The following is a 41821-nucleotide window of genomic DNA, read 5'->3' as shown; positions in this document are numbered from 1 at the left end:
TGCCGTTGGCCCGCGAGGATCCACCTCCTGCTTCTGCTCTCACGTTCACGGGTGGGACGCGTTCATTTCAATTCTCCGTGTAATCAGGCGGACCGGCCTCGAACGGGCCGGCCTTCATTGGCATCCGGGGTTATCGCGCATCCGGCGCCGCAAGAAAATCGAGGCATTCCCGATTGAAGTAATCGGCGTGCTCCACCATCACCCAGTGGCCGCACCGGTTCAGCAGCACGAAGCGCGCGTCGCGGCAGCGCTCGAGGAACGTCAACGCGCCGCCGACCGGATTGAAGCGATCGTCCGTGCCCCAGAAGCCGAGCACCGGGCAGCGCAGGTCGCCGAGCGCGCCCGTCAGGTTCGGCACGCTCATCGTCGACAGCACTTCGGTCGGCTGCTCGACGCACACCTTCATCCGCTCCGCGACGAGCGCGTCGGTGACGATCGCCGGGTCATGCACCAGCAGCGTCAGCAGCTCGCGCATGGTGTCGTCATTCATCTGGCGATGGGTGAACAGCTTCACCATCCGCTGGATTCCTTCCATCCGGAAATAGGTGTCGCGATCCTCGACGCCGCCCGGCGCCATCATGATCAGGCCATCGACCGCGTCGGGGTAATCGAGTGCGTATTTCAGCGCGATCGCGCCGCCGAGCGAGTTGCCGAGCAGCACGGCCGGCCCGGCGCCGAGCGCGGACAGCTGCGCATGCAGCGCGCCGACGAAGAAATCGAGCGTGTAGGCGACGTCGGACGGCTTCGACGACTGCCCGTAGCCCGGCAGGTCGACGACGATCGCGCGGTGGCCGGCGGCCGCGAACGCGGGGTAGTTGTGCTTGAAATTGCTGAAACCGCTGGCGCCCGGGCCGCTGCCGTGGATGAACACCACCGGCCGGCCCTCGCCCGCCTCGAAATGATGCAGGCGCAGGCCGCCCGGTACGTCGGTGAAGATGCCGGCCGGCGGCGTCTTGGGGGTCGTCATCGCGGGTTGTCTCCTTCGTCGGTCGATGGATGCCTGCCACGATGATTGCGCCGCCGGCGCCGGCCGGCATCATCCTTTCAGACTACGAAGCCGCGCGCGCTTGTTCCTATCATCGGGCCACCGAAACGGAGGCAGACGATGAACGGATTCGACTACAGCGGCAAGACGGTGCTCGTGACGGGCGGCACCAAGGGCATCGGGCGGCGCATCGCCGAGCGGTTTCTCGCGGCGGGCGCGCGCGTGTTCGTGTGCGGGCGCAGCGCGCCCGACGCGCCGCCTGCGTCCGGCGGCCGCACGGCCGGCTTCGTCGCGGCCGACCTGCGCGACATCGAGCAGGTCGATGCGATGCTCGCGACGATCCGCGATACGGCCGGCGGCCTCGACGTGCTCGTCAACAACGCGGGCGGCTCGCCGTTCGCGCTCGCGGCCGACGCGTCGCCGCGCTTCACCGAATCGATCGTGCGGCTGAACCTGATCGCACCGCTGCAGCTCGCGCAGCGCGTGAACGCGATCATGCAGCCGCAGCCGGCGGGCGGCGTGATGCTGTTCATCGCAAGTGTCAGCGCGTCGCGGCCGTCGCCCGGCACCGCGGCCTACGGCGCCGCGAAGGCGGGCCTAGTCAACGCGGTCACGTCGCTCGCGGTCGAGTGGGCGCCGCGCGTGCGCGTGTGCGCGGTGAGCCCGAGCCTCGTGCAGACGGAATCGGCGGCCGAAGGCCACTACGGCGACGATGCCGCGCTCGACGCGATCCGCGCGACGATACCGGCCGGACGGCTCGCGACGCCCGACGACGTCGCGTCGGCGTGCCTGTTCCTCGCGTCGCCCGACGCGTCGTACACGTCGGGCACGAACCTGCGGCTCGACGGCGGCGGCGAACGGCCGGCGTTCCTGTCGGCGGCACAAGTGGACGCGCGATGACGCACGCGGCGCAGCCCGATCGTTTCCAGTCCTAGGGAAGTCATCTAGTTCATTTTGACGATTCCCTGCTACCGCGATCTCCCTACTCTGCCTCTCACGACAACCACAGTCGACCGTCGTCGATACCCCAGAGGAGACACCATGCATCAACGGATTTCGCGCCGTACCGACAAGCGGGCCACCACCGCCACGCTGTCGACGCTGGCCGCCGCGCTGCTGTCGTGCGCCGTTCCCGACGCGCACGCCGGCAGCACGATCAACCTCGGCGCCGACACGACGCTCGACTACACGTTCACGCTCAGCTACGGGCTCGGCATGCGCACGCGTGCGCCGAGCGGCAATCTGCTGACGCCCGCGAACATCAACGGCGACGACGGCGACCGCAACTTCGCGAAGAACAAGCTGATCGAGAACCAGGTCAGCCTGCTCGGCGAAGTAAACCTGAAGCACGACGACTGGGGTGTGTTCGTCCGCGCGAACACGTTCTACGACCAGGCCTATCACCGCCCGAACTACAACGACGCGCCGGGCACCGTGAACCAGTCGGGCCAGTACAACAACTTCACGAGCGATGCGCGCTACTGGTCGGGTGGCCACACGACGCTGCTCGCCGCGTATGCGTACAACACGTTCCACATCGGCTCGACGAGCCTGAACGTGAAGGTGGGCGACCAGGTGGTCGCGTGGGGCGAGAGCCTGTTCTTCCCGAACATCGCGGGCGCGCAGGGGCCTGCCGACGCGACCAAGTCGTACATGGCCGGCGCCGAGGTGAAGGACATCCTGCTGCCGGTGCCGCAGATCTCGACGCAATGGCAGATCACGCCGAACTTCAGCCTGCTCGGCTACTACCAGTTCTCGTACCAGCAGAACAAGCTGACCGCACCCGGCACGTACTGGAGCTATTCCGACGTGACGGGCCCGGGCGCTCAATTCATCATCGGCCCGGGCGGGATGATCATTCCGCGCGGCCCCGACGACAAGCCGAGCGCACGCAACCAGTGGGGTATCGGCGCGCGCTTCCGCGTACTCGGCGACACCGAGCTCGGCCTGTACCACCTGCACTACAACGACATGAACCCGAGCGTCGTCACGACGTTCTTCCCGACGCTCCAGTACCAGCAAAAGTATTTCAGCAACATCAAGCTGACCGGCGCGAGCTTCTCGACGCAGGTCGGCCCCGTGAACGTCGCGGGCGAAGTGTCGTACCGCCAGGGCGCGGCCGTGCTCGTCAACACGCCGACCGGCCCGCAGTCGACGCGCGCGAACGTGCTGCAGACCAACCTGTCGGGCATCTATTCGATCGGGCCGAGCTTCCTCGCGAACTCGCAGTCGCTGATCGGCGAACTGACGTACGTGCATGCGGGCAGCATCTCCGCGCTCGACGGCTCGACGACGCTCACCAACTCGCGCAATGCGCTCGCGATGGAGATCGCGTGGACGCTCAGCTACAAGAACGTGTTCAACGGCTGGGACCTCGACGTGCCGCTGACCTACACGCACGACCTGACCGGCACGTCGCCGCTCGCCGGCGCGCTCGGCTCGCTGACGGGCCAGGGCGATCACCGCGTGACGGCCGGCGTGACCTTCACGCGCCTGAGCAACCTGCAGCTGTCGCTCGTCTACGCCAAGTTCCTCGGTTCGCCCAACCCGGTCACGCGGCCGCTGTCGGATCGCGACTACGTGCTCGCCACGGCGACCTACCACTTCTGAGCGGCCCGACCGCTCGTCACCCAGCAAGAAGAGGATTTGTCATGAAACGAACTCGTCTCCCCCTCCTGCGCGCGTCGGTGATGGCCGCATGCGCGCTCGTCGCGACGGCGTCGTTCCCGAAGGTCACGCCGGACGACCTGAAGGCGCTCGACGGCACGCTGACGCCGATGGGCGCGGTGCGCGCCGCGAGCAAGGACAGCGGCGTGCCCGAGTGGTCGGGCAAGTGGCTCGGCACGCCGCCGGACATGCAGTACAAGCGCGGCGGCCGCTACCCCGATCCGTACGCGAGCGAGAAGCCGGTCGCGACGATCACCGCGGAAAACATGGCGCAGTACGCGGAGCACCTGACCGACGGCCAGAAGGCGATGTTCAAGCGCTACCCGGCCACGTTCAAGATCAACGTCTATCCGAGCCATCGCGACTTCCGCTACACGGATTCCGTCTACAAGGACATCCGCACGTACGCGCCCGATTCGACGATGACGTCCGACGCGAACGGCCTGACCAATGCGCCGCCGCAGGTACCCTACCCGATTCCGAAGACGGCCGCCGAGCTGCTGTGGAACCAGCGCATGTCGTCAGCGATCGGCACCGAGCAGGCGACCTACGACCAGGGGGTCGTGTACTCCGACGGCAACATCGCGTGGGGCAAGGTGCGCTACGACATCTACTCGCCGCGCAACGTCGGCAAGTACGACGTGAAGAGCGACCTGAACAACCGGACGTATGCGCGCGTCGCCACCGAGTTGCCATTGTCCGACCGCGGTTCGCTGATCGTCTCCTTCGCGAACTGGGACAAGGCCGGCGCGGACAATGCGTCGCGCACGTGGATGTACAACCCCGGCACGCGGCGCGTGAGGCAGGCGCCCGAATACGGCTACGACCAGCCGATGGGCCCGGGCGGCTTCCGCACCGTCGACGACGACCGCCTGTTCAACGGCTCCGGCGACCGCTACGACTGGAAGATCCTCGGCAAGCGCGAGATCTACGTGCCGTACGACAACTACAAGGCAATGGACAGCTCGGTCAAGTACAGCGACCTGCTGGGCAAGGGCCACGAGAACCCGTCCTACATCCGCTACGAGCTGCATCGCGTGTGGGTGCTGCAGGCGACGCTGAAGAACGGCTATCGCCACCAGTATGCGAAGCGCGTGCTGTACCTCGACGAGGATTCGTGGATAACGCTGCTCGCCGACAACTATGACGCACGCGGCCAGCTCTGGCGCACCAACGTCGCGACGACGCTCTACGCGTTCGACGCGAAGACGTTCTACCCGGGCGTCGTGTTCTACCACGACCTGATCTCGGGCGCGTACATGGCCGACCGCCTGACGAACGAAGGCACGATGCCGAAGCTCGACAACAGCCCGCAGTTCAACGAGGCGTATTTCTCGCCGGATGCGATCCGCAGTTCGGGTAACTAAGCGACTGGCTGACGCGGCATGCCCGCGATCCATGCGCCGGAGCTCCGCTCCGGTGCACGACGCCGCCCGCGACGGCGGCCTGTTCCATTCGAGGGCCCTTACATGTCTTCCCGCCTGCATACGACGCTCGGTGACGAGCTGTACGCCGCGTGGCACGCGCGCGCGCCGGTCGCGCCGCTGTCGAGCCGCCCGCGCCGCTTGTCGCTCGACGACGCCTACCGCATCCAGCAGCGCTTCATCGAACGTCGCGTCGAACACGGCGAAGCGGTCGTCGGCAAGAAGATCGGCGTGACGAGCCAGGCCGTGCAGGACATGCTGAACGTGCGCCAGCCCGATTTCGGCATCCTGCTGTCCGGCATGCACTACGCGGCCGGCGAGGCGATTGCCGCCGATTCGCTGATCGCACCGCGTGCCGAGGGCGAGATCGCGTTCATCCTCGCACGCGACCTGCGCGGCCCCGGCATCGACCGCACCGACGTGATCGCCGCGACGGCCGCCGTCGCGCCCTGCTTCGAGATCGTCGATTCGCGCATCCGCGACTGGGCGATCCGCATCGAGGACACCGTCGCCGACAACGCGTCGTGCGGCGTGTACGTGCTCGGCGACGCACGCGTCGATCCGCGCACGCTCGATCTCGCCGCGTGCGAGATGACGATCGAGAAGAACGGCGAGCCCGTCGCGCAAGGGCGCGGCGATGCGGCGCTAGGCCACCCCGCCGACGCGGTCGCGTGGCTCGCGAACACCCTGGCGGAATACGACGTGCCGCTGCTTGCCGGCGAGATCGTGCTGTCCGGCTCGCTCGCGAAACTGATTCCGGTCACGGCCGGCGACGCGCTGTCGATGCACATCTCCGGTATCGGCGGGTGCGCCGTCCGCTTTATCTAAAGGAACGATCCAGATGAAGAAAATCAAATGCGCATTGATCGGGCCCGGCAACATCGGCACCGACCTGCTTTACAAGCTGCGCCGCTCGCCGGTGCTCGAACCCGTGTGGATGGTCGGCGTCGATCCGGCGTCCGACGGCCTCGCACGGGCGCGCGAATTCGGCCTGAAGACCACCGACCGCGGCGTCGACGGGCTGCTGCCGCACGTCGCCGACGACGAGATCCGCATCGCGTTCGACGCCACGTCGGCCTACGTGCACCGCGACAACTCCGACAAGCTCACCGCGCTCGGCGTGAAGATGATCGACCTGACGCCCGCCGCGATCGGGCCGTACTGCGTGCCGCCCGTGAACCTCGACGCACATCTGGGCAGCGCGCGGATGAACGTGAACATGGTGACGTGCGGCGGCCAGGCGACGATCCCGATGGTGTATGCGGTGTCGCGCGTGCAGCCGGTCGCGTACGGCGAGATCGTCGCGACCGTGTCGTCGCGTTCGGTCGGCCCCGGCACGCGCAAGAACATCGACGAATTCACGCGCACGACGTCCGGCGCGATCGAGCAGGTCGGCGGCGCACGCAAGGGCAAGGCGATCATCGTGATCAACCCGGCCGAGCCGCCGCTGATCATGCGCGACACGATCCACTGCCTGACCGACGGGCCGCCCGACGTCGATGCGATCACGGCGTCGGTGCATGCGATGGTCAAGGAAGTGCAGCGCTACGTGCCCGGCTACACGCTGAAGAACGGCCCGGTGTTCGACGGCAATCGCGTGTCGGTCTTCATGGAAGTCGAGGGGCTCGGCGACTACCTGCCGAAGTACGCGGGCAACCTCGACATCATGACCGCCGCCGCGGCCGCCACGGCCGAGCGTTTCGCCGAACAGATGCTGGCCGCGACGGCCGCCACCGCTTGAGTCGAGGAGTCACACGATGTCACTTGCAGGCAAGAAGATCACCGTCCACGACATGTCGCTGCGCGACGGAATGCACCCGAAACGCCACCAGATCACGCTCGACCAGATGCGCGACATCGCGCGCGGGCTCGATGCGGCCGGCGTGCCGCTGATCGAGGTCACGCACGGCGACGGGCTCGGCGGCGCATCGGTCAACTACGGCTTTCCCGCGCATACCGACGAGGCATACCTGAGCGCCGTGATTCCGGAACTGAAGCAGGCGAAGGTGTCGGCGCTGCTGCTGCCCGGCATCGGCACCGTCGAGCACCTGCGCATGGCGCACGATCTCGGCGTCGGCACGATCCGCGTCGCGACGCACTGCACCGAGGCCGACGTATCGGAACAGCATATCGGCCTTGCGCGCACGCTCGGGCTCGATACGGTCGGGTTCCTGATGATGGCGCACATGTCGTCGCCCGAGCAGCTCGTCCTGCAGGCGAAGCTGATGGAGTCGTACGGCGCGAACTGCATCTACGTCACCGATTCGGCCGGCCACATGCTGCCCGACGACGTCACCGCGCGGATCGGCCAGGTGCGCGCCGCGCTGAAGCCGGAGACGGAACTCGGCTTCCACGGGCACCACAATCTCGCGATGGGCGTCGCGAACTCGGTCGCGGCGGTCGCGGCCGGCGCGAACCGGATCGACGCGGCCGCGGCCGGCCTCGGCGCGGGCGCGGGCAATACGCCGATGGAAGTGTTCGTCGCGGTGTGCGACCGGATGGGGATCGAGACCGGCGTCGACGTGTTCGCGATTGCCGACGTGGCCGAGGATCTCGTCGTGCCGATCATGGACGCGCCGATCCGCCTCGACCGCGATGCACTGACGCTCGGCTATGCGGGCGTCTACTCGTCGTTCCTGCTGTTCGCGAAGCGCGCAGAAGCGAAGTACGGGATTCCGGCGCGCGACATTCTCGTCGAACTGGGCCGGCAGCGGCTCGTGGGCGGGCAGGAGGACATGATCGAGGATGCGGCGCTGACGATGGCGCGGGCACGGGCGGTGGCGGCCTGAGCCGACCCTGCAGGGGTCGATCCTTCATGGCCGCACGACCCTCTTCACCGTCGCGGCGCTGCTGTGCGCGCTCGCGCCGTCAGTATCGGTGCCCAGCGTGCGGCGCGCGCGGCAGTCGGCGTGATGCCGTGGAATCTGGTGCGCGCGCCGGTGCGTAAAGCCGGATACAACGCACGGCAAAGCATGGGCATCCCGCCGAAGACCGACGTGGCGGGCCGAAGCGATGCGCAGCGCATCAACGCGCTCAGGGAAATGAAGATCCGAATCGGGCGATTCGATCGGAGATGATGCGACGTTGGCCGCCGCGGCACTGCACCGCCGCCGGCGACCGACGAACGGCGCGAACCGCGCCGTCCATCCGGTGTGCCCGGCCGCATGACAGGGCCGGACGGGTTTCGGTCGGAGCAGCGTTGCGCGCCCGACCGTACTGCTTAGCGACGCGGTTGCCCGGTGCGCGGCGGACGTGGCGAGTTCGCGTCCTTGTGACGGAAGTTGATGCGCCCCTTCGTCAGGTCGTACACCGACAGTTCCAGCGTCACACGGTCACCCGCGAGAATGCGGATGTGGTTCTTGCGCATGCGGCCCGACGCGTACGCGCCGACCACGACGCCGTTTTCCAGCGTGACACGGTATTTGCTGTCCGGCAGCACTTCGTCGACGATTCCGTCCAGTTCCAGCAGTTCTTCTTTTGCCAAACCAATTCCTCCAGACAAGGTGAAAGACCGCGGCCGCGGCGAACTCACCGGCGCCGTGCCCCGCAACGGGACGGCGGCCGGCAGGATGCCGGGGATCAACTCGTTCAGACGGGCGACGGGCCCGCCTTGCAATCGGAGCCCGGCGCATTGCGGCGGTCGGGCGGTCAGTGGCGGCGGTGCGATTTCAGCACCGCGCAAAGTCGGGACCGCGCCGCGTGCGGCATGGCGACGGTCTACTCGGGTTGCAGCATGGGCCGCTGGCGACGCGGCGAGCGCTTCGCGAGGGCGTTGGATCGCACGTCGTACGGACCTGCGATGGATGAGGGAAGCACACGACCGATGCATCGTGAATACCGCGATGCATCGGTCGTGTGCGTCGAAACGCGCAGGACGCCGGCCCAGGCCGGCATCCGCGCGAGATCCGTCCGGCAGCGGCCGCCGATGGGCGACCGGTGCCGATACGGCTTACTGCGGCGTGATGTTCGACGCTTGCAGACCCTTCGGGCCGCGCTTCACTTCGTAGCTGACCTTCTGGCCTTCGGCCAGGGTCTTGAAACCCGTGCCACGGATTTCAGAGAAATGGGCGAACAGATCGTCGCCGCCGTTGTCCGGGGAGATGAAACCAAAGCCCTTGGTTTCGTTGAACCACTTGACGGTACCGGTATCCACAAATACTTCCTTAATACGATTGATACGAACGATTGAACTTGCGCCCGCGACGGGCACAGGAAAGAATCAAAAGAGGGAGAGACCAACGACTGCCGCACAGTGTGCGGCCAATGATGAGCAATCGAACTTCTTGAAGACTTCGGTCTCGGACACTACGCGGTGCCGGCCGATCCGTCAAGCACTTTTCGGTGCGGCAAGGCGCGCGGCAGCGCGCGCGCCTTGCCTGGCGGGCGTGAGCGGCAATTGGAAGGCGTAACGATACGCCCCCTTTTTTCGCCGCGCTTCGTCACGACCGCGGCTCGAACACGTGATGCAGCGCCGGCGGCGCGGCGCCGTCGCGGATCGTCATCTCGAACGCCTTGCGCGCGACGCTCGACGGCCGCACGTCGGCCGCGTCCAGGTAAAACTGCGAATACCAGTCGCGCATCTGGTACAGCGGCCCGTCGCCTTCGCACAGCAGCGGGTTGTCGATGCGCGTCTTGCTGTGCCAGATGTCGACGTCCTCGTAGAACGCGCGCTGCGCCTCTTTCACATACGCGTTCGCGATCTCCATGTTCTGCGCGTCGCTGAGGCCGGCCACCTTCTTCACGATCACGCCGTAGCGCAGCTCGAAGCTGTTCATGTCGATCGGCACGTGGCAGTTCAGCAGCACCGAATGGATCGGCTGCCCGTTGCTCTGCCCCGTCATCTGCGTGATGTGCACGGCCGGCCCGAAATACGTCGACAGCGCGGTCAGGCTGTCGCCGCCGAGCTTCTCGCTGCGGCCGACCATCAGCTGCGTCGCCTTGTGGTCCTCGAACAGGTTTGCGAAATAGTCGATCGGCGCGTGGTGCACGGTCGCGAAGTGCGCGACGTCCGAGATGTTGTCGACCAGCTCGCGGCAGTTGGCCTGGATCACCATCTTGTCGACGACCCAGTCCGACCATTCGCCGGAGAAGCACACGTCGAGACGCGGAATCGCGACTTCCGGCGGCGGCGCGTTGCCTTCCGGGTCGTTCCACACGAACAGCAGGTTGTTTTCCTCGCAGGTCGGCCACGCGCCGATGCGCGCCTTCGGCGGGATCCGCTTGCAGTACGGAATCGACGCGCACTGCCCTTCGCCGTTCCACGCCCAGCCATGGAACGGGCAGACGAGGTTGTCGCCTTCGACCGTGCCGAGGCTCAGGTCGGCGCCCATGTGCGGGCAGTACGCGTCGACGACGTTGATCTTGCCGGTCGAGTCGGCGAACGCGGCGAGCTTGCGGCCGAAGACGTTCAGCGTGTGCGGCTTGCCGTCCTTGTAGTCGCGGGCGAGCCCGAGGCAGTGCCAGCCGCGCGCATAGCGCTGCGCGAGCGGCTGGGCTTCGATCTTGTAGGGGCGTGCGGACATGCGGGTTGACTCCTCTTTGGGGGGCGCGCGGCGGCCCGCCGCGCACCGGGGTAATGGGGGTTCGGGTCGCGCCGCTCGGCTCAGCGCACCGGATTGCCGGGTTCGAGCGCGCGCGTCGGCTCGAGCGCCGGTGCCGGCGCCGGCGCGGCCTGCGGCGACGAGGGCCGTTGCTCGCGCGACGCACGGCGCTCGGCGCGCTCGACGCCGAGCCATGCGGCCAGCGCGGGCAGCAGGAACACGGCGCCGAACAGGTTCACGAGGAACATGAACGCGAGCAGCACGCCCATGTCGACCTGGAACTTCAGTGCGGAGAACGCCCACGTGCCGACGCCGATGAACATCGTGACGGCCGTGAACAGCGCCGCGGTGCCGCGCTGGCGCATCGCATCGGCGAACGCGTCCGGCAGCGTCGCGCCGTGGCGGATGTCGTGCTGCAGGCGCTCGTACAGGTAGATCCCGTAGTCGACGCCGACCCCGACGCCGAGCGTGATCACCGGCAGCGTCGCGACCTTCAGCCCGATGCCGAGCCGCGCCATCACCGCGTTGCACAGGATCGACACCAGCGTGAGCGGCACGATGATGCACAGCACGGCGCGCCACGAGCGGAACGTGACCGCGCAGAGCAGCGCGATCGCACCGAAGATCGACAGCAGCATCGCGATTTCCGCGTCGCCGACCGCCTCGTTGGTCGCCGCCATCACGCCGACGTTGCCGCCGGCGAGCCGGAACGCGACGTTCGGCGTCGGGTTCTCGGCCGCGTAGCGCTTGATCTCGTCGACGATGTGCGCGATGGTCGTGCCTTCGTGGTTCTTCGTGTAGATCAGCACCTGGATCGCCTTGCAGTTCGCGGTGTTCATCCCGTTGTCGGGGTCGAACGCGTTGGAGCCCTGCGTGAGCCCGTCACTGGAGCGCGGCAGCGCGGCCCAGCGCGGGTTGCCTTCGTTGAACGCGGCGATGAACACCTTGCCCTGCGACGCGACGCTCGTGACCGACTGCACGCCCGCCACGCCGCGCATGTTCATCTCGAACTTCTCGATCGCGCTCATCACCGGGTAGTGCAGGCACGCGTCGTCGAAGCCGGTCGTCTCGACGATCACCGACAGCACGTCGACGCCGATGTTGTACTGGTGCGTGATCGCCGCGTTGTCGATGTTGTAGCGCGAGTTCGTGCGCAGCTCCGGCGCGCCGGTGCCGATGTCGCCGATCTCCAGCTTGCGCGAGTCGAGCGCGCCGTACGCGAGCAGCGCGAGCGCCACCGCGAACACGCCGAGCGCCGGCGCCGGCCGCGCGAACAGCGCGAAGCGCGACCACTTCCCGCTGCCGCCGGCCGCCGCCGCGCGCTGCGCGCGCGCCAGCGTGCCGCGTTCGAGGCGCGTGTACGACAGCAGGATCGGCAGGAACACCTTGTTGGTGACGATCATCAGCAGCACGCCGAGGCACGCGGTGATGCCGAGCTCGCGCACGATGTCGATCCTGATCCGCATGATCACCATGAAACCGAGCGCGTTGGTCAGCAGCGCGACCGTGCCCGGCACGAACAGCTTGCGGAACGCGTCGCGCGCGGCCTCGACCGGCGCCGCGCCGCGCACCAGCGCCTGCTTCCACGCATTGGTCATCTGCACCGCGTGCGACACGCCGATCGAGAAGATCAGGAACGGCACGAGGATCGACATCGGGTCGATGCCGAGCCCGAGCAGCGGCAGCGCGCCGAGCAGCCAGACGACCGGCAGCAGCGCGACGACCAGCGCGAGCACGGTCGTCTTCAGCGAGCGCGTATAGGCGAACAGCAGCGCGGCCGTCACGAGGAACGCGAGCGCGAAGAACGCCATCACGCCGGCGATCCCGGCTTCGACGTCACCCACCAGCTTCGCGAAGCCGATGATGTTCACGTCGATGCCCTGCTTCGCGTAGCGCGCGCGGATTTCCTCGAGCTGGCGCGCGACCGCGCTGTAGTCGAGCCGCTTGCCGGTGGCCGGATCGGTCTCGCGCAATTCCGCGCGGATCAGCGCCGACTTCAGGTCGTTGCCGACGAGGCGGCCGATCTGCCCGGAGCGCGCGACGTTGCGGCGCACCTTCGCGAGATCGTCCGGGTTCGCGCTCGAGAACTGGCCGGGCACGACCACGTCGCCGCGAAAGCCGGCTTCGGTCACCTCGGTGTAGTGGACGTTCGGCGTGAACAGCGAGAACACGCGCGAGCGGTTCACGCCCGGGATGAAGAACACGTCGTCGGTCGCATGGCGCAGCGCATCCATGAACGTCTGGTTGTAGATGTCGCCGTCGCCCTTCCAGCGCAGGCTGACGAGGATCGTGTTCGCGCCGGGGAACGCGCCCGCGTAGCGCTCGAACACCTGCATGTACGGATGCTGCATCGGGATCATCTTGTTGAAGCCCGGATCGAGCTTCAGGCGCGTCGCGGACAGGCCGAGCGCGAGCGTTACCGCGACGCACAGCAGCATCAGCAGCCGGCGCTGCCGGATGATCGTGTCGGCGCAGCGCTCGACGAACGCGGCGAGGCGCGACGCGGGAACGGCTTCAGTGGGGCGTGACAGGTCGTTCATGGATTTCTCGAGTCGGAACGGACGGGACAGGCGATGCGGACGATGCGGGTCGGCACGGCGAGGCGAGCGGATGCGGGCGGCGGCAACCGCCGCCGCGCATCAGGACGGCGACGCGGCAAGCGGCGCGACGCCGGCCTCGCCGCCGAGCAGCAGCGCGCCGCGGCCCATGTCGAGCACGGCCGCGAGGCTCTGCACGCCGCCGAGCTTGCGCACGTCGAAGGTCAGGCCGCCGTCGCGCGATGCGACGATCGCGCCGCCCTGGCCGACCAGCACGAGTTCGCCGTCGGCGAGCTGGGTCGCGCCGAAGTACGACACCGGCACGTGGCTGTCGACGTGCGTCCAGGTCGCGCCGCGATCGGTGCTGCGCAGCACGTTGCCGCGCATGCCGTACGCGACCCAGTCGCCGTTCGCGAGCATCAGCGCGCCGAACAGCGAGCCTTCGTACGGCGATGGGAGCTTGTCCCAGGTCGCGCCGTTGTCGGTCGAGCGCAGCAGCGTGCCGCTCTCGCCCGCGATCAGCAGGATGCCTTGGCCGTCACCGACGATCGCGTTCAGGTGGCGGTCGCCCGCCGGCGTCTTCAGCGGCTGCCACGTGAGCCCCGCATCGTCCGAGCGCAGCAGCTGGCCGAAACTGCCGGCCGCGAACAGCGGGCCGTTCGCGCTGCCCCACACGGACAGCAGCGGATCGGAATGCGCGTGATCCATGTGGACCTCGCGCCAGTGCGCGCCCGCGTCGTCGCTGCGCACGATCCGGCCGTCGTGGCCGACCGCGATCCCGAGCGTTGGCGTGATGAAGCTCACCTGCGTGAGCGTCGAGCCCGGGTCGGGCGTGACCGACGCAGGCCGCCACTGCCGGCCTGCATCGTCGCTGAGCAGGATCACACCGCGCTCGCCGACCGCGACGATGCGCGTGCCGGCACGGGTCAGCCCGTTGATCTGCAGGCGGTCCGCATGGATCGCGGTGACCGGGAACGCCGGCAGCGGGCGCGGCGAAAACGCGAACAGCGCGGCGCCGAGCACGAGCGCCGACATCGCGAGTCCGGGCAAAGTTCGTTTCATCGCTTGTCTCCTGTGTCTGCGTTCGACGGCGCTTCGCGCCGAAGCACCAGCAACCGTCGCCTGCAAGTCTCCGGGCCGTCGGTCGTTGCCGCGGCCTCGAATCGTCCTGAATGGTGGCCGGCCGTTTCCTGCCGCCCATCCGCTTGTCGTTACACGCCGACCTCGAACAGCGCGGCGGCACCCATCCCGCCGCCGATGCACATCGTCACGACCGCGTGCCGCACACCGCGGCGCGCGCCTTCGAGCAGCGCGTGCATCGTCATCCGCGTGCCCGACATCCCGAACGGATGGCCGAGCGCGATCGCGCCGCCGTCGACGTTCAGCCGCTCGTCGGGGATGCCGAGCGTGTCGCGGCAATACAGCGCCTGGCACGCGAACGCCTCGTTCAGCTCCCACAGCCCGACGTCGGCCACGGTCATCCCGAAACGCGCCAGCAGCTTCGGAATCGTGAACACCGGGCCGATGCCCATCTCGTCCGGCTCGCAGCCGGCCACCGCGAGACCGCGGAACGCGCCGAGCGGCGTCAGCCCGCGGCGCGCCGCCTCGCTGCGCGACATCACGACCACCGCCGCCGCGCCGTCGGACAACTGCGAGGCATTGCCGGCCGTCACGAATTCGCCCTGCTCGACGACCTTGCCGCCGCTCCACGACGGCTTGAGCCCCGCGAGCCGCTCGGCCGTCGTATCGGCACGCACGCCCTCGTCGCGTGCCGCGTGCACGTCCTCGTGGCCGGCCGGGTTGCCTTCCTTGTCGAACAGCGCGCGCCGCACGTCGAGCGGCGCGATTTCCGCGTCGAAGCGGCCGGCCGCCTGTGCTTCGGCCGTGCGCCGGTGGCTCTGCAATGCGAATTCGTCCTGCGCCGCGCGCGAAATCCCGTAGCGGCGCGACACGATCTCGGCCGTTTCCATCATCGCCATGTATGCGGCCGGCTGGTGGTCGAGCACGGCCTGCGAACGCGCGCGATAGGCGTTCTTGTGCTTGTTCTGCGTGAGCGAGATCGATTCGACGCCGCCGGCGACGACGATCCGCGCATCGCCCGTGCCGATGCTGCGCGCGGCGCTCGCGATCGACATCAGGCCCGACGAGCACATCCGGTCGATCGCCATGCCGGGCACCGACGCCGGCAGCCCTGCGGCCGCGGCCGACAGGCGGCCGATGTTGTAGCCCTGCGTGCCCTGCTGCGCGGCGCAGCCGATCAGCACGTCGTTGACGTCGGCGGGCGCGACGCCCGCGCGTTCGAGCGCGGCGCGCACGACGTGGCCGCCCAGCGCGGGCGCCTCGGTGTCGTTGAACATGCCGCGAAACGCCTTGCCGATCGGCGTGCGGGCGACGGAAACGATGACTGCGTCTTCCATGTGTCTGGCTCTCTAGAAGTAATAGCGACTGATCGTGTCGGCGACGCAGCCGGGCCGGGCCTCGCCTTCGATCTCGACGGTCACGCGGATCCACGCCTGCACGCCGCCGTCGAGCGGCTCGACGCGCAGCAGCTCGCCGACGCCGCGCACGCGCGCGCCGACCTTCACCGGCGCCGGGAAGCGGATCCGGTCGCAGCCGTAGTTGACGCCGAGCCGCGCGCCGTCGATGCGCACGATCTGCGGCAGGAAATGGTTGACGAGCGACAGCGTCAGGTAGCCGTGCGCGATGCACGCGCCGAACGGGCCGTCCTTCGCGCGCACCGGGTCGACGTGCACCCACTGGTGATCGCCCGTCGCGTCGGCGAAGCCGTCGATGCGGACCTGGTCGATCGCGAGCCACGCGCTCGCGCCGAGCGAGTCGCCGACGGCCGCCGCGAGTTCGCCGGGATGCGCGAACACGCGGGGCATCGCGCGCACGGGGTCGAGGGTCGTGTCCATCATGCGTGCTGGCTGCTGACCGACAGCACTTCGCCCGTCATGTACGACGCGTAATCGCTTGCAAGGAACACCATCACGTTCGCGACCTCCCAGACTTCGGCGGCGCGCCCGAAGGCTTCGCGCGACGCCAGTTGATTCAGCAAGTCGGCCGGCGCCGACTTCTTCAGAAAATCGTGCATCGCGATGCTCGGCGCGACCGCATTGATGCGCACGCCGTACGGCGACGCCTCGAGCGCCGCGCAGCGCGTGAGCGCCATCACGCCCGCCTTCGCCGCCGCGTAGTGCGCCTGTTCCGCCTGCGCGCGCCAGCCGAGCACCGATGCGTTGTTGACGATCGCGCCGCGGCCGCGGGCCTGCATGTGCGGCAGCATCGCGCGCGTCATCCGGAACGTCCCGGTCAGGCTAATGTCGATCACCCGCGACCATTCGGCATCGTCCATTTCGACGATGCGTTTCGCGCCGCCGAGCCCGGCGTTGTTGATCAGTACGTCGACGCCGTCGAGCCTCTCCTGGGCCTGAGCGACGAGCGCCTGCACGTCGTCCTCGACCGCGACGTTGCACAGGCGTCCGTGGATCTGCTGCAGCCCCGTTTCGGCGCGCAGCGTTTCCACCGCCTGTTCGAGGCGCTTCTCGTGGATGTCGGAGATGAACAGCGCGCGGCAGCCTTCCTCCGCGCAACGGCGCGCGGCCGCGAAGCCGATGCCGGCACCCGCGGCGGCCGTGATCAGCACCGATTTGCCGGCGAGCAGCTGGTGGCCCGGCACGTAGGCCGGCGCTTTCTGGATCTGGGGTTCGGTCATGCTTGTTGTCCTCGCGGTTCTCTCGGCATGCCGAGCCCGCGCTCGGCCATGATGTTCAGTTGGATTTCGTTGGTGCCGGCGTAGATCGTGTCCGCACGGGAGAACAGGAATACGCGCTGCAGATGGGTGAGCTTCTCGTCGGCCGGATCGATCACGTTCGCGCGCGGCCCGAGCGCATCCATCGCGAGCTGGCCGAGGTCGCGGTGCCAGTTCGACCAGTAGTACTTGTAGATCAGCGCCTCGCGGCGCAGCGGTTCGGCGCCGCCGCCGGTCGCATCGTCCGCGCCCGACAGCATGCGCAGCGCGTTGTAGCGCATCACGCGCAGCCCGGCCCACGCGCGGCCGATCCGCTGGCGCAGCACCGGGTCGCGAGCGGCGCCCGATTCGCGCGCGGCATCGATCACCCATTCGAGCTCGCGGACGAACTGCATCTGCTGGCCGAGCGTCGACATCCCGCGCTCGAAGCCGAGCAGCGTCATCGCGATCCGCCAGCCGTCGCCCGGCGCGCCGACGAGGTCGCGTGCTGCCGCGCGCGCGCCGTCGAAGAACACTTCGTTGAACTCGGCGCCGCCATTGAGCTGCCTGATCGGGCGGATCTCGATACCCGGCTGGTCGAGCGGCATCAGCAGGAACGACAGCCCCTTGTTGCCCTTCGATGCCGGATCGGTACGCGCAAGCACGAAGATCCAGTCGGAATCGTGCGCGAGCGACGTCCACACCTTCTGGCCGTATACGCGCCACGTGCCGTCCGCGTCCTGCTCGGCGCGCGTTCGCACGTTCGCGAGATCGGATCCCGCGCCCGGTTCCGAGTAGCCCTGGCACCAGAACTGCGTGCCGGCGAGAATCCCCGGCAGGAAGCGGGCGCGCTGGTCGTCGGTGCCGCAGGCGGCGAGCGTCGGCCCGAGCAGCCCTTCGCCGATATGGCCCATCCGTCCCGGGCCGCCGGCGCGCGCGTATTCCTCGTGGAAAATCACCTGCTCGGCGACCGTGAAGCCGCGGCCGCCCGCGTCGGTCGGCCAGCCGAGGCCGGTCCAGCCGCCCTGCGCCAGCTCCCGCTCCCACGCCTTGCGCAGTTCGGGAAACGCTTCCTCGTCGCCGGGGCCGCCCCGGTATTTCAGGCAGGCGAATTCGCCGGTCAGGTGCGAGCGCACCCAGTCGGCCACTTCATGCCGCAATTGTTGTTCGCGCGTTTCGCTGTTCATTGCAGTGCTCCTGCGCGTGCGGCCGACGGGCGGGCTGTCGCGGCAACCGGCACGGCTGGCGCTTGATCGGGATGCGATGCGCCGCCGTCGATCGCATGGCATGCGATCCATTCGAGCAGTTGCGGCGTGCTGCCGAACTGCGCGCCCGACGCTTGCGCGCGCTTGAAATAGAGATGCGGGTCGTATTCCCACGTGAAGCCGACGCCGCCGTGCAGCTGGATCGCTTCCTGCGCGCAGAACTCATACGCATCGTTCGCGGCGGCCTTCGCGGCCGCGACGTCGGCGCGCAGCGCGGCGCTCGGCAGCATGCCGCAGCCCTCCGCGTCCCACGCGTGCGCCGCGCCGAGCACGGCCGAGCGCGCGGATTCGATCAGCACCATCATCTGTGCGCAGCGATGCTTGACGGCCTGGAACGACGCGATCGCGCGGCCGAACTGCACGCGCTGGCTCGTGTAGTCGAGCGTCAGGTCGAGGCATTGCCGTGCGCCGCCGAGCTGTTCGGCGGCCAGCGCGAGCGCCGCGAACCATCCCGCGCGCTCGAGCACCTGTGCGGCAACCGCGCCGCTCGCGAGCAGCGCGTCGCGGTTCACGCGGGTATCCTCGAGAACGACGCGCGCAATCGGCCGCGTCGCGTCGAGCGTGTCGAGCGGCGTGACGCTCACGCCCGACGCCGTCGCGACGTCGATCGCGAACAGTCCGATCGCCTGCCCTTCGTTCGCGATCCGGGCGGGGATCAGCAGCAGGTCGGCGCGCGCGCCGTCGATCACCTGCCCGGTCGTGCCGGACAGCGCATAGCCGCCCGCCGCTTCTTCCGCGACGACCGGCAACTGCCCGGCGCCGGCAGGCCACTCGAACGGCAATGCCAGCGTCGCGCTGCACGCGCCTTCGGCGATCTTCGCGAGCCAGCCGGTTGCGAGCGGCGTGTCGACGCAGCCCGCGAGCGCGTTCGCCGCCAGGCACGCGGTCGAAAAATACGGCACGCACGCAACGCGCCGGCCGAGCTGCTCCATCAGCACCGTCTGCTCCACCGCACCGAGCCCCAGCCCGCCGGCCGCCTCGGGCAGCGCGAGCGCGTTCCAGCCGAGCTCGCCCGCCAGCGCGGCCCACAGCGCGTCGTCACGGCCGGCCGATTGCTCGATCGCGCGGCGCACGTCGGCCGACGCGCTGCGTTCGGCGAGCACGTCGGCCGCCGCGTCGCGGATCATCGCCTGTTCGTCGGTGAGCGCCAGATCCATCGGTCAGCTCCCGTACACGCGCTGCGCGGGCCGCGCATCGGCCAGCAGTCGCGCAACCGCCGGGCCGACCTCGGCCGCCGCCCAGCGCGCGCCGCGATCGACGCGCGGGCCCGTGCGCCAGCCCTCCGCGACCGCAATCATCCCGCCCGCGACCTCGAACACCTGCCCTGTCACGTCGGCCGACTGCGCGCTGCCGAGCCACACGACCAGCGGCGCGACGTTGGCCGGATCGAAATAGTCGAAGCCGCCGTCCTCGGGCTTCTTCATCATGTCGGCGAACACGCCTTCGGTCATCGACGTGCGTGCGGCCGGCGCAAGCGCGTTCACGCGCACGCCGTAGCGCTGCAGTTCGGCCGCCTGCATCAGCGTGAGCGCGGCGATCCCGGCCTTCGCCGCGCCGTAGTTCGACTGGCCGATCGAGCCTTGCAGCCCGGCGCCCGAGCTCGTGTTGATGATCCGTGCATCGACCGCGTCGCCCGCTTTTGCCGCATCGCGCCACACGCGCGCCAGCACGCTCGACAAGCAGAAGTGGCCGCGCAGGTGCACGCGCATCACGTCGTCCCAGTCGGTTTCGGTCATGCTGGTGAACATCTTGTCGCGGCAGATGCCCGCGTTGTTGACCAGCACGTGCACGTCGCCGAATGCTTCGCATGCCGCGTCGACGATCCGCTGCGCGGTGTCGAGCTTCGTGATGTCGTCCGCATTCGCGAGCGCGCGGCCGCCACGTTGTGCGATCTCGTCGCACACGGCCTGCGCGGCCTCGTGCCGGATGTCGTTGACGACGACCGCCGCGCCTTCGGCCGCGAACGCGAGCGCGTATTCGCGCCCAAGCCCGCCGCCCGCGCCGGTGATGATGACGGTGCGTCCGTTACAGATTCCCATGCTGGTGCCTCCTGGATCGAGAGATCGTGAAAGTGACGCGCTCACAGGCGCTCGATGATCGTGACGTTCGCGAGACCGCCGCCTTCGCACATCGTCTGCAGCCCGTAACGGCCGCCGGTTCGCTCCAGTTCGTGCAGCAGCGTCGTCATCAGCCGCGCACCGGTCGCGCCGAGCGGATGGCCGAGCGCTATGCCGCCGCCGTTCGGGTTGGTCTTTTCGTGCGGGAAGCGCGTGTCGGCGAGCCACGCCTGCGCGACCGACGCGAACGCCTCGTTCATCTCGACGACGTCGATCCGCGACCAGTCGAGGCCGCTCTTCTTCAACGCGGCCTTCGTCGCCGGGATCGGCGCGGTGAGCATCCAAAGCGGATCGTCGCCCAGCACACTCAGGTGATGGATGCGCGCGCGCGGCGTGAGACCGTAGCGCTTCAGCGCGTCCTCCGACACGATCAGGAGCGCGGCGGCCGCATCGCAGGTCTGGCTCGCGACGGCGGCCGTCAGCGAGCCGCCCGGCATCAGCGGTTCGAGCGTCGCCATCTTTTCCAGCGACGTGTCGGGGCGCGGCGTCTCGTCGTGCATCACGCCTTCAAACGGCACGATTTCCCGCTTGAAATGGCCGGCCTCGATCGCCGCGACCGCACGGCGGTGGCTTTCGAGCGCATAACGCTCCATCGCATCGCGCGACAGGTTCCAGTGATCGGCGATGCGTTGCGCGGCGACGAACTGCGACACCGGCGCATCGCCGAAGCGCGCGCGCCAGCCGGTGCTGCCCGAGAACGGGTCGTTGAAACCGAGCGGCGCCGCGCTCGTCATCGCGGACGAGATCGGGATCTGCGTCATCGTCTGCACGCCGCCCGCGACGACCACGTCCTGCACGCCGCTCATCACCGCCTGCGCGGCGAAGTGCACGGCCTGCTGCGACGAGCCGCACTGACGGTCGACCGTCACGCCCGGCACCTGCAGCGGCAGCCCGGCCGCGAGCCAGCAGGTGCGCGCGATGTTGCCCGCGAGCGGGCCGATCGTGTCGACGCAGCCGAACACCACGTCGTCGTAGTCGCCGGCCGGAATCACGTTGCGCTCGACCAGCGTCTTCAGCACGAAGCCGCCGAGGTCCGCCGCATGCACGTGCGCGAGCCCGCCCTTGCGGCGGCCGGTCGGCGTGCGCAGCGCGTCGACGATATAGGCTTGTTTCATTGATGGGTTTCCTCGAAGTCGAAGGTCTGCGCGGGGCCGATCGGCAATGCGTCGCCGAGGATCGCGTCGGCCACGCGAGCCTTGTGGAATGCGGTGTCGCCCCAGCTCCCAGAGAGCGCCCAGATCCGCTTCATGAAGATCTGCAGGTCGAGTTCCCACGTGTAGCCGATCGCGCCGTGCACCTGCATCGTGTGGCGCGCGGCCAGCTGCGCGGCGGCGGTCGCCGCGAGCTTCGCGTGCGACACCAGCACCGCGCGCTGCGGGTGATCGTCGGCGATCGCCTGCGCGGCGCGCGCGACCACCGGCCGCGCGAACTCGTAGCGGATCGCGACGTCGGCGAGCAGGTGCTTGAGCGCCTGGTACGAGCCGATCGCCTTGCCGAACTGCTTGCGCTGCGCGCTGTAGTCGATCGCGACGTCGAGCACGCGCTGCGTGAGGCCGAGCAGCTGCGCGGCGACCGCGAACGCGCCGTGGTCGAGCGCGCGGTTCAGCAACGGCGCGGCGTCATCGGCGCGCGCGACGCGGGTGGCCGCGGACGGTTCCCAATCGAGCGTGAACAGGCGCCGCGACGGGTCGACGCTGTCGACCGCACGCCACGCGCACTGCGCGGGATCGACGCGGTGCAGTTCGCCGCGGTGTTCGCACAAGAGCGTCCGCGCGACGTGCACGTCGGCCGCATACGGGTTCACCGGATGCACCAGCGCGACACGCGCGCGCCCTTCGGCGATGTCGCGCAGCAGCGCGTCGCGCCAGTCACTGGCGGGCAGCCGCGCGAGCACGCCGGCCGATACGAGCGCCGTGTCGAGCAGCGGCTCGGGGCTGCCGAAGTAGCCATAGGTCTGCGCGAGCAGCGCCCATTCCGCTTCGGTCAGGCCGAGGCCGCCGTGCGCTTCGGGCACCGACACGGCGGTCAGCCCCTGCGACGCGAACAGCGACCACAGCGCGTCGGAGCGGCCGGTCGGCGTGGCCCACAGCTCGCGGATCAGCTCCGGGGTCATCTCGGTCATCAGCAGGCGCTTCACGCTGTCCGCGAGCGCTTCCTGGTCTTCATCGAATACGAAATCCATACGATGTCCGTTCAGTGAGGAGGTCGCCGGCGCGCTTACGCGCGCGGCATGCCGAGCATCCGTTCGGCGACGATGTTGCGCTGGATCTCGTTGGTGCCCGCGTAGATCGGGCCGGCCTGCGCGAACAGGAAGCCGTCGAGCCAGTGGCCGAGCGCCGCGTGCTGCGCGGCCGTCTGCGGGACGACCTCGCCGTGCGCGCCGAGAATGTCGAGCGCGGTCTGGTGCATCCGCAGGTCGAGCTCCGACCAGAACACCTTGTTGGTGCTCGACTCCGCGCCGATATGGCCGCCCTTGAGCAGCCGGCTCGCGGTCGCGTAGGTCGACAGTGCGTACGCCTGCGCGTCCATCCACGCGGACACCACGCGTTCGCGCAGCGTCGGGTCGCGATCCGCGCTGTCGCGGTGCGCGAGATACAGGTCGCGCAGCGCCTGCGCGGTGCGCTGGAAGCGCGCGGGCGAACGCAGCATCAGCCCGCGCTCGAAGCCGGCCGTCGCCATCGCGACCTGCCAGCCCGCGCCTTCGGCCGCGAGGCGGTTCTCGACCGGCACGCGCACGTCGTCGAAGAAGATTTCCGCGAAGCCCGTCTGCCCGTTCAGCTGGCGGATCGGCCGCACCGTGATGCCCGGCGTCGACAGCGGCACCATCAGGAACGTGAGCCCGTGGTGGCGCGACGATTCGGGGTCGCTCCTGAACAGCCCGAACAGCCAGTCGGCCCACACCGCGCGGGTCGACCAGATCTTCTGGCCGTTGAGCACGTAGTCGTCGCCGATGCGGATCGCCGTCGTGCGGATCGCGGCCATGTCCGAGCCCGCGTTCGGCTCCGACCAGCCCTGCGCCCACACGTGCTCGCCCGCCGCCATCGCCGGCAGGAAGCGCGCCTTCTGCTCCGCGGTGCCGAAATCCATCAGCGTCGGGCCGAGCAGGAAGATGCCGTTCTGGTTCACGCGCATCGGGGCGTCGGCGCGCCAGTACTCTTCCTCGAAGATCAGCCACTCGATCAGGTCGCAGCCGCGCCCGCCCAGCTCGCGCGGCCACGTGACCATGCTCCAGCGGCCCGAGTGCAGCGTGCGCTCCCATTCGCGGTGCGCGGCGAAGCCTGCTTCGGTATCGAAGCTCGGCAGCCGCTCGCGCGGCACGTGCGCGGCGAGCCATTCGCGGATTTCCGCGCGGAACGCCTGTTGCTGCGGCGTATAGGTCAGGTTCATGCGCGTGCCTCCTCGGCGGCGGCCTGCGCGTCGAACCGCGCGTCGCGCTTCTCGACGAACGCCGCACGCGCCTCCGTCGAGTCGTTCGTCATGTACGCCTGCAGCGTGAAGCCCTGCTCCCAGCGGTACTTGTCCTCGAGATCGCCGTCCTCGACGCCGTTCAGCGCCTCCTTCGCGAGCCGCACCATCGCCGGGCTCTTCTCCGCGATCCTGCGGGCGATCGCGAGCGCCGCGTCGCGCAGCGCGTCGCGCGCGACGACCTGCTCGAGCGCGCCGAGCCGGTACGCTTCGGCCGCACCGATCATCTCGCCGGTGAAGTACATCGCGCGGACCTTCTGCACGCCGAACAACCGCTGCAGGTGCGCGCCGCCGCCCATCGCGCCGCGGTCGATCTCCGGCACGCCGAAGCGCGCGCAATCGGCCGCGACGACGATGTCCGCCGCGCCGCAGATGCCGATCCCACCGCCGAGCACGAAACCGTGCACGGCCGCGATCACCGGCTTCGGATTGCGGTGCACCGCACGGAACGTCTCGTAGTTGCCCGCGTTGACCGACACGATCCGTTCCGGATGCGCGGCCAGCTCCTTGATGTCGACGCCCGCGCAGAAGCCGCGTCCTTCGCCGCGCACGACGATCACGCGCACGTCGTCGTCCTCGCCGAGCGCGTCGAGCGCACGCGCGAGCGCATGCCAGCCCTGCGCATCGAGCGCGTTCACGGGCGGATGGGCGATCACCAGTTCGGCGATGCCGTCGGCGCGTGCGATCCGGAACGGCGTCGCGCCGCCCGGTTGATTGGAAGTTGTCATCTGCTGTGCCTCCCTGTGATTGTGTTCACGCGGCCTGCGCTGCCGCCGCGCCGCGCATCGCGGCCAGTGCGTCGAGCCGCTCGCCGGCCTCTGCAACGATCCGCGCGATCAATACGTCGCACGGTTCGATCGCGCCGATCATCGCGGCCGCCTGGCCGCTCGGCAGCACGCCTTCGTCGGGGCGTCCGTCGACGATCGCGCGCTGGATCAGGAACGGCGCGTTCGCCGCCATCAGCGTCTGGCTCGCCGTGTAGTCGCGCGAACGCAGCGCCTTGATCGCGAGGCCCAGCATGTCGGTCGTACGCAGCCCGTTCCGGCGGCGCCACGCCTCGGCGGTCTTCAGCGCGAACAGCGTGCGGCGCAGCGGGCCGAAGTGTTCGAGCTTCAGCAGGTACGGGTTGTCGATCATGCGTTGCGGCAGCCCGTCGAGCGCGTCCGACACGCGGATCCGTGCCGGGTCGCCGACCGCGACGTAGCGGTCGAGCGTCGCGCGCGGCACCGGCGATTCGGCGCTCATCAGGAAGCGCGTGCCCATCGCGATGCCGGCCGCGCCGTACGCGAGCGCGGCAGCCAGCCCGCGCCCGTCGAAGAACCCGCCGGCCGCGACGACCGGCACCCGCACCGCGTCGAGCACCTTCGGCAGCAGCAGCGTGGTCGGCACCGAGCCCGTGTGGCCGCCGCCTTCCGCGCCCTGCACCGTCACGATGTCCGCGCCGAGCTCGACCGCCTTCGCCGCATGCTTCGGCGCGCCGACGGTCGGCATGCAGACGATGCCGGCGTCCTTGAAGCGGCGGATCGTCTTCGCGTCCGGCCCGCGGCCGTAGCTCACTGCATGCAGCTTGTGCTCGATCGCGAGTTCGACGACCTGCTTCGCGTTCTTCTGGAACATGTGGAAGTTGATGCCGAACGGCTTGTCGGTCAGCGACTTCACCTTCAGGATCTCGGCCTCGACCTGCTCGGGTTCGAGCGTCGCGCCGGCCAGGAAGCCGAAGCCGCCCGCGTTGGCGGTCGCGGCGACGAGCCGTGCGTCGGCCACCCAGCCCATCGCGGTCTGCACGATCGGGTAGCGGCAGCCGAGCAGGTCGCACAGCGGCGTATGCAGCGGGCTACGAAGCGTGCCTTGAAGCGTCGTGCTCATGCGGCGGCTCCGTTGACTGCGGCCGGTGCGGCGTCGGTTCGACCTTCACCGTGCGCCGGCTCCGGCTTGCGCTGCGAGCTGGCCATCTTGCGTGCGTCGTAGCCGCCGAGGCGGTCGCCGCTGACGAGCTCGTTGTGCGCATGCGCGAAGTGATGCCACGCGAATGCCGCGTCCATCGCCGCGCGCTTGCCCTGCAGTTCCTCGACGTGGTTCAGCGCCTGCTTGGTCAGCGTGAGGCCAAGGCGCGGCATCGTCGCGATCTTCGCGGCGATCGCATAGGTCGCGTCGCGCAGCCGCTCGCGCGGCACCACGCGGTTGACCATCCCCATCTGGTACGCGCGCTCGGCCGGCATGCGCTCGCCGAGGAACAGGAATTCCTTCGCGATGCGCGGGTTCAGCTCGTACGCATGCGCGAAATACTCGACGCCCGGAATCCCCATCCGCACGACCGGATCCGCAAAGAACGCATCCTCCGACGCGACGATCAGGTCGCACACCCACGCGAGCATCAGCCCGCCCGCGATGCAGGCGCCGTGCACCATCGCGATGGTCGGCTTCGGCAGGTCGCGCCAGCGCCGGCACATCCCGAGGTATACCTCCTGTTCGCGCGCATAGAGGAATTCGCCGCCTTCCTTGTCGACGTGGTCGTACCACAGCGACGCGCGCTCGAACGACTCGTGGATGTCGCGGCCCGGCGTGCCGATGTCGTGGCCCGCCGAGAAATGCTTGCCGGCACCCGCGAGCACGATCGCCTTCACCGCGTCGTCGTGCGCGGCGCGCCGGAACGCCGCGTCGAGCGCATACGTCATCTTCGAGTTCTGCGCATTGTGATACTCGGGACGGTTCATCGTGATCGTCGCGATGCCGTCCTCGACCGCGTAGTCGACGACACCGTCGCCGAACGTCACCTGGGTCGCTTCCATGTAGGACCTCATCCGCGGCGCGGCGCCGGATCGTTGCGCACGATCGTCGCGCGCAGGTTGTGAGGGTCCAGCGCACGCACGATGCGCAGGTCTTCCGCGCTCGGCGCGGCCGTCGTGCCGAGTTCCGGATGCGCGACCAGCGGAAAGCCGGTCGCGTCCTGCACCTCGTCGAAGCTCACGCCCGGATGCAGCGAGCGCACGCGGATCGCGTGGTCGGGCCCGCCGAAATCCATCACGCACAGGTCGGTGACGATGCTGCGCAGGTCGACGAAGGTCTTCATGCCGGGCAGCCGGCGCGCCGGGTTGTAGCCGACCGTGCACACCATGTCGACTTCGCCGTCGACGAACGTGCGCTTGCCGTGGCCGCTGACGAAGAACGAGTTCGCATGGTTCGTCGAGTTGCCGGGGAAGCCGCGCGCGCCGAGCAGCTGCGTTTTCGGACGCGCGTAGTCGTCGCCGAGCCACGAGATGTTCGCCTGGCCGAAGCGGTCGATCTGCGTCGGCATCACCAGCGCATGGCGGCGGCCGTGCCACAGGCAGTCGAACACGCGTTCGTAGGTCATCCAGCCGCTCGCCTTCACGCGATAGCCGTCGGGACGGGGCCCGAGCGGCACCGGCTCCTCGACGAGATACGCTTCGCCGTCGGTCAGCATCAGCCCGTTGTTGTACGCGAGCCGCGCGAGGCCCGCCGCGAGCCGCGGGCCCGTGCCGATGCCGGTCGCCAGCACTTCGCCGTCGTCGCGCCAGAGTCGCGCGGACGCGACGATCATCAGTTCCGCGAGGGAATGGTCGAGAGATTCGCTCACAGGCGCTCCTTTACAGAATCGGCAACGGCAGCGTCGTCACGTGCGACAGGCCGCCGACGCCTTCGAGGTACTGGCGTTCGTCCCGGCCGACCACGTCGCGCAGGTATGCCGCCGTCTTTGCATCGTCTTCCGCGCTCGCGCAGTACGCGCGCAGGTGCGGCAGGTCCCAGCCGTAGTCGGGCGCGCACGACGTCGGGTGCGCGCCGCCCGGCGCGTGCACGACGCCGGTGACAAGCGAGCGCTCGAACGGGTTGCGGCGCGCGGCATCGAGATCGTCGCTCGCGAGCGACGCATCGACCGTTTCCGCCGACACGTAGCAGCGCCGCGCGGCGCGCGCCATCCACGCATCGAAGAACGGATCGGGACCGTCGATGCGCGTGTTGCCCATCCGGTCCGCCGCGTTCGCGTGCAGCAGCGCGACGTCGAGTTCGATCGCCGGCATCGCGAGCAGCGTCTCGCCGTCGTCGTACGGCGAGCTCACCGTGCGCAGCTGCGGCGCGTGATCGAGCAGCGCGGTGCCGAGCCCGGCACGCGTCGGCAGGAACGGCAGGCGCGCGGCGGCTGCGCGCAGGCCGAGCTGCAGCATCCCTTCGTCGAGTTCGAGCACGTCGACGCGGCCCTGTTCGCGGGCCCGGCGGAAATGCGGCTCGAGCGGGATCACGTCGAGCGACACGAAACCGAACACCGCCTTGCGCACCTTGCCGGCGGCGCACAGCAGGCCGATGTCGGCGCCGCCGTACGCGACGATCGTCAGGTCCTTCAGGTTCGAGCGCGCGATTTCGCGCACCAGCGCCATCGGCTTGCGCCGCGGCCCCCATCCGCCGATGCCGATCGTCATGCCGTCGGCGAGTTGCGCGACCACATCGCGCGCGGACATCGTCTTGTCGAGAGGTTTCATCGTCATCGTGCTGGCTTACCGGTATCCGATGCTGAAATCGTGGCCCCACTGGCTCACCTGGGTGGCCTCGAACACCGCGTGCTTCGACCAGTCGACCGTGAGCCCGCCGAAGCCGTATTCGAGATCGAAGCCGCCGGGGGTCTTCATGTAGAACGAGATCATCTGGTCGTTGCAGTGCCGGCCGAGCGTCGCCGACATCTTCACGTCGTGCGCGGCGACCCGGTCGAGCGCGCGGCCCACTTCGTCCATCGAGTCGACTTCGGCCATCACGTGCACGCAGCCCGACGGCACGGCCATCTCGAACAGCGCGAGGCTGTGATGGCGCGCGTTGCGGCAATGCATGAAATGGATGCGCTTCTCGGGTTCGGCGGGATCGGGCGTGAACTTCACGTGGTAGATGTCGGACAGCTCGAAGCCGAGCACGCCGCGCACGAATGCATCGGTCGCGTCGAACCGCGGCGCGGGCAGCACCGCGTGGCCGAGCCCCATGTCGCCGGTGACGAAGCGCGCGACGCCCAGCGGCGACACGAAGCGGCGGAAGTCGCAGCGCGCGCCCCAGTACAGCTCGTGACGGTTGCCGGACGGGTCGGTGCACCACGCCATTGCCTGCACGCGGCGCAGCGCGGCTTCGTCGCGCGTGGCGCGCACGGCTTCGACACCTGCGCGTTGCAACACCGCGAGCGCGGCGTCGAACGCGGCGCCGTCGGGCAGTTCCCAGCCCGATGCGAAATAGCGGTCGGTCGTGCCGGGGACGATCACGTAGCGGAAATCGCGCTCGTCCATCTTCAGGTACAGCGCGCCGTCGGGCGCGTCGAGCGCCTGCATGCCCAGCACGTCTTGCGCGTAGCGGCGCCACGCATCGACGCGGGTCGCCTCGACGACGACGTAGCCGAGCGCACGGACATCGATCATGTCGGCCTCCTCCAGGTTCAGAATCCGTTGTTCGTGAAAGGATTCTGGCCGGTCGGGGATGGCGTCACATCGTCTGTTGGGACGAGAGCCCGGTGGGGAATCGGCGGGGGGCCGACGGGGAATCTGCGGCGAATCTGCGGGGGGCCGGCGGGGAGTCGGGCGCGGGGCGGACACGCGCGGGAGCCCGGCGGAACGGGCTACGCGCGACGCGGAAGGCGGGAAGCGGTGGCAGGTTGGCGCGCTGCGGCGCCCCGGATCAATCGAACGGGTTCAGCAGCCGGACACCGGTGCGAGCGAAATCGTCGACATTGCGCGTGACGACCGTGAGATCGTTGATCAGCGCAGTGGCCGCGATCAGTTTGTCGAGTTCGTGCGTGGGATCGGGCACGCGCAAATGGCCCCACATCTGGCTGGTCTCGATATCGACCGGCAGGATGTTCGACGCATAGCCGGACAGGATCGTCGCCATCCATGTCTCGAGCGCCAACGCCTGCGGATGATCGCCGCGATGACGGATCAGATCGACGCCGCGCCGCAGTTCGGCCACCGTCACGACCGACAGGTAAAGCGGGCTCGCGTCGGCCTCGGCCTGGCTGAAGAACGCGCGCACGCCGCGGTTGGTTCGCTTGCCCTTCCTGATCTCGCTGATGACGTTCGTATCAATCAAAAACACGCCTGACCTCGCCGGAATCCTGAACACGTTGGAAATCCGCGTCTTCGCCGACGTCCGGCATGCTCATCAGCACTTGCGCGAATGTCCGTCGCTTCGGCCGGCCGAGCGCATCGGCCAGAATGGCCCGATGTTCGGCCTCGGCACTCCTGCCGTTGGCCGCGGCCTGCTCGCGCAGGCTCTGAACGATACTGTCATCCACGTTACGCACCAGAAGATTTGCCATGGGTCCCTCCATCCAGATTGCTATCAATGATAGCGCTACGGCAGTGAATTGCAAGCATTGCTATCATCGTCGCGATCTGGCGGAAGACGGTGGTCGGCGTTGGCCGGCGGCCGCGGGCGACAGGAATCCCCCCGCGGTCCGCCGCTGGCCTGACGCGTCGAACTGCTGTTGTGCACGGTAAGCCGGATCGAAGCGATGAAAAAGACGGCCGAATGGCCATTCACCGACAGCCGGCCCCGGCCGGTGCGCGTTGTCAGGTCCGCGGCGGCATCGGATCCGAGGCGCGTCGCACGACCATCGCCAGCACCGCAACCAGGATCGCGGCCGCAACCGGCCACATCGTGCCGGTAATGACCGCGACGAACGCCTGGGCCGGCGCAATCCACGCGAGCGCCACGACGGCCGTCTCGAGCCGGTTCGGCCGGACGTTCCGACAATCGAGCAGCAGGAAGGTCAGCGGCAACACCAGCCACAGCAGGTCGTAATACATGTAGTACGGCTGCACCAGCAACGTCGCCGCGGCCAGCGCAGCCGCACGCAGTTCGAAGCGCGCGGCGCGCCTCCACACGTACACGACGGTCGCGGCAGCAGCCACCGCGATGCTCGCTTGCATGCCGTACGCGACCTGGACCGACAGGCCCGCGGCCCGCGCGACCCCGATCATCGACGGCATGCCGCGCCACAGCGTCTCGCCGTGCTCGACCACGCCGCGGTTGAAGACCGGCAGGAACGCAAGAAACGCGCTCCACGCCTGCGATCCGAATACGGCCACCGATGTCGCGACGATTGCCGCACTGAACAGGCCCGCCGATGCCAGCGCTCTCCAGTGCCGCCCGCAGATCAGCGCCAGCGGGAACAGCACGCCGTATTGCGGCTTCACCGTCAGGATCGCGATGCAGGCCCCGGCGATGACCGGACGCGACCGCAGCAGCAGCAACGCCGCACCGGCCGCCGCGACGGTCAGGAACGCATTCTGCATCGCGAGGGCGGCGCCGATCAGGCCCGGAAACGCGGCGACCGCCATCCGCCACTGGCCGTCGAGCGGGCGCGTCAGTCGCGCGACGACGGCCGCGTAGCCGACGATCGCCACAACGCCGAACAGCACGAGGGCGTGGGGGAACGACATCAGGCCGAACGGGATGACGACGAGCAGGAAGGTCGGCGGATAGGGCCAGGGCGCGAAATCGTCGAACGGCCGAAGCGCGGCCTCGATCGGCTGGATCCATTGCGGCGAGAAGATCGCCGTGGGGCCGTGCTCGAGCGCAACCCGCGCCGTCGCCCAGAATATCGCGAAGTCGGACCCGACCATCGGCGCGGAGCGGTCGTGCCATCCGTAATAACGAACGATCCAAACGACGAGGAAGACGATCTGCAGCACGAGCACCGCGGCGGCATACGTCGCGACGCGCCGTGCGTCGATCATGCGATCGTTCGACCCGCGTATCGTCTCCATCGACCACCCCGCGCTTTGTTGTTCCAGTGAAGTACAGATGACGTTCGCCGCATCGAAACATCATGTTGCATCTGCGTGCGGCATGCCGTCGCGACCGTTTGATACCATCAACACACAACACCGGCGATCGAACGCCGCCCGACGCGCGCAGAAGACCTTGCATCGACGCGGACCATCCGTGCCTGAAATCCGGATCCAGGCGATCCAAGACACGAGACGCCCTTCAGTGGACCTGATTACCCCTTCTCTGGATACCCTGTTTTCCCCGACCCCCGACAAGCTCTACTTCCCGGCCTGCCTTGCGGCCGTCGCGATCATCGCATGGCTCGTCGCGCGGCGCGTACCGTTCTACCGGTCGGCCGTCGACAAATCGCTGTCGATGCGCCATCCCAACCTGGACGGATTCCGCGGCATCCTGGCGACCTCCGTCGTCTTCCATCACTTCGCGTGCAACCAGGGCCTGCTGTCGACCGGCATCTGGGGCGCCACCTCCGACTTCCTGCGCAATCTCGGCACGATTCCCGTCGCGATGTTCTTCATGGTCACCGGGTTCCTGTTCTGGGAACGCGCATGCCGGGGCACGCTCGACGTGCGGACCTTCTTCGTCGGGCGCGTGCGGCGCGTCGCCCCGCTCTACCTCTTTTACGCGATCGTCATCGTCGCCTGCACGCTGTACTGGTTTCCCCGCAACGTCGTCCACGCGCCGATCCGGTTGCTGGCCGACCTGCTCAAAGCCGTCTCGCTCGGCTGGTTCGGCGCATTCCCGGTCAACGGCGCGGAACAAACCAGCTACCTGAGCGGCGTCTGGTGGACGCTCGCATACGAATGGCGGTTCTACGTCGCCATTCCGTTTCTCGCGTGGTTCGTTGCGACGCATGCATGGCGCAAGCTGCTCGCACTCGCGATCGTCACGATCTGCGCCGCGCTGTTCGGGCCGCCCGGCGGGATGGCCCTGCTGTTCGCGTTCGGCGCGCTGGCGTTCGAGGCATCGCGGCATCCCGCGATCCGCACGCTGCTCGGCACGCAATCGGCGGCCACCGTCGCGCTGCTGATTCTCGCCGTCGCCCCGTATCCGACCGAACGCTATTCGATCGAGGGCGCGCTGCCGCTCCTCCCCGTGTTCCTCTGCGTCGCGTGCGGGAACACGTTCTACGGCGTGCTCGAAACCCGACCGCTCGCGCTGCTCGGCACCGCCAGCTTCAGCATCTACATGATCCACATGGCGATCGTGTACACGATCGCCCGCACGTTCAACAAGTTCGTTTTCCCGATCGATTCCGTTGACGACTTCGGCATCTGGGCGCTGTCGCTCGCGTGTGCACTGGTCGCCGTCCTCTGCGCGCTGCTGACCTACCGCTACATCGAGCACCCGTTCATCGCGAAGCGCAACGACGCGCGCCCGGCACGCCGGACGATCGAACCCGCACGCGAACGGCGCACGGCCGTGCCGTGACGTTCGCGCGGCTCAGAACCGGTACGAGATCCCGATCTGCAGGACCGGATACCACCGATACCGCGACATCTTCCGGTTCAACTCGTCGAGGCCGCTGGCGGCCAGGATCTGGCTCTTCTGCGGTCCGGCCGCGGCGGCCAGTGCCGGCGACAGCGTGTACGAGCAGCGCGGGATGCCGTATGCGACGCCCAGGTCGGCGACGAAGCCGAGCCCTTTCGATGCCGGCCGATGCCCGTAGCCGATCCCGACATACGGCATCACGGCCGGATAGCGCGCCTCCGCGACCGCATACATCCCGGGCAACGCCGGATAGCGCTTGCCGCCGAACACGTAGGTCCCGCCGGTGGGCACCGACACGCCGCGAATCTCGTCGTCGTTGAAGCGCAATCCGATCGTTGCGCGAAAGCCGTTGCCGCGCCACGGGAAGATGTCCGCATACAGGCCACCTTGCCGCAGCTTGATGTCGTCCTGGTAGCGATTGCCGGCCACCGTGAAGTCATGCGTCAGATTGATTGCATTGAAATCCGCGTGCGCGCCGAGCACCGAATTGAAGCTCACGGCCGCGCCGATGCCGACGCCCTGCGTGCCGCCCTGCAGGTAGATTTCCTGCGCGTGCGCGCCGGCCGCGAACACCATCGCCAGCGCTGCCCATTGGTTCACTGTCATTTTCACGGGCGTTCCCCCGACATGTGCCGGGCGCACCGACCCGCCGCGTGCAGCTCATGCCGCCACGCGCAGCGGGTCCCCCGGCACGACACCTTGCAAGCAAGCTTGCTGTTTGACGGATCGAACGTGCGGTGCCCGTTCGCGTCGCCGATACGACGCAGCGTGCGTCCGACACGACGGGCCGCCATCCCGCGGCTCGATCCGATCCCCGTTTGTTTCGATGTCGTTGCGTGCCGCTCCCGCGATTCGTCGTGAACATCAGTCGCGGTTGTGACGAGCAGCACGGGGCTCACCGCAAGGCGTGTGCCATGCGGCGCAGACCCGCGCGGGCCCGGCCTCGCGGCCGGATGTCCGGCGTTACGCGTGGGGGAATCGACGGAAATGTTTCAGGAACGCATCTGTTTTCGCACTTCATCGCCGTGCCCGATGCCGGAGAGCAACGCGTCGCGCGCCGCGACGCGCGTCGGGCAAGCATGCGCGGCCGTGGGCACACGCGAATCGCGACGGCCGGCGAGCGCGTGTGAGTGCACGCAGGGAGGAAAATGTTTCATTGACGTGACCTCGCGCGAGTCGCGCGCGATCAGGATGCGGGATCGTGCATCGCGGGTCAGGGTGAATACCGAGGACGATGCGGGCACAACCGATCGCAGGCGGGATGGCTGTTCACGCGCTTCGAGCATGCGATACGGGCAGACGAAGCCGGGCACGCTCGTTGCGCAGGTTCCGGATCGATTCGGCAAGATCAGCGCGCGAGACAACTAACGCGTCCGTTTGTCGAGTCCGCTCGCCCGAGCGGGCTCCGTCCATCCGCTACAACCCGTACCCGCCCGACACGTTCAGCTGCTGCCCCGTGATGTAATTCGCGCGGTCCGACGCGAGAAACACCGCCGCGCGCCCGATGTCCCGCGCCTTCCCCCAGCGCTTGAGCGCGAGCATCTTCTGCGTCTCGTCGATCCACGCCTGATCGAACTGCCCCTGTTCGAGCAGCACCGGAAACATCCCGGCCTCGATCACGCCGACCAGGATCGAATTCGCGCGGATCTCGTGACGGCCCTCCTCGCGCGCGAGCCCCTTCACCAGCGCCTCGTTCGCCGCCTTCGGTGCGACCGACAGCCCGTCGCGATCGGGCCAGCGCAGATGCCCGGCCGAACCGAGCGTGACGAACGACCCGCCGCCCGACGCGCGGAAATGCGGCAACGCGGCCTTCGCCGCATTGAAGAAGCCGACCGTCTCGACCTCGATCGCGCGACGCCAGTCGTCGTGCGTCATGTCGCCTATAGGGCGCTGGTTCACCAACGGGCCGGCCGCCCACACGATCGTGTGCACGCGGCCATGCGCATCGATCGCAGCCGCGAGCGCCGCATCGATCTGCGCGGGATCGGTCACGTCCACGCCATGCGTGGTGGCCGCGACGCCGGCGCCGCGCAGGTCGCGCGCGACGCGCTCGGCCACGTCGGCCTTGCTGCGATAACCGAGCGCGACCGGCACGCCGGCGCGCGCGAATTCGAGCGCGACGCCCTGCCCGATCCCGCCGCTGCCGCCGAACACGAGCACCGCGCCCTGCGGAAATCCGTTGTCGTTCATGCATTCAACCCGTTGATGTGGTGTCACGCGACGCGCTCAGGCCGCCGCTTCGGTGCCCGCGCGCAGCCGGTACTTCAGCACCTTGCCGGCCGCGCTCGTCGGCAGTTGCTCGACGAACGTGAAATGCCGCGGCACCTTGTAGTTCGCCATGTTGCGGCGCGCCCAGTCGTTCAGTGCGTCGGCGTCCGTGTGCGCGCCGGGACGCAACACGACGTACGCATGGCCGACCTCGCCAAGCCGCGTATCGGGCACGCCGACCAGCGCGACCTGCGCGATCGCCGGATGCGCGGCCAGCAGCCGCTCGATCTCGGCCGGATAGCAGTTGAAGCCGCCGACGATGAACATGTCCTTGATCCGGTCGGTGATCTTCAGGTTGCCGTTCGCGTCGACGCAGCCGAGGTCGCCCGTATGCAGCCACCCCTGCGCATCGACGGTTTCGCGCGTCGCGTCCGGCTGGTTGAAGTAGCCGCGCATCACGTTGTAGCCGCGCACCCAGATCTCGCCGGTCTCGTCCGGCCCGAGCGCCGCGCCGTCCGGCCCCGCGATCCGCAGCTCGACGTCCGGCATCGGCCGGCCCGACGTACGGGCGATCGTCTCGGCGGCGTCACCGTGCCGGCACAGCGTCGCGAAGCCGCACGATTCCGTGAGCCCGTAGCCGGTCAGCACGGTCTCGAAGCCGAGCTCGGCGCGCATCCGCTCGATCAGGCTCGGCGCGATCGCGGCCGCACCGGTCACCGCGATCCGCAGCGACGACAGGTCGCGCGTCGCGCGCTCGGGCGCGTCGAGCAGCGCGTAGTACAGCGTCGGCGGGCCGGGCAGCACCGACACGCGCTCGTCGGCGACGCGCCGCAATACGTCGGCCGGCTGGAACACGAGATGCGGCAGCACGGTCGCGCCGCTCGACAGCGCGGCGAGCCAGCCTGCCTTGTAGCCGAACGTATGGAAGAACGGATTGACGATCAGGTAGCGGTCGTCCTGGCGCACGCCGGCGATTGCCGCCCACGCCTGCGCGGCCCGCAGGTTCTGCCCGTGCGCGGTCATCACGCCTTTCGGGCGGCCGGTCGTGCCGGACGTGAACATCAGGTCCATCACGGTGTCGGGCGTCACTTGCGCCTCCCGCTCGCGCACGGCGGCGAGCGGCACCGCCGCGCCGCACGCGAGGAACGCGTTCCAGGTCTCGTCGCGGGCACCGGACGGCGGTTCGCCGTCGAACACGACGACGCGCTCGAGCATCGCGGGCCGGTGCGGCGCGAGCATCGCCGGATAGGATTCGCCGAGGAAGGTGCCGCAGCAGAACAGCTGCCGCGCGCCGGCGTCATGCAGGATGCCGCCCACCTCCATCCCTTTCATCCGCGTGTTGACCGGCACGAGGATCGCGCCGACGGTGTGGATCGCGAGCGCCGCGACGATCCATTGCGGCAGGTTCGGTGCCCAGACGGCGATCCGGTCGCCGGCGTCGATGCCGCTCGCGAGCAGCGCGCGCGCGGCTTCGAGACGCGCCGCGTCGAGTTCCGCATAGGTCAGCCGGCCGTGCTCCGACTCGATCGCCGGATGCGCGCCGTGGCGCGCGGCAGCCCGCGCGATCAGCGCGGGCGTGGTGAGGATTTCGTTGTCCATCGTCGTATGCATCGCAACAGGGTTGCCGCACGCCGCAGGCGCCGCGGCTCAATCGGGGAACACCACGCGCAGCGCGTCGCTCGCGGGCCGCGCGCAGCACGCGAGCGTCCAGCCGGCCGCGATCTCGTCGTCGTCGAGCACGTGGTTGCCGTCGAGCGCCACCGCGCCGCGTTCGACGCGGCACATGCACGCGCCGCACTGTCCCATTCGGCAGGAATTCGGCGCGGGCAGGCCGGCACGCAGCATCGCGTCCAGCAGCGTTTCGCCGGGCGCGCCGTCGAACGCGAACGCCTCGCCATCCAGCACCGTCTCGATCGCCGCGCCGTCTCCGGACGCGGCGATCGTTCGGGCCGTCGCGGCCGATGCCGCCGGATCGGCCGGCGCCGGCGCATCGGGCAGCGACGCGAAGCGCTCGACATGCACGCGCGCACGCGGCAGCCCGAGGCCGAGCATCGCGGCGAGCGCATTCTCCATGAACAGTGCCGGCCCGCAGATGAACGTCTCCTGCCGGCTGAACGGCCGCGCGAGTTCCTCGAGATGCCGCTGCTGCGGCACGCCCTGCACGCTGTCGAGCCAATGGATCACGCGCAGGCGGCCCGGATGGCGGTGCGCGAGCTGCTGCAGCTCGTCGCCGAAAATCACCGAGCGCTCGTCGCGGTTCGCATAGATCAGCGTCAGCATCCCGCGTCCATGCACGAGCGCCGATTTCAGGATCGACAGCACCGGCGTGATGCCGCTGCCGCCCGCGAACAGCAGCAGGTCGCCATCAAGCGTGCGCGGCGTGAAGACGCCGGCCGGCGGCAGCACGTCGAGCGCATCGCCCGCGCGGATGCGGTCGCACAGCCAGTTCGACGCGCGGCCGTCGCGCACGCGCTTGACGGTGATCTTCGGCGCCGCGTCGATGCCCGGTGCGCTCGACAGCGAGTAGCAGCGCGCGACGCTCGCATCCGCGCACGGCACGTTCAGCGTCAGGAACTGGCCGGGCCGGTATGCGAACGCATCGCGCAACGCGGCGGGCACGTCGAACACGAACGAGCACGCGTCGTCGCTTTCGGCGATGACGTCGGCCACGGTCAGCCGGTGGAAGCGCGAATCGCTCATCGCAGGTTCCTCACGTCATGCGACCGCGCGAGCCGCCGGCGCGCCGGGCGTCGTGTACGCGCCGTCGAGATAGACGAGCGGATCGACGTCGCCGCTCATCAGCACTTCGCGAATGCGCCCGATGAACACCGTATGCGTGCCGTATTCGAAGCGGCCGTCCTGCTCGCACACGAAGCTCGCCTGCGAATCGTGCAGGTACGGGACGCCGAGCGGCGACGTGTGCCAGTCGCCGGTCGTGAAGCGCGCCTCGCCCTTCAGGCGGCCGCTGCAGTCGATCGCGATGCCTTCATGGCGTGCCGACAGCACGTTCACGCAGAACGGCGCGCCCACGTCGAGCGGCGGATACAGCGACGCACTGCGGTTGATGCAGATCAGCAGCGACGGCGGATCGGTCGACAGCGAATCGACCGCCGTCGCGGACATCGAGTAGCGCCGGCCTTCGTGCGCGCTGCTGATGACCGTGACGGAGCGCGCGAGGCGGCGCATCGCGAGCAGCATGTCGGTGCGCAGCGGATGGGTAGTGAGATCGCTCATTGTCGGACTCCGTCAGGTTCAGTCGTGGACGGCCGGACTGACCGGCCGCCGGCGTCGGCCGCTTGCGCGGCCAGGTGGTCGGCGGCGATGAACCCGAAGGTCATCGCCGGACCGAGCGTCGAGCCCGCGCCGGGGTAGCTCGCGCCCATCATCGATGCACTGGTGTTGCCGATCGCGTAGAGGCCGTCGACCGGCGCGCCGTCGGCGCGCAGCACGCGCGCCTGCGCGTCGGTGACGAGGCCGCCTTTCGTGCCGATGTCGCCCGCGTCGATCCGCACCGCGTAGAACGGCGCCTCGTCGACCGGCCCGAGGCACGGATTCGGCGCGTTGCGCGGATCGCCGTAGTACGTGTCGAACAGGTTGTCGCCCTTGCCGAACGCTTCGTCGATGCCGGTCGCCGCATAACGCGCCATGTCGCGCAGCGTGTCGTGCAGCCCGGCCGCATCGACCCCGATCCGCGCGGCGAGCGCATCGATCGTGTCGGCCTTCACGAGCACGTCGCGAAACGCGTCCGGCATCCGCGCATCCGGCATCATCGACGCCGGCATGATCGGCCCGCACGGATACTTGCGGCGAAAGCGCGCGTCGAACACCATCCAGGCCGGCACGCACGCGCCGGTGCGCGCATGGTCGCGATACATCGCGGGCACGAACTCCGAATACGGCGCGGCCTCGTTGACGAAGCGCTTGCCGAGACCGTTCACGATCACGCAGCCCGGCAGGTTGCGTTCGACGAACAGCGCGCGCTGCTTCTCCTCGCCCGCGACGCCGACCGTCGGCGCGCCCCACACGTGTTCCATCAGCGCGAGCGCGCCGCCGAGCCGGTGGCCTTCGGCGATCGCGTCGCCGGTGTTGGCCGGCGGCGTCGCGCTCCACTGCATCCGCGTCGGCTGCGGCAGGTAGCGTTCGCGCATCGGCTGGTTGCGCTCGAAGCCGCCCGCGCCGAGGATCACGCCGCGCCGCGCGACGATCGTCACGATCTGCCCGAAGCGCTGCGCACGCACGCCCGTCACGCGGCCGTCGACGTCGAGCAGGTCGCGCATCGGCGTGTCGAGCCACACGGGCACGTTGCGGTCGAGCAGCGCGCGGCGCAGCCCGCCGACCAGCGCGTTGCCGAGCGTCAGGCGCCGGTCGCGCCGCGTGCGGCGGCGCACGCCGAGATCGAGCCAGTAGCGGCCGAACTGCGCGATCGCGAGCTTCATGAAGCCCGGCCCGCGCGAGAACAGCGTGTGCGCCTCCTTCGACGTCACGGCCACGCGGCCGCCGATCAGCGTGCCGGGCGACGGCGGACGCAGCCGGTCGAGTTCGTCGCCGAGCCGCGCGCCGTCGAACGGCAGCGGATCGAGCGCGCGATAGCCCGGCATCGCGCCCGGCAGCTTCTGGAAATAGTCCGCGTACTTCGGCAGCGCCTGGTAGCGCACGGGCGTCTTCGCTTCGAGATAGCGCAGCATCTCGGGCGCCTGGTCGAGATACGCGTCGAGCCGCTCGCGCGACGACGCGCCGGCCGTGCACGCGTCGAGATAGCAGCGCGCGGCCTCGCGCGTATCGGTCGCGCCGAGTTCGGCGATATGGTGGTTGCAGGGCACCCAGATCCCGCCGCCCGAGACGGCCGACGTGCCGCCGTACAGCGCCGTCTTCTCGAGCACGACGACGGACAGCCCGCGGTCGGCCGCGCGGCACGCCGCGAGCAGCGCGCCCGCCCCCGAGCCGACGACCACGACGTCGAACACGTATTGCTGCGCTTGCGTGTCGTTCATCTCGGCCTCGTCAGATGAAGTAGTCCGTGTTCTCGCGGCCGAGCATCACGGCGCCGAGGTTCTGGCCGAAGCGGTCCACGTTGTTCGCGTAGTGCGCACGGGCCGCGTGCAGGTCGAGGAAGCGGCGCACCAGCGGATTGCGGTGATAGATGCCGTTGCCGCCCGCGTAGCGCAGCAGCGCGTTCGCGGCCTGCGCGCAGCGTTCGGCGACCTGCGCGGACTGGTAGCGGAAATGCACGCGACGTTCGATCGACACGGCCGGGCCGCCCGTCACCGACGCCATCAGTTCCGCGAAATTGCGCTTGAGCAGCACCGTCATCTCGTCGATCGCGACGGCCGCGTTCGCGCACGCGCTCTGCGCGCCCGGATCGTCGGTCGTCTTCGCGCCGCTGTTGGCCGACACGCGCGTGGCCGCATAGCCGGTGAAATCGTCGAGCGCGCCCTGCAGCGCGCCGATGCACGACGTGCACACCGCGCGCACGAAGATCTGCGCGAACGGCAGCCTGAACAGCGGCGCGTCGTTGACCGCGAGGCCCGGGCTCGTGCCCATCATCCCGTCGATCGCCTTGTGCGTGCGGTACGCGGGCACGAACACGTCGTCGACGACGATGTCGTGGCTGCCGGTCGCGCGCAGGCCGAGCACGTCCCAGTCCTGCTGGATCCGGTAGTCGGATTTCGGCAGCAGGAACGTGCGGTATTCCGGCGGCTGGCCGGCAACGGCCGGCGGCACCAGCGCGCCGAGGAACACCCATTCGCACAACTCGCTGCCGCTCGAGAACTTCCAGTGGCCGGACAGCCGGAAGCCGCCGTCGACCGGGCTCACGCGGCCGACCGGCATGTAGGTCGACGCGATCAGCGTCGCGGGATCCTTGCCCCACACGTCCTGCTGCGCGCGTGCGTCGAACAGCGCGAGTTGCCAGTTGTGCACGCCGACGACGCCATACACCCACGCAGTCGACATGCAGCCGCGCGCGAGCGCCATCTGGATGTCGAAGAAGGCCTGCGGATCGAGCTCGTAGCCGCCGTAGCGCTTCGGCTGCAGCACCTTGAAAAAGCCGGCGTCCTGCATGTCGGCGATCGTCTCGGCCGGGATGCGGCCCTGCGCGTCCGCCTGCGCGGCGCGGCCGGCGAGCGTCGGCGCCAGCGCCTCGGCCCGGGCGATCAGCGTGGCGGCCAGTGCGTTCGAATCGTTGTCGCGATGCACGAATGTCTCCTGTGATACGGAGCGCGCGCGGCGGCGCCCACCCCGGTCTCTCTAAGTGGTTCGTCGCGGCCGGCGCCGCGAGCGAGGGTTCCTGCTGCCGATGGTCGGACTCGCGCGACCGCGCCGCATCGTCCGAAGGGACGACGGACGATGCGCGGCCCTGCCCGCCTTACGCGCAGGCGCGCTCCTTCTCCTTGGCGAAGAACGGGATCACGTGCTCGCCGATATTGCGGATCGTCTCCATCTGCGCGTCGTGCGGCACCGTGCCCATCTGGCACAGGAACAGCACTTCGTCGACGCCCGCTTCCTGCAGGCGGCCCACGTAGCCGATGCAGTCGTCCACGGTGCCGTACGCGTGATTCGGGTTCATCATCGCGAGCGCCGGATCGGCGAAGTTCACGACGACTTCCTCCGACGCGAA

Annotated in this window: 41 protein-coding genes (1 of these 41 cut by a window edge); 8 read left to right on the top strand and 33 right to left on the bottom strand. The window is 69.1% G+C overall.

Going from position 1 to position 41821, the window contains the following annotated elements; all coding sequences use genetic code 11:
* Window positions 1-130: 130 nt before the first annotated feature.
* Entirely contained in the window at window positions 131-967 is an 837-nt protein-coding gene (locus DIE22_RS04235; protein WP_124604589.1) for an alpha/beta fold hydrolase, read from the bottom strand.
* A gap of 138 nt (window positions 968-1105) precedes the next feature.
* On the opposite strand from DIE22_RS04235, the gene DIE22_RS04230 reads away from it, so the two are divergent.
* From DIE22_RS04230 to DIE22_RS38055, 7 genes are all read left to right on the top strand, one after another.
* Window positions 1106-1885, top strand: a complete 780-nt coding sequence (locus DIE22_RS04230) for an SDR family oxidoreductase (protein WP_124604588.1) — start codon at window positions 1106-1108, stop codon at window positions 1883-1885.
* A gap of 141 nt (window positions 1886-2026) precedes the next feature.
* Complete coding sequence (locus tag DIE22_RS04225; RefSeq protein ID WP_124496180.1) at window positions 2027-3595, top strand: DUF1302 domain-containing protein; 1569 nt, start codon at window positions 2027-2029, stop codon at window positions 3593-3595.
* A gap of 41 nt (window positions 3596-3636) precedes the next feature.
* The gene (locus tag DIE22_RS04220) at window positions 3637-5019 is read left to right on the top strand and encodes a DUF1329 domain-containing protein (RefSeq protein WP_124496182.1); all 1383 of its coding nucleotides are present in this window, start codon (window positions 3637-3639) and stop codon (window positions 5017-5019) included.
* 102 nt (window positions 5020-5121) lie between these two features.
* The gene (gene dmpE / locus DIE22_RS04215; protein WP_124604587.1) at window positions 5122-5904 is read left to right on the top strand and encodes a 2-oxopent-4-enoate hydratase; all 783 of its coding nucleotides are present in this window, start codon (window positions 5122-5124) and stop codon (window positions 5902-5904) included.
* Window positions 5905-5917: 13 nt separating this feature from the next.
* The gene (locus DIE22_RS04210; protein WP_124604586.1) at window positions 5918-6817 is read left to right on the top strand and encodes an acetaldehyde dehydrogenase (acetylating); all 900 of its coding nucleotides are present in this window, start codon (window positions 5918-5920) and stop codon (window positions 6815-6817) included.
* 16 nt (window positions 6818-6833) lie between these two features.
* Entirely contained in the window at window positions 6834-7865 is a 1032-nt protein-coding gene (gene dmpG / locus DIE22_RS04205; RefSeq protein ID WP_124604585.1) for a 4-hydroxy-2-oxovalerate aldolase, read from the top strand.
* A 63-nt stretch (window positions 7866-7928) separates the two neighbouring features.
* Window positions 7929-8153 (top strand): hypothetical protein, encoded by a 225-nt coding sequence (locus DIE22_RS38055; RefSeq protein ID WP_124604584.1) that lies wholly within the window; start codon window positions 7929-7931, stop codon window positions 8151-8153.
* 143 nt (window positions 8154-8296) lie between these two features.
* On the opposite strand, the gene infA is transcribed toward DIE22_RS38055, so the two are convergent.
* The 23 genes from infA to DIE22_RS04085 form a co-directional block, all read right to left on the bottom strand.
* Window positions 8297-8560: a translation initiation factor IF-1 gene (gene infA / locus DIE22_RS04195; RefSeq protein ID WP_011355053.1), complete on the bottom strand. Its 264-nt coding sequence runs from the start codon at window positions 8558-8560 to the stop codon at window positions 8297-8299.
* 465 nt (window positions 8561-9025) lie between these two features.
* Window positions 9026-9229: a cold-shock protein gene (locus DIE22_RS04190; protein WP_006751843.1), complete on the bottom strand. Its 204-nt coding sequence runs from the start codon at window positions 9227-9229 to the stop codon at window positions 9026-9028.
* A 286-nt stretch (window positions 9230-9515) separates the two neighbouring features.
* Entirely contained in the window at window positions 9516-10598 is a 1083-nt protein-coding gene (locus DIE22_RS04185; RefSeq protein WP_124496190.1) for a Rieske 2Fe-2S domain-containing protein, read from the bottom strand.
* Between the two features lie 80 nt (window positions 10599-10678).
* Window positions 10679-13156 carry an RND family transporter gene (locus DIE22_RS04180; RefSeq protein ID WP_124604583.1) on the bottom strand — a complete coding sequence of 826 codons (2478 nt, stop codon included), beginning with the start codon at window positions 13154-13156 and terminating at the stop codon, window positions 10679-10681.
* Between the two features lie 99 nt (window positions 13157-13255).
* Window positions 13256-14215: a sialidase gene (locus DIE22_RS04175; RefSeq protein WP_124496194.1), complete on the bottom strand. Its 960-nt coding sequence runs from the start codon at window positions 14213-14215 to the stop codon at window positions 13256-13258.
* 149 nt (window positions 14216-14364) lie between these two features.
* On the bottom strand, window positions 14365-15570 hold the full coding sequence (locus DIE22_RS04170) for an acetyl-CoA C-acyltransferase (RefSeq protein ID WP_124604582.1): 1206 nt from the start codon (window positions 15568-15570) through the stop codon (window positions 14365-14367).
* A gap of 12 nt (window positions 15571-15582) precedes the next feature.
* Window positions 15583-16068 carry a MaoC family dehydratase gene (locus DIE22_RS04165; protein ID WP_124496447.1) on the bottom strand — a complete coding sequence of 162 codons (486 nt, stop codon included), beginning with the start codon at window positions 16066-16068 and terminating at the stop codon, window positions 15583-15585.
* Entirely contained in the window at window positions 16068-16868 is an 801-nt protein-coding gene (locus DIE22_RS04160; protein ID WP_124604581.1) for an SDR family oxidoreductase, read from the bottom strand. The genes DIE22_RS04165 and DIE22_RS04160 overlap by 1 nt, the downstream gene beginning before the upstream one ends.
* A complete protein-coding gene (locus tag DIE22_RS04155; RefSeq protein ID WP_124604580.1) occupies window positions 16865-18070 on the bottom strand; it encodes an acyl-CoA dehydrogenase family protein in 1206 nt (401 codons plus the stop codon). The genes DIE22_RS04160 and DIE22_RS04155 overlap by 4 nt, the downstream gene beginning before the upstream one ends.
* Window positions 18067-19305, bottom strand: coding sequence for an acyl-CoA dehydrogenase family protein (locus DIE22_RS04150; RefSeq protein WP_124604579.1), 1239 nt, complete (start codon window positions 19303-19305; stop codon window positions 18067-18069). Before DIE22_RS04150 ends, DIE22_RS04155 begins: the two co-directional genes overlap by 4 nt.
* A gap of 3 nt (window positions 19306-19308) precedes the next feature.
* On the bottom strand, window positions 19309-20187 hold the full coding sequence (locus DIE22_RS04145; RefSeq protein WP_124604578.1) for an SDR family oxidoreductase: 879 nt from the start codon (window positions 20185-20187) through the stop codon (window positions 19309-19311).
* A 41-nt stretch (window positions 20188-20228) separates the two neighbouring features.
* Window positions 20229-21380 (bottom strand): acetyl-CoA C-acetyltransferase, encoded by a 1152-nt coding sequence (locus DIE22_RS04140; RefSeq protein WP_124604577.1) that lies wholly within the window; start codon window positions 21378-21380, stop codon window positions 20229-20231.
* Window positions 21377-22447 (bottom strand): acyl-CoA dehydrogenase family protein, encoded by a 1071-nt coding sequence (locus DIE22_RS04135; RefSeq protein WP_124604576.1) that lies wholly within the window; start codon window positions 22445-22447, stop codon window positions 21377-21379. Before DIE22_RS04135 ends, DIE22_RS04140 begins: the two co-directional genes overlap by 4 nt.
* A gap of 35 nt (window positions 22448-22482) precedes the next feature.
* A complete protein-coding gene (locus DIE22_RS04130; RefSeq protein ID WP_124604575.1) occupies window positions 22483-23652 on the bottom strand; it encodes an acyl-CoA dehydrogenase family protein in 1170 nt (389 codons plus the stop codon).
* A complete protein-coding gene (locus DIE22_RS04125; RefSeq protein WP_124496212.1) occupies window positions 23649-24458 on the bottom strand; it encodes an enoyl-CoA hydratase family protein in 810 nt (269 codons plus the stop codon). Before DIE22_RS04125 ends, DIE22_RS04130 begins: the two co-directional genes overlap by 4 nt.
* Before the next feature lie 25 nt (window positions 24459-24483).
* Window positions 24484-25596 (bottom strand): nitronate monooxygenase family protein, encoded by a 1113-nt coding sequence (locus DIE22_RS04120; RefSeq protein WP_124496214.1) that lies wholly within the window; start codon window positions 25594-25596, stop codon window positions 24484-24486.
* Complete coding sequence (locus DIE22_RS04115; protein WP_124496216.1) at window positions 25593-26519, bottom strand: enoyl-CoA hydratase; 927 nt, start codon at window positions 26517-26519, stop codon at window positions 25593-25595. The genes DIE22_RS04120 and DIE22_RS04115 overlap by 4 nt, the downstream gene beginning before the upstream one ends.
* An 8-nt stretch (window positions 26520-26527) precedes the next feature.
* A complete protein-coding gene (locus tag DIE22_RS04110) occupies window positions 26528-27325 on the bottom strand; it encodes a CoA-transferase subunit beta (RefSeq protein WP_124496218.1) in 798 nt (265 codons plus the stop codon).
* A gap of 10 nt (window positions 27326-27335) precedes the next feature.
* Window positions 27336-28229 carry a CoA transferase subunit A gene (locus DIE22_RS04105; RefSeq protein WP_124496220.1) on the bottom strand — a complete coding sequence of 298 codons (894 nt, stop codon included), beginning with the start codon at window positions 28227-28229 and terminating at the stop codon, window positions 27336-27338.
* A gap of 9 nt (window positions 28230-28238) precedes the next feature.
* The gene (locus tag DIE22_RS04100; RefSeq protein WP_124496222.1) at window positions 28239-29135 is read right to left on the bottom strand and encodes a VOC family protein; all 897 of its coding nucleotides are present in this window, start codon (window positions 29133-29135) and stop codon (window positions 28239-28241) included.
* A 256-nt stretch (window positions 29136-29391) separates the two neighbouring features.
* Complete coding sequence (locus DIE22_RS04095; RefSeq protein WP_185640535.1) at window positions 29392-29808, bottom strand: type II toxin-antitoxin system VapC family toxin; 417 nt, start codon at window positions 29806-29808, stop codon at window positions 29392-29394.
* Window positions 29795-30031 (bottom strand): FitA-like ribbon-helix-helix domain-containing protein, encoded by a 237-nt coding sequence (locus DIE22_RS04090; RefSeq protein ID WP_014899176.1) that lies wholly within the window; start codon window positions 30029-30031, stop codon window positions 29795-29797. Before DIE22_RS04090 ends, DIE22_RS04095 begins: the two co-directional genes overlap by 14 nt.
* Before the next feature lie 253 nt (window positions 30032-30284).
* The gene (locus DIE22_RS04085; RefSeq protein WP_260426604.1) at window positions 30285-31454 is read right to left on the bottom strand and encodes a glycosyltransferase family 87 protein; all 1170 of its coding nucleotides are present in this window, start codon (window positions 31452-31454) and stop codon (window positions 30285-30287) included.
* Window positions 31455-31710: 256 nt separating this feature from the next.
* Here DIE22_RS04085 and DIE22_RS04080 point away from each other — a divergent pair, with 256 nt between their 5' ends.
* On the top strand, window positions 31711-32937 hold the full coding sequence (locus DIE22_RS04080) for an acyltransferase (RefSeq protein ID WP_124604573.1): 1227 nt from the start codon (window positions 31711-31713) through the stop codon (window positions 32935-32937).
* A 12-nt stretch (window positions 32938-32949) separates the two neighbouring features.
* Here the strand turns inward: DIE22_RS04080 and DIE22_RS04075 are convergent, their stop codons facing one another.
* The 9 genes from DIE22_RS04075 to DIE22_RS04035 all read right to left on the bottom strand — a co-directional run.
* Entirely contained in the window at window positions 32950-33603 is a 654-nt protein-coding gene (locus DIE22_RS04075; RefSeq protein ID WP_124496226.1) for a hypothetical protein, read from the bottom strand.
* A 386-nt stretch (window positions 33604-33989) separates the two neighbouring features.
* Entirely contained in the window at window positions 33990-34361 is a 372-nt protein-coding gene (locus DIE22_RS04070; protein WP_124496228.1) for a hypothetical protein, read from the bottom strand.
* A gap of 52 nt (window positions 34362-34413) precedes the next feature.
* The gene (locus tag DIE22_RS04065) at window positions 34414-35187 is read right to left on the bottom strand and encodes an SDR family NAD(P)-dependent oxidoreductase (protein WP_124496230.1); all 774 of its coding nucleotides are present in this window, start codon (window positions 35185-35187) and stop codon (window positions 34414-34416) included.
* Between the two features lie 36 nt (window positions 35188-35223).
* Window positions 35224-36804 (bottom strand): FadD3 family acyl-CoA ligase, encoded by a 1581-nt coding sequence (locus tag DIE22_RS04060; protein ID WP_124496232.1) that lies wholly within the window; start codon window positions 36802-36804, stop codon window positions 35224-35226.
* A gap of 48 nt (window positions 36805-36852) precedes the next feature.
* Window positions 36853-37905 carry a ferredoxin--NADP reductase gene (locus tag DIE22_RS04055; RefSeq protein WP_124496234.1) on the bottom strand — a complete coding sequence of 351 codons (1053 nt, stop codon included), beginning with the start codon at window positions 37903-37905 and terminating at the stop codon, window positions 36853-36855.
* A gap of 15 nt (window positions 37906-37920) precedes the next feature.
* Window positions 37921-38439, bottom strand: a complete 519-nt coding sequence (locus DIE22_RS04050; RefSeq protein ID WP_124604572.1) for a flavin reductase family protein — start codon at window positions 38437-38439, stop codon at window positions 37921-37923.
* A complete protein-coding gene (locus DIE22_RS04045; protein ID WP_124496238.1) occupies window positions 38436-40196 on the bottom strand; it encodes an FAD-dependent oxidoreductase in 1761 nt (586 codons plus the stop codon). Before DIE22_RS04045 ends, DIE22_RS04050 begins: the two co-directional genes overlap by 4 nt.
* A gap of 10 nt (window positions 40197-40206) precedes the next feature.
* Window positions 40207-41400 (bottom strand): acyl-CoA dehydrogenase family protein, encoded by a 1194-nt coding sequence (locus DIE22_RS04040; protein ID WP_124604571.1) that lies wholly within the window; start codon window positions 41398-41400, stop codon window positions 40207-40209.
* 169 nt (window positions 41401-41569) lie between these two features.
* On the bottom strand, window positions 41570-41821 hold the final stretch of the coding sequence (locus DIE22_RS04035) for an LLM class flavin-dependent oxidoreductase (RefSeq protein ID WP_124604570.1). Its footprint extends 888 nt past the window's final position; the window shows 252 of its 1140 coding nt (coding positions 889-1140); its start codon lies beyond the right edge, outside the window; it ends in the stop codon at window positions 41570-41572.

The sequence above is a fragment of the Burkholderia sp. Bp9142 genome, assembly GCF_003853415.1.
Taxonomy (GTDB): domain Bacteria; phylum Pseudomonadota; class Gammaproteobacteria; order Burkholderiales; family Burkholderiaceae; genus Burkholderia.
Note: the sequence above shows the minus strand (reverse complement) of the source record. Positions and strands in the feature narration are given on the sequence as shown.

Coding starts and splice junctions, on each gene's coding strand:
- DIE22_RS04125 (WP_124496212.1), bottom strand. CDS start 24,458: ATGACAACTTCCAATCAACCGGGCGGCGCGACGCCGTTCCGGATCGCA.
- DIE22_RS04085 (WP_260426604.1), bottom strand. CDS start 31,454: ATGATCGACGCACGGCGCGTCGCGACGTATGCCGCCGCGGTGCTCGTG.
- DIE22_RS04210 (WP_124604586.1), top strand. CDS start 5,918: ATGAAGAAAATCAAATGCGCATTGATCGGGCCCGGCAACATCGGCACC.
- DIE22_RS04050 (WP_124604572.1), bottom strand. CDS start 38,439: ATGAGCGATCTCACTACCCATCCGCTGCGCACCGACATGCTGCTCGCG.
- DIE22_RS04155 (WP_124604580.1), bottom strand. CDS start 18,070: ATGAACAGCGAAACGCGCGAACAACAATTGCGGCATGAAGTGGCCGAC.
- DIE22_RS04075 (WP_124496226.1), bottom strand. CDS start 33,603: ATGACAGTGAACCAATGGGCAGCGCTGGCGATGGTGTTCGCGGCCGGC.
- DIE22_RS04135 (WP_124604576.1), bottom strand. CDS start 22,447: ATGGATTTCGTATTCGATGAAGACCAGGAAGCGCTCGCGGACAGCGTG.
- DIE22_RS04120 (WP_124496214.1), bottom strand. CDS start 25,596: ATGAGCACGACGCTTCAAGGCACGCTTCGTAGCCCGCTGCATACGCCG.
- DIE22_RS04170 (WP_124604582.1), bottom strand. CDS start 15,570: ATGGAAGACGCAGTCATCGTTTCCGTCGCCCGCACGCCGATCGGCAAG.
- DIE22_RS04160 (WP_124604581.1), bottom strand. CDS start 16,868: ATGACCGAACCCCAGATCCAGAAAGCGCCGGCCTACGTGCCGGGCCAC.
- DIE22_RS04235 (WP_124604589.1), bottom strand. CDS start 967: ATGACGACCCCCAAGACGCCGCCGGCCGGCATCTTCACCGACGTACCG.
- DIE22_RS04225 (WP_124496180.1), top strand. CDS start 2,027: ATGCATCAACGGATTTCGCGCCGTACCGACAAGCGGGCCACCACCGCC.
- DIE22_RS04165 (WP_124496447.1), bottom strand. CDS start 16,068: ATGGACACGACCCTCGACCCCGTGCGCGCGATGCCCCGCGTGTTCGCG.
- DIE22_RS04090 (WP_014899176.1), bottom strand. CDS start 30,031: ATGGCAAATCTTCTGGTGCGTAACGTGGATGACAGTATCGTTCAGAGC.
- DIE22_RS04065 (WP_124496230.1), bottom strand. CDS start 35,187: ATGAACGACAACGGATTTCCGCAGGGCGCGGTGCTCGTGTTCGGCGGC.
- DIE22_RS04100 (WP_124496222.1), bottom strand. CDS start 29,135: ATGATCGATGTCCGTGCGCTCGGCTACGTCGTCGTCGAGGCGACCCGC.
- DIE22_RS04145 (WP_124604578.1), bottom strand. CDS start 20,187: ATGGGAATCTGTAACGGACGCACCGTCATCATCACCGGCGCGGGCGGC.
- DIE22_RS04175 (WP_124496194.1), bottom strand. CDS start 14,215: ATGAAACGAACTTTGCCCGGACTCGCGATGTCGGCGCTCGTGCTCGGC.
- dmpG (WP_124604585.1), top strand. CDS start 6,834: ATGTCACTTGCAGGCAAGAAGATCACCGTCCACGACATGTCGCTGCGC.
- DIE22_RS04055 (WP_124496234.1), bottom strand. CDS start 37,905: ATGAGCGATTCGCGCTTCCACCGGCTGACCGTGGCCGACGTCATCGCC.
- DIE22_RS04230 (WP_124604588.1), top strand. CDS start 1,106: ATGAACGGATTCGACTACAGCGGCAAGACGGTGCTCGTGACGGGCGGC.
- DIE22_RS04180 (WP_124604583.1), bottom strand. CDS start 13,156: ATGAACGACCTGTCACGCCCCACTGAAGCCGTTCCCGCGTCGCGCCTC.
- DIE22_RS04130 (WP_124604575.1), bottom strand. CDS start 23,652: ATGAACCTGACCTATACGCCGCAGCAACAGGCGTTCCGCGCGGAAATC.
- DIE22_RS04150 (WP_124604579.1), bottom strand. CDS start 19,305: ATGGATCTGGCGCTCACCGACGAACAGGCGATGATCCGCGACGCGGCG.
- DIE22_RS04045 (WP_124496238.1), bottom strand. CDS start 40,196: ATGAACGACACGCAAGCGCAGCAATACGTGTTCGACGTCGTGGTCGTC.
- DIE22_RS04060 (WP_124496232.1), bottom strand. CDS start 36,804: ATGGACAACGAAATCCTCACCACGCCCGCGCTGATCGCGCGGGCTGCC.
- dmpE (WP_124604587.1), top strand. CDS start 5,122: ATGTCTTCCCGCCTGCATACGACGCTCGGTGACGAGCTGTACGCCGCG.
- DIE22_RS04220 (WP_124496182.1), top strand. CDS start 3,637: ATGAAACGAACTCGTCTCCCCCTCCTGCGCGCGTCGGTGATGGCCGCA.
- DIE22_RS04185 (WP_124496190.1), bottom strand. CDS start 10,598: ATGTCCGCACGCCCCTACAAGATCGAAGCCCAGCCGCTCGCGCAGCGC.
- DIE22_RS04115 (WP_124496216.1), bottom strand. CDS start 26,519: ATGGAAGCGACCCAGGTGACGTTCGGCGACGGTGTCGTCGACTACGCG.
- DIE22_RS04105 (WP_124496220.1), bottom strand. CDS start 28,229: ATGACGATGAAACCTCTCGACAAGACGATGTCCGCGCGCGATGTGGTC.
- DIE22_RS04140 (WP_124604577.1), bottom strand. CDS start 21,380: ATGAAACAAGCCTATATCGTCGACGCGCTGCGCACGCCGACCGGCCGC.